The following is a 57,671-nucleotide window of genomic DNA, read 5'->3' as shown; positions in this document are numbered from 1 at the left end:
TCAATGCGATCTGGGTGACCATGACTACCTTGAACTTATTATGTCTGTCAATGAAACTGCCGGCAAAAGGAGCCAGCACTAATGAAGGTATCAGACTGAGGAAAGTCACCAGTCCAAGTAGAAGAGCAGAACCCGTGATGCGGTATACCAGCCAGCTGATAGCTACGCGTTGCATCCACGTCCCGATGAGTGATATGGCTTGTCCTATAAAGTGAAGTCTGAAGTTATGGTGTTTTAATGAACGAAATACTGACATTTGATTAAGTAAATTAATAAAGTTACTTTACAAAAGTACAGCTTTTTTATGAAACACAGCCATTCTCTTCCTGCCCGTCTGCTCCTAAAAGACCGTAAAAACACCTACCGGAGACATAAAACGCCCGTCAGTAGCCGAAAATAGCATTTCAGCAGACAATCAACCCTTCAGAATGCGTTAGTTCCAAAAATGTAAAGTAACTTTGTAAATTGATTCTGTATTATGTCCGCAAACACTTATGAAGTAGCCGCTTCCCTGCGCAGTACGGTAACCCGTCTGGTCAGGCAGCTACGCAAACAAAACATCAGCTCCGATTTCTCCAATGCTGAGTTACTCACAATGGGCCTGCTCGACCAGCACGGCAAATTGCTACCCTCCGCTCTGGCAGAAATGGAGCGTATATCGGCACAGGCCATCTCTCAGATCCTCAACCGGCTGGAAGAAGTGGGTTGCGTCAACCGCGTGATGGATGAAACCGACAAAAGGAAATCGGTGGTATCTCTGACAGAAAAGGGCATCCGGCACCTGTATGAAAACAGACGGATTAAAGAAGAATGGCTGGTAAAAGCAATGGATAAGCTCTTCTCTGCCGAAGAACTGGCACTGATAGAGGCTTTTCTTCCGCTTTTGCAGCGGCTCGCGGAATACAATGGTTAAACAGGCACTTATCTGATATCATTATGAAAGGAACGCACCATTATAAGATGACTACCCGCTGGACCGGCAATACAGGTGCCGGCACTGCTGCCTATCAGGCTTATGAACGCAATCACATCTTACAGACCGATGGCAAGCCGGAAATTCCAGGCTCCTCCGATCCCAGCTTCCGGGGAGACAAAACCCGTTATAACCCGGAAGAAATGCTCGTAGCTTCCCTTTCTTCCTGCCATATGCTCTGGTACCTGCACCTTTGCGCAGAAGCCGGCGTCGTAGTAGTTGATTATGTGGATCATGCCACCGGAACGATGGTAGAAACAGCAGATGGCGGCGGTCATTTCTCCGGAGTTACCCTGTATCCGGAAGTAACGGTGAAAGATGCTGCCATGATTGACAGGGCGAACGCACTACATGAAAAAGCAAACCAGCTTTGCTTTATCGCCAACTCAGTGAAGTTCCCGGTGCACCACGAAGCAAAATGCAAAGTATAAGCGCCAAATAGCACAATAGCTACTTAAAACAGTAAGTAGTGGCACTCAGCAAATTCCTACCATTCATCAATTTTCCTCACCCAAAGAGGTAAAAAAGCATAAAAAGGGGTTAAAATACAATAGGAATAGTCCTGTTTCCAGTATTTTAACATTTGCGTAGCGATAAAATTAACTAAATTTATATGTGTATAACGTAAGCGCTTATATCCAGTTTCCCGATTACGTATGAAGAAGATACTCACAACAGGATTGGTTATTACCTCATTAAGTACACTTACATTATTGTATGGCTTTAGAGAGGAAGCGCCGCTGCGCTCAGGGGACCTTATTTTTCAGACGTCTATGTCTCCGCAATGCCACGCGGTAAGACTCGCCACACATTCGCAGTTCAGTCACTGCGGCTTGATCTGGAAAGTGGGAAATGAAGACTATGTACTGGAGGCTGTACAACCAGTCCGGATGACACCACTGGACGAATGGATCTCACATGGGGAAGGGAAAAAATATGTAGTACGCCGGCTGAAAAATGCAGATAAACAGTTGACACCGCAGGTATTGCAAAAGATGGAAGCCGAAGGCAAAAAAATGCTGGGCAAATCCTATGATGCTTACTTCGAATGGTCCGACGATAAAATATACTGCTCAGAGCTGATATGGAAGATCTATAAGAGAGCCGCTGGCGTAGAAGTGGGCAAATTGCAGAAGATGAAAGAATTTGATCTCAGCAGTGAACCAGTGAAAGAGATTATCCGTGAACGTTATGGGGACAATCTTCCTGTAAATGAAACGGTTATCTCACCGCAAAGCATCTATGAAAGCAACTTATTTATGACCGTCAGGTCAAAATATGGCAAATAATAGTATTATCTCAGTAACTTTGTACTCCAAGGTCTGGTCTAACCAGTAAGAACAAGGTTCGATTTTTTATATCAACGGCGTAGTACCGTTTATTCCAATCCTATGAATATGAAAAGATTTTCTACATTCTTATTGCTGTCCACAGCATTCTCTGTCCCTACTATTGCCCAAAACTATAAGCAGGATTTCGAAAAGTTAAGCACTAGCGGCGACACTACCAAACAACGTGTATTGCTGGCGAAATGGGAGAAAGCGAAGCCCAATGACGCTGAACTCTATATCGCATACTTCAACTATTACGTTTCCAAAAGTAAAACAGAAGTAGTGACCATCAACCATACTGCCAACGGCTCCAATGCCCTCAAAGCTGGCAAAAATGGTGACCCTGCCGGTTATACCAGTGAGGTAGGTTACAAGAAAGAACCACTGGGAAAAGGTTTTAAATATATTAATACCGGTATCTCCAAATTCCCCAACCGTCTGGATATGCGCTTCGGCAAAATCTATATGCTGGGTGAAAACTATAATTATACCTATCTGACCAAAGAACTGGTGTCCGCTATCAACTACGGTCACACGATCGACAATAAATGGAAATGGTCTGATAACAAAGCACTGGAAAAACCAGAACAGTTCATGCTGAATGCTGTGCAGGAATACGTTGCCCAGATCTACAACGTAGGTAAAAGCCAGGCCGACAACATCAAGCTGATCTCTGAAACTGTGCTGAAATATTATCCTAAACACGTGGAAAGCCTCTCCGACCTCGGTCTGGCATACACTCTGAAAGAAGATACAGACAATGCATTGAAAACCTTCCTGAAAGCAAATGCTATCGCGCCAAAAGATTATATTGTACTGAACAACATCGCTAATATCTACGCTAAAAAAGGAGATGATGAGCATGCAGTGATGTACTACGAGCAGACCTTGAAATACGGCGATCAGGAAGCAAAAGACCTCGCCAGCACAGAAATAAAAAGGATCAACAGCAAGAAGCCGGTGCCAAAGGCAACTATGCCGAAACCCGCTACTGCAAAAACATCCGCAGAAAAAGCAACAAACAGCAAACCAACAACCGCTAAAACAGTTTCCAAAACAAAAACGGATACTGATAAATCAAACTCCTCTAAATCTACAGCGGCAAAAAATACTAAAAAGCCAGCAAGCAAAATGCCTTCTAAGAATTAACTTAGAAGGCATTTGCCGGCAAAAAACAGATTGCTTCTATTTAATAGACTGCAGCAGACTACAGAACTCCAGCTTCTCATCTGAAGTCAGAAATGAATTGGCAATCGTTTCATTAATTAAGTCGCTCGTCAGAGAAAATTCATCGTAAAGGTCATTTTGTTCCACTCCATACTTCTTTGCGGTTGAGTAACGAACTGCTCCAAGGATTTCCTTCGAAGGCACCTTCTTTTCAACAAGTAAAGGCCTGATGGAATACAGCATTTCGTTGTTGGCAATCTCTATCTTCTTCTGATAGTCTGTCTTGCCATGTTTGGAAAAATTATGTCTGGTCAGCAGAAAAACAATGAGCGCCAGCATTAATCCAAATACTACAGTCATGATTATGTTTTCAGGTAAGTGCATCATAAAAAATTACGAAAGCTTAAGCGTGTTAATACATAATAAACATACGCAATATATATCCTGACAGTTTCAGTAGGGAGCCCGTTAATTGCGTGTTCCAACAGCTTCCATTTTCGCTTTTCCTTCAACTAATTGCTAATCAGCATCCCCTAAAACATGTACTCATTGAAACACAAGTGAGTACTACTACTTGTTATAGAAAGAAAAAATAAGATCTGTTAACAACTATTATCCAGACTACATATACGCCTTACCAATAGCGGCATTCAGGCTCTCCTAACTATACTTGCACTAAAAAAAATATTTTCAGAAAAAATTCAAAAAGCTCCTGCCGGATGATACCAACAGGAGCTTTTTGTATGATAACGTATGATGCTGTTTACTTCCAGCTAATAATCGCCATCACCGGGAAGTGATCAGATGGCACACGTGCCACGTACTTCTTCAGTGATACCTCTTTTGGGAAATCAGCCGAACTCACTTTGTCGTCGCCATTTTCTGTTACCACCGGACCGCGATAAGTATCCGTCAGTATACCATACTTTTCCACACGGAATTGTTTAGTCAGGAAAATGTGATCAATACGGCTGTCCGTCTTACTGTTTGGATTGAATGCATTGAAAGTACCATTCTCCGCATAACGGATAGCGGTTGTTTCATACGCATCTTTCAACAGACCGGAAGTATTGATCAATGTATAAGATTCACTTTGCTGATCCACGTTAAAGTCGCCTGTCAGAATAGTCGGAATGTTGCCCGCCATTTTTCTCACCTTATCCATCACCAGCTTCGCACTCTCCGCACGTGCTTTTACACCTACGTGGTCCATATGCAGGTTGAAGAAATAAAAAGTAAACCCTGTTTTGATCTCTTTGAATTTACCCCATGTACAGATCCTTGGCAATACAGCATCCCACCCCTTCTTTGGCTTGTCTGTCTCTTCACCCATCCAGAAATCTCCGTGTTCCAGCAATTTAAACTTTACACCATTATAAAAGATTGCAGAATACTCGCCAGCTTCCTTTCCGTCATCACGGCCTATCCCTACATATGCATAACCCGGCAGACTATCTTTCAGGTTTTCCAGCTGATGGTGCATACATTCCTGTGTTCCGAAAATATCAAAACCATGAAAGCGGATCATGGAAGCAATCACCGGATACCGCTGTTTCCAACCGTTGCCATGAGCAGCGTCTTCCTTGTTATTGTCATTACGCATGTTGTAAGTGGCCACCGTCATTCTCTGCGCCATTACAGCGTAACTCAGCACGGTAAAAACAGCCATCAGGAGCATCTTTCTTTTCATCTGCATCTCGTATTTATAATGATCATTTAATTTAATTCTTTACAGCTCCCAACCCGGATTCTGTCCCAGTTTAGGGTTCAGTTGCAGGTCAGTATAAGGCACCGGGTAAAGATACCTGTAATCATCCCATTCGCGGGATACATTGTCCAGCCAATGAATCTCACCGTGTGTATCATCTGATAATACCTGCGGATTTGTACCACTGCTCAGTACAGGACTTACATTGATATACGTAACTCCCTTTACCTGCTCAGCGGGCGCCGTCTTGTAAAAACATACATCCAGTACACCATCTCCGTTCAGATCCATAGGTGTATCCAGTGCCGGCACATACATGCCAACCCATGGCTTCGTCAGCAGATCACCTGCTTTCCACCTGATCAGATCATGAAAACGGAAACCTTCTAATACCAGTTCTATACCGCGCTCTCTGCGTATCTCCAGCAAGGCTGCGTCTGAAATATCCGGAAAATAATTTGTTTTCAGATAGTTGTCAGCCACCGTCGGCTTAGCCGTAATACCACCGGTAATACCAGCACGCGCACGCAGTGCACCTACTGTTTTCGCCCAATCATTATCAGACAGTTTACCCAGTTCTGCCATCGCTTCAGCATAGTTCAGCAAAATCTCTGCATAACGCATCAGCGTGATGGAGTTCGTACCGGTTGTACCGCCGTCATAATATGTATCATCCAGCGTAAACTTGATCGGCATATAGCCAGTGTAAGTATAAGAAAATACAGGCGGAGCTGCAACGGTTTTTCCATTATCGGTACGGGTATAGGATCCCATACGGATGGTCTGCTGCAAACGCATGTCCCGGCCCTGTGTTTCTTGCGCGAATGTCTGCGTTTCATGTCCCGCTTCATTGGTAAACGGTGTACCATCAATGTTCAGGTAGGTATTAATGAAGGTTCTGGTAAAGCTCAGACGGTTACCATAGGTAGCAGAGGTAAAATACCAGTTAGCGTCATTGAATACCGCTAATGTACTGCTGGTCACGTTTGCCAGCATCACTTCTGTAGCCACCGGCGCCGCACTGATAAACAGCTGACGGTAAGAAGCGCCTGCACCTCCGGTCTGATTGATCGCGAAACCGCCTTCATCCATTACCTTCTTTGCCGCATCAGCCGCCTGTTGTAACAGTGCCGGTGCTGTACCCGCCAGATTATAGGAAGTCTGGTATTTACGGAAAGTACCTTCAAAGAGACACACTCTCGATTTCAGGCCATATACCACATATTTCGTGATCTGGCTCGCGCTTGCATCACTTTTTAAGGTAATGTGATCTGCTGCATAATCCAGATCCGCAATCACAGAATCCATCACCAGCGTACGGTTATCCCTGCCTGCATACAATCCTTCCTGATCATTAATATCCAGTGGCTTGTTAATCCAGGGCACATTACCAAAACGCTTTACCTTTTCGAAATAAAAGTATGCACGGAAGAAACGCGCCAGACCAACGTAGTTGTTACGGGTAGTTGAGTCTATTGCAGGATTGTTACAGTTGACGATGAAATAGTTGATATTACGCAACTGCTTCCAGTCCCATCCATCAGCCACACGTGCATTATACGCACCGGTTCTCAGGAAATCAGGCACTGCACTCACCGCACTGTAGTCCGCCATCGCATCTTTTCTGAACACATCTCCCATCGATGGCAGCACATCGTAAAAAGAGTTGGTATATAATTTCATACCTGCTTCACTACCGAAAATAGCATCCTTATCAGCAGTTGCTACCGGCGTCTGATCCAGGTTCTTCGCACAGCCGCTCAATAAAGCCGCCACACCTGCGATCATCATCACGCGCTGTAACCGGGAAAAATATTGTTGTATCATTACTATCTTTTGATTGTGTTATTTATCAGAATGTAACATTCAGACCAAGGGTCATACTCTTCAGGATAGGATAGTTGTTACCATTACCGGAGTTACCGGAATCAGTGACAGTATCTGATCTGCCAATGCTCTCAGGATCTAGGTCTTTTGTTACCTTAAACATAGGAGAGTGTGCCCACAGGTTCTCTGCAGAAAGGAATACACGGGCTGCAGACAATTTCGCACGACTGATAAATGTCTTCGGCAGATTATAACCTACCTGAATATTCTTCAGACGGATATAAGCCGCGTTCTGCAGATATTTGGATTGCTTTGCATTCAATACACCGGAGCCATTCTGCGCGATATAACCACGGTAACGTGGGAAGTATGCATCCGGGTTCTGCTCTGACCAGATCTTTCCTACCTGAGACTTAGGCATAAAGTTGTAAGGTCTGTTGTACTGTCCCCAGAATACATCTGATTCTGCACCCGGCCACCAATCCTGTTTACCAACACCCTGGAAGAAAGTGCTGAAGAAGAAATTATTCCAGTTGGCATCCAGCGTCAGGCCATAGCTGTAACGTGGTGTAGAATTACCGATGATCTTCATATCTCCATGATCAGCTACAGTATTTGCACCATTGTTTATGACGCCATCATTATTCTGGTCTTTGAATTTGATATCACCCGGTAACCATGTACCACTGTTGGACGCTTTGAATAAAGCCTGTGCAGCTTTCGCCTGACCAACATTCTGTGCAGTCCAGTAGCCATCATTTTCATATCCCCAGATCTCTCCCAGCTTCTGACCTGCATAATAATCAGACAGCTTATTGTTAGTGTTGTTATACTTTGTGATAGTCGCCGTATAATCGGATATCACCGCTGTAATACCATAATGGAAAGGTTTGTCAGCCAGTTTGAACTGATCTCTCCATGAGATAGTCGCTTCCCATCCGATAGTCTTCAGGTTAGCATAGTTTCCCTTAGGTACATCTGTACCAAATACCGCCGGCAATGTCTGGCCTACAGTGAACATGTCTGTCGTTCTGCGCAGATAAACATCTCCGCTCGCTGTCAGACGGCTGTTCAGGAATGCCATATCGATACCACCGTTGGTAGTTGTAGATGTTTCCCATGTAAGACCATTTGGCAGTACATTCGGCTGACTGGTCGTCTGTGGTCTGATACCATTGATAACACGACCGGATTGCGCAATCAGGAACTGCTCCTGAAAAGCATAAGAGTTGATGTTACCATTACCCAGTGAACCATAGGAACCACGGATCTTCAGGTCAGACATGATCTTAGAGGGTACATGCCAGAAAGATTCCTGCGATACTCTCCAACCTGCAGATACAGACGGGAAGAATGCATAACGCTGATTGGAAGGAAATTTGGAAGAACCGTCATACCGGCCATTTACCTCCAGTAAGTAACGATCTTTGTATCCATAGTTCACACGGAAGAACTCACCCTGAATCGCCCATTTCTCATAACCACCAGCAGTAACAATGTTGCTACCCAGTGCAAGGTTCAGGTCTTTTGCATCACTGTAGATCAGACCATTTCTTGTTACCGCCAGACCGGTATAAGTGGCCTGCTCATAGTTGAAACCTCCCAGTACCTTCAGGTAATGACCGCCGGCAAAAGTATTTTCATACTCACCATACACGTTGGAGGCAAAATACCTGTTGGTAGAGTCTTTCATCATCAGGTCATTGTAACCGGTACCCACATAAGCTACTACGCCCGGCGCAGCACTGTAAGGCACCTGTACACGCAGACGTTTTTGTTTATCTGCAATGCTCTGATAAGTGAAGTCTCCTCTGAGTCTGAACTTATTCTTGAATACGTTGGCAATGAAACCAGTTGTATTACGGAATAACGCACGGTTGAAATCAATACCGTTCTTGCCATATACAAAATCGCCTACTGTGTAAGCCGCCGTGTAAGTCAGTGTACCATCTGGATTGAACAACATAGAAGAAGGATGCGCCTCATCCGCCATGTTTCTCCAGATGCCACCACCTTCACCAACGTTCAGGGGGTTATGATACTCCCTGCTGGAATATTCAGTATTGTTATACACCTGTAACCAGTCGGTCAGCTGGATATTACCTTTAGCGCGTACGTTGTACATGCTGTAATCATCCGAGTTAAAACGGAACAGACCGTCTTGTCCGTAGTAACGGCCGGATACGGCATAACTTGCTTTCCCACTGCTTCCGGATACAGACAGGTTCTGATCCATCGCGGTTGTGCGGTTCTTGTACAACAGGCCATACCAATCCGTATTACCATAATATACATAGTTACCGCTCCGTCCAGCTCCGTCTTCGGCAGGGATGGATTATCGTTGTGCGCCTTCAGTGCTTCGAGGTAAGCAGGTGAGAATTTCTGGGTTTTGTTGATATTCTGCGGCGTCTGGGAATAGTCATTCCAGGCAGACCACGCCTCATTGAAGTTCTTCGCATACTCATAACCATTGGTCACCATATCAGGTACGGTGGTCGGTTTCTTTACAGAATAGTTGGAAGAGTAATTAACCGTCAGTTTGTCTTTAACAGGTGTTTTGGTGGTGATCAGCACTACACCAAAAGCTGCTCTGGCGCCATAAATAGCAGCTGAGGAAGCGTCTTTCAGTACAGAGATACTGGCCACATCCGCCGGATTCAGCATACTCGGATCACCTTCTACTCCATCGATCAGTACAAGGGCATTACCTCCCTGACCAATGGAAGTCGTACCGCGGATATTAAATGCCGGCGACTGGATCGGCTTACCATCTCCCATCACCAGATTCAGGTTGGGAATTACCCCCTGCAGGCCCTGACTCAGGTTAGGAATAGGACGGTTTTCCAGCACCTTTCCGGATACCTGTGATACAGCACCGGTCAGGTTTACTTTTTTCGTTGTACCATACCCCACTACTACCACATCATTCAGCGCCGCTACATTGCTACGCAATACCATATGAATGTCTGACTGTGTAGTAACCGGTAAAGTGTCTGTTCTGTACCCGATAGAGCTGAAGATCAGCACAGGTTTGTCAGTTGTGTTCAGATGGAAATTACCTTTTTCATCTGTCCCCGTCCCGTTGGTGGTCCCCGATACTTTAATTGTTGCACCGATCACAGGTTGCCCCGTTTCGTCAGTGACCCGGCCTTTAACAATACGCGATTGCGCATAAGTGCTAAAAACACAACAAGTCAGTAAGAGGACGCATAACCATCTTTTCATGATGTTTCTGTTGTGATTGTTTGTAATAATTGGAAATAGCGTTAATGTCCCGCAAAGGAAGGTCTGGGGTATAAACAGGGGCATTAACAGGGGATTAACGGGGTTGACTAATCTTATTAATCTATGTATGTTAACACATTAATAGACTGAATAACATTCGTTTATAGTTTAGCCAAATAGTCACTGTTAAAGAAAAGTTAACACTACGTTGCGCAGAAAGAATATAACTTGCTGTCTCAAAACAGGGAACAATGTGGGTTGCCGGTGAACATATTTTATTGAAGAAACGCCTCCATAGATACACATTATTAGCATTGTTAATTATAATGCCCGGGTTGCTGTTTGCCCAGGAAAAATACGGACTTGAATTCGCCAGTAAGGATATAGACCCGGATGCAAGGACCGGTATGAACATGTTTCCCGATAAGCCTTTCGTTGCCGGAAAACAATTCAGCCTCAGATTCGACATCTCTTTTATTCCCAATATTGCCTCTTACTTCGGATATGTGTTTCGTCTCACCGATGAAAAAGACCAGCATATTGATCTCGTATATAATGTCCGTACACAGTCCTTTGAACTGATAGCCGGGGATGAATATTCAGGGATCTCCCTGAAGACAGCACCCGCTCCTTTCATTCATGACTGGCAGCAGCTGCAATTGGATGTGAATCATTTACAGCACTCCCTGACCCTGCATATGAACGGTCAGGTGGTCGGCAAGGCCCCCCTGCATTTTACACCGGGAAAGGAATGGAGACTCTATTTTGGCGCCAACCGGTATGACCGGGCACAGACCTTTGACCTCCCTCCTATGCGGCTACGGGACATTCAGTTGTACCGGGAAGAGACCCTCGTACACCACTGGCCCTTACGCCAGTATACCGGCAATAAAGACACCGACATTATCCATCAGCAGGTAGCCGAAATAGACCATCCGATCTGGCTGGCGCACGTCTATCGCAACTGGCAACAGGCAACGGACTTCACCACCATGGGCAACGCCAGTGTCGCCTTCGATAAAGAAAGTGGTCTTATATATCTGTGCCCGCGATACCATGTTCCGCTATGACTGTAACAAAAACCTCCTGCGTGCGGATAGTCTGACACAGGCGCATGGTCTGCCTGCCGGAAATCAGTCCGTCTTTGGCGGTAATCGGCTCTACAATTTCCTGACCGACCTGAAAAAGGTCAGCACCTACAACACCGCCAATCACACATGGAACCTCTCTGTAGACAATGACAGCGTTACTAAGTATTGGCATGCCAACCGGTTCTACGCCGGCTTTGACAGTGCCATCTATGTCATAGGCGGTTATGGCAACTACCGCTACACCAATCAGGTACAACGATACAACATCGCCACCGGCCAATGGCAGCTACTCAATACCAGTGGGGATACCTACACACCCCGCTATCAGGCGGCGCTCGGTACGACTGCAGCCGGCGATTCCGCTTATATCATCGGTGGCCGGGGCAGCGTCAATGGCGATCAACTGCTCAATCCTCACAACCTCTATGACCTGAACCTTTTTGATGCAAAAACAGGGGCTTTCAAAAAAATATATGAATTGCCGGCACCTGAACACCCTTTTGCTTTCGGCAACTCCATGGTCATCGATACAAAGGAAAAAAGCTATTATGCCCTGACCTTCGCCAATGACAAAATGCAGTCTTCCCTGCAACTGATCAAAGGTTCCCTGACCCAACCAACATACACACCATTAGCATCCGCCATTCCCTTCCGCTATTTCGATATCCGGTCAAGAGCCGAGCTGTTTTACTACGAAAAAGCACAAAAACTAATCGCTGTTGTATTATATACCCCTGAAAATCATGTTACCCAGATCCGTATTTATACCATCCTTTCCCACCGGCCCTGCTTGTCGCACCGGAGGAGACCACGCCTGCCAGTCATTGGGTATTATGGCTGTCAACAGGCATCGGTGTGTTATTCTGTCTGGGTATCTTATTCAGTATGCGACGCACCATGGGCCCCTCTATGTCTACTCCTCCTCCGGCTGATCAGACAATAGTCACGCCGGTACCGCTTATGCTGACGATCAGTAAAGACCTCACCGAAACAACGCTTGTCGCTTCTCCTGCCGGACCAGCTATCTTTCTATTTGGACAATTCACCGTACTGGACAATGAAGGCAATAATATCACCCGTTTATTCAGTCCCCTGCTGAAAGAACTGTTCCTGCTCCTCCTGCTGCATAGCATACCCGACAAAAAAGGGATTACATCTGACAGGATCAATGAAGTGCTCTGGCCCGGACGCTCAGGAAAAGATGCCAGAAATAACCGCTCTGTCAACATTGTCAAACTGAAGAACCTTCTTGACAAAGTCGGCCCCTATACACTGGAAAAGGTTAACGACAAATGGCTGCTCTATTTCAATGATGAACAGGTCAGCATTGACCTCTTACAGTACTTTGAAAAGGCAGCTACCGATATCCCCGAGCAGATCTCCACACTGGTAACCCTTACTGCCCGGGGAGGCCTGCTGACCGAAACCGAATACGGTTGGCTGGATAAGTTCAAGTCAGACATCTCTACCGGTATTACCACCCTTTTCCTGCACCAGCTGCAGAGGAATACACATAAATATGCCCCGGACAACTGATCGCTATCGCCAATAGCATCCTCAACTTTGATCCGCTTAGCGAAGATGCTGTCATGTTTAAATGCAGGGCACTGGTTGCCCTCAGACAACATGCAGCCGCCAGAGCGGTTTATAACAGTTTTGCAAAGGAATATGAACACATTTATGGAGAGTCTTTTGAGAAAGAATATCAGGCGTTGCTGGTAGATTAGAAAAAATTTTCAGTTTGTTGACAGGCTACTGACATAGGGTTGTCACAAGGCAGCTGTTACTTTGTTTCAGAATCACAAAACAACGCAATCATGGAAATCATTCAATCTCTCCTTAAAGAAATGGAACAGGAAGCACAAACCACCCGTAAGATGCTTTCCATTATTCCTGAAGACAAGTTCAACTGGCAGCCGCACCCAAAGAGCATGTCTGTGATCAGACTGGCTACACACATCGGCGAACTCCCGGGTTGGGTAAACATGGTGCTGGATACAGAGGAACTGGACTTCGCTACTGCTCCTTACGATCCTAAAGTGATCAACAACGTAAAAGAATTATTAGCCTATTTTGAAGAAACTTTGGCTGCAGGAAAAGCAAGACTGGCTAAAGCACAGCTGCCTGAACTGGATGAACAATGGATCCTCAGAAATGGTGAAGATATCTATAGCAAATCCACCAAAGCTGAATTCATCCGTATCAGCTATTCCCAGATCGTACACCACAGAGCGCAATTAGGTGTATACCTCCGCCTGCTGGACGTTCCGATTCCGGGTAGCTATGGTCCAAGTGCAGATGAACAATTCGAAGTACTGGAGAAAGCATAAAGTAAGTATTATCGTGTAGGTGCTCGTTATGGTAGACTAAGCACTACAGTAAATAAGACAGCAACGCCTGATCATAATGATCAGGCGTTCTCTTATTGATGGTGACCGTTATTATTTAATACTCTTCATCTTTTTCACGTTGTAGTTGGAAGACTTATTCATCTTCTGATACATACTCTTATCAGACTCCCGCATCACCCGTACAGAATCCATCTGTTGTACGTATGATGACATTTTAGTCACCTGCTCCTGTAGTTTAGGAGAATTATACCGCAGCTGCTTCTCCTTCAGCACATTTACGGCTGCCTGTCCTTTTTTACGGGCAGCATCGTACTCACCTTTATCCACATCGGCCATGATATCATCAAAGCTCTGGGTAGATTCAAACAGCGCCAGCATTTCCTGTACTTCCTTATCTTCTCCTTTTGCTACCAGTTCCTTATCGTTGGTGATCTTTATCTGCACCGGTTTGCTTTCTTTTACCTGTTCAAATGAGGAAACATTTGTATAACCCAGTGTACAATCAAAACGCAGATTGGTGGTATACGTTCCTTTACTTCTCAGCTTGATCAGGATGGCTTTTTCATCGTTCGCATAGAGGTCATTAAAACGGACCAGTACCTTCCCTCCCTTCACTTCATAAGGATAACCATACACATAAGTACATTCCATATCCTGTGGAATACTGATCTCCGCCCATGCGTTCTGTGCCACTACACTTAAGAGCCCTTTTAACTCACTGGCGAATATCTGCGGGATCTTATCCGGACTGTCGATAAAGTAATAGTTCGCCCTTCCGTTTTCAGCCAGCATGGTCAGCAGGTCTTCGTTATAGTCCGCTCCCACACCAAATGTGGATAACGCAATCCCCTCCTCCTTATACTTGTTCTCTGCCAGTCTTTTCAGTGCCTGCGGATCGGTAATCCCCTGATTGGCCAATCCGTCTGTCAGCAACAGTACCCTGTTCACATACCCCTCTTTGCGGGTACTTTTTACTTGTGTATATCCTTCCAGCATACCACCGCTAAGATTAGTGGAACCACGGTCGTTGATCTTATCGATGGATGCTTTCAAGGCCTCTTTATTCTTAACCGCCTGAGAGGGACTTGTCACCTCTACCCGGTCATCATAGTTGACGATCGACAAATGATCTGCGCTATTCAGCTGGTCTATCAGGAACTTAGCCGCCTGTCTGGCATACCTGATCTTCTCACCACTCATAGAGCCACTTCTGTCCAGTACCAGTGATATATTCAGCGGCACCCTTGGTTTAGTAGCCTCTCCTTCCCCACTTTTGATATTGACATACAGATAGCAATCGCCGCTGCCATTCTGATATACCCAATTGTTACCCGGCTTTACATACCAATCGATGACCTTTTATCATCTGTCAGCGCGGAAGCTATTTTCTCCGTACGACGACCGGAGAACCCCACACCGGAGCTCAGCCACACAGGTATTGATAAACTTGCAAGGAAAAGTAAGGCATACTGCATAGCAAAATAGAATTTAGGGTAAATGAATGTTTTCGGTATGATGCAGTAAATTCGTTCTTTCCATAAATGAAGAGACCACTTTAACATTTTTTTGGCGATTGTCTCCCTATCGGGAAAGGGTATGTTCTTTGCTGCTCTTGTTTTAAATAACCCCATATGTCACAGGAAGCGGTCACATTGATATTTCCACACCAGTTGTACAAACAACATCCGGCTCTGGACAAAAGCAGACAGGTATACCTCGTGGAAGAAGCGCTTTATTTCACACAATATCCTTTTCACCAACATAAGCTCACCTTACACCGGGCCAGTATGCAGTATTACCGGCACTTCCTCGAGCAGAAGGGTTATCAGGTCAGTTACATCGACAGCACAGATAAACATGCGACAGTAGCTGCACTCATTAAATGGCTGCACGGCAAAAAAGTATACGAACTGCACTATGCAGAAACCGACGATTATCTGCTGGAACGACGTATCAACAGATACTGCAGACAGCATAATATGGTACCCCGCATTTACACCAATCCCGGTTTCATCAATCGTCCGGATGAGGTGACCGATTTCTTCGACAAGCGGAAGCGCTATTTCATGCAGGACTTCTACATTCACCAGCGCAAAACCCATCAGATACTCATTGATCACAAAGGACCTGTGGGCGGCCACTGGAGCTTTGATGCAGATAACCGGGAAAAGATCCCCAAAGGAGAAAGTATTCCTGATATCCGTTACCCCTCAGCCGGTAAGTATTTAAAAGAAGCTATTGACTACGTACAGACACATTATAAAAACAACCCCGGAAATGCAGCAACATGCCGCTATCCCGTTACACACCAACAGGCAGAACATTGGCTGGAACAATTCATCGAAGAACGTTTCCATAAATTTGGTATTTATGAAGACGCGATCGTTCAGACGGAAAGCATCCTGTATCACAGCATGTTGACGCCGGCTTTGAATATCGGTCTGCTGATGCCCATGCAGATATTGGAAAAAGCCATCACCATGGCGCCTGCATACAAAATACCCCTGAACTCACTGGAAGGATTTATCAGGCAGATTCTCGGCTGGCGGGAGTTTATCAGAATACTGTACAGAAGGGAAGGCAGCAGGCAACGCACGACTAATTTCTGGGATCACAAACGTCCAATGCCCGATAGTTTTTATACCGGTGATACCGGCATTCCTCCCATAGACCAGACCATTCATAAATTACTCAGACACGGATACACGCATCACATAGAACGACTCATGATATTGGGCAATTTTATGTTACTCTGCGAACTGGATCCCGATGCCATTTATCAGTGGTTCATGGAATTATATATCGACGCATATGACTGGGTGATGGTGCCCAATGTATATGGGATGAGTCAGTTTGCTGATGGAGGACTGATGAGCACAAAACCATATATCAGCAGCAGCAATTATGTGCTGAAGATGAGCAACTATCCGAAAGGGGACTGGTGTCAGGTATGGGATGGGCTTTTCTGGCGCTTCATGCACCAGCACAGGGATTTTCTGGAGACAATCAAAGGCTGGGTATGCTGGTAAATATGCTGGATAAAATGGATAAACAGGTGTTAAATCACACCTGCACCACGCAGAACAATTCCTCGGTAAACTGACGTAGCTTTGTAGATCTACGGCTAACATGGAGAGTGAAACAAATAAGAAACTACGGAAGATCATTCATATTGACATGGATGCATTTATGCGTCTGTAGAACAACGTGACAACCCTGATTATCGCGGTAAAGCAATAGCAGTAGGTGGATCTCCCGAAGGTAGAGGTGGCGTGGTCGCAACAGCGAGCTATGAAGCGCGTAAGTTTGGCGTTCGCTCTGCCATGCCCTCCAAAAGAGCTTTACAGCTTTGTCCTGAACTGATTTTCATCAGACCAAGATTCGATGTCTATAAAGAAGCCTCCCGCAAAATACGGGAGATATTTTCCCGCCATACCGATATCATTGAACCTCTCTCTCTGGATGAAGCATTTCTGGATGTCACCGAAGACAAACAACAGATCGGTTCAGCCATCGAAATTGCAAAACTCATCAAACAGGCTATTAAAGACGAATTACAGCTCACCGCTTCCGCAGGCGTATCTGTGAATAAGTTCGTCGCAAAGATTGCTTCCGATCTGAATAAGCCCGACGGACTCACCTTCATCGGTCCTTCTTCCATTGAATCCTTCATGGAAAAATTACCGGTTGAGAAGTTCTTTGGTGTAGGGAAAGTCACAGCAGAAAAGATGAAACGAATGGGCCTGCACACCGGCGCAGACCTGAAACGCTTATCTGAAAATGACCTGAAAACGCACTTCGGGAAAGTAGGCGCATTCTATTACAGGATTGTCAGAGGCATTGACGAACGGGAAATACAACCACATCGCGAAACAAAATCTCTCGGCGCAGAAGATACCTTCCCTTATGACCTGACGCGCACGGAAGAGATGAATGCAGAACTGGAAAAGATTGCAGTAACGGTATACGAACGATTAAAACGATATGGGCTGAAAGGCAGAACGGTTACTTTAAAGATCAAATACAGCGATTTCAGGCAGATCACCCGTAATCAGTCCTTCCCTTTTCCTGTCGGTGATCTGGAGAAGATACTGGAAACCGCGAAACAGCTATTGCTGGCAACTGAACCAGAAGACAAACCAGTACGCTTATTGGGAATATCTCTGTCTAATTTTGGGGAGATTGTTCCGGTCAATAACCGGCCGGATAATACGATACAATTATCACTGTTTGACGAACTGCCTTAACCAGCTCAATGCTGCCCGAATAAACTTAGTGTACACAACAAAGCCGTCTCCTTACAGATAGAGACGGCTTGTTCAACTATATTAACCTGACAGCGCCGGCTGGCGCATTTTAATGTCTATTTAGCTTCTTTTCCTGCAACAGCCTTCAGCTCTTTCACCTCTTTCTGCAGCTCGATCATATGCAGTGTCAGTTCTTCTATTTTCTGCAACAGGATCTTATTCATTTCACCAAGATCTACACCCTCTTTAGCCACTTCTTTGGCAGAAGGTACATCCGGCAGGTGTTTATGTGCAATAATGAATTGTTCCACTTCAGATAAAGAGGGGAGTTTATAATCTGGTTCAAATACAAAGTCGGCCCAGCCAACCTGTTGTGTCACCTTTATCTTTCTGGCGCCGATAGTTCCTTCTACAGCGAGCTTATAAGCCTTGGGATCTGTGGTGCCGATACCAACATTACCATTCTGTTTAACAACAAATGTCGGTTGCCCGGTTGACTGCGTAGCGATAGCAAAGTCGCCGGTAGATGTTCTGTTCGCCAATGTCAGTGAATTCATATGCAAACTACTACCTGCACCCGTCGGATCAGGAGTAAGCGTCATAGACCATGTACCGGCACCAGTACGGGAAACTCTCAATGGCTCTCCAAGGCCACCAATGTCAACCTTCGCAACCGGCACCGTAACGCCGAACCCCACGTTACCGGTACTATCTATACGCATACGCTCGTTCCCTCCACCGGTCTGGAAGATGAAGAAACCACCGGGGTTATTTGCAACGATATAGTTTGCATTCGGTCTGTTGAAAGAAATACCATTACCATCTTTGGAAAATCTCATACTACCAACAGCGCCTTTCACTTCAAACAGATCACCGGGCGTAGTGGTACCTATTCCCACCCAACCGTTGGAAGCAATTCTCATGCGTTCCACCCAGGTAGTACCATCATGGACCCATGTTGCCAGTCCGGGTGTAGACCCATTGGTCAGCTGAAAGTTAGCCCCGCGCGTCTCAGCGAAGTTGGTAATACGGATACCCGTAATAGCCACATCAGCACCGTCCTTCGCCAGCCATAGTCCATTACTGGTTTTTCCGTACCCGGAAATCCAGAAATTGGCATTCTGTGCACTCGTAGTCTGATCCTGAATATATGATTGCGCATTCGCGGATAAAGCAGCACTGATCACAAACATCGCAGCTGCTGCGGATTTAATAAATACTTTCATTGGTATAGCTTATCTGTTTATTTTAAATTTTATAATGACATATTTTATATAAAAACCTCTTACAGCGCAATATTACCGGGATATTGGCCGGCATGTGTCAGTACCATTAACTTATATATGTATTTACACAGGGTTACCTTGACCATCTGATAGTATAGACGCTTAATGATAAGGGTGATCCGCGATACATGAACTATTCACTAATAATTTACTAACAATGCTACAACTGTCAGGGTACTACAATAATTTATTCTAAGTCCTAAAATTGAGATTGGAAAATATGCATAACAGGTCAGATCTGTCAGGTATATGGGCAAACTCAGACTTCTTCAACAAATGTCCTGATTACCAATCAAAAAACACATAGCACGATAATGTTACCATCCAAGATCATTGTGTTAACAAACGGCAATAGGATACAAAGTAAAATGCGCGGTACGCATTATAAATGCGTACCGCGCAGATAAAACACAAATGTCGCCAGCCGGAAGGGCATGACGACATCTGATGTTCGTTTATATAAACCGCACGGCAAGTAGTGCAGGTAAACTCACTATTTAGGATAGCCCGGATTCTGTTCCAGATTAACGTTCAATGCACGCTGCACCTGAGGAATGGCAAACAGCTCTCTGAATTGCTCAGAAGGTTTGTGATCCCACCATGAAGCAGTGGTAAACTTATTCCAACGGATCAGTTCCTGACGACGGTAACCTTCAAAGATAAACTCACGACCCAGTTCGGCCAGCAGTTCATCCATAGTCAGTGTAGAAACAGTGTACTTATTGGCTTCCCATACTTCTGGTGCAAAAGCACGTTGTTTACAGGCGTTGATCAGGTCAACCGCTTCCTGTGTAGCTGTTCCGCCATTCTTACGCATAAGTGCCTCTGCTTTTGCAAAATATACCCATGATAAACGGTAAACAGCCCAGTCAGTGCTTCTGTAATGAGGATCATTGATGGCACCCAGTTTATATTTATTGAAACGGACACCGCTATTTTCTTCACCCTGCGTCATATCTGATACAGTGCTACCGAGTTTGTTTTTACGGATGTTATCAACAAATACCAGCTGCTGACCATTATATTCATTACCACCGCTTGATATTACAGGATCAGTACCATTTGAACCATATTTCCACTGTGGTCCTTCTGATATCCATTCTTTCTTGCGTTTATCTGCATCACTGAAAGTGGTGTATACACCTGGGATTACCACCACACCATCATTACCATTACGATCATTACCGTTGATAAGACCCTGATTAAAGTGGTAGAAATCGCCTGTCCACTGTGGTGTAAAGTCTGCCACCTGATAATCATATGCTATAGAAAAGATGATTTCTTTAGACAGATCGTTATCCGGTTTATAGGTATCTGTGATATTCGGATCCAGTGCAAGCGCACCATTCATACCACCTGCTTCACCGCTGATGAGTTTATTGGCAGCAGCGATACAGTCATCCCATCTTGGCGTACCTGTCCATTTTTCCGCATTCAGATACAGTTCAACAAGCATTGAATAAGCACCTGCTTTAGACATACGTCCGATCAGTGCCTTACTCAGTACCGGAGCATCTTCAATATGATCAAGGATCTCTTTTTCAACAAATTCAAATACCTCTTTACGCGTTGCTGTAGGCGGACTAACCGGAATACCTACCTGTGTTACGATAGGTACATTACCCCAGATATCCATGATACGGAGATAGTGAAATGCACGCAGTAATCTTAACTCAGACACATATGCATCCTTTTCTGCCTGTGTAATACCCATCTCACCGGCTTCACGACGCTCCAGGTTTTCAATGGCAGTAGTACAGAAACCTAAACCCGTCCATGTCAGATACCAACAGTCCAGGATCGGACCATCATCCACCAGCCATGTATGATAGTGCAGGCGGATCCAGTTACCACCATCATAACCATGACGACCTTTCTGTGGCCATGCCAGCTGATCTGCGGATAACTCACTCAGACGCCACCATCCATTCTGACCCGGCGTTAACCATGCATTCGCATGGGTATATGGTCTTAATACTGCGGATACTACTTCTTCTTTATTATTATAGAAATTACGTGTATCAATCTGGTCATACACATTTTCAGTCAGATCGGTACAGCTGCTCCCAAATACAGGAAGTAATGCGAGCGCTGCATATGTTGCTATTTTCGAAACTCGTTTCATCTTAATTGTTTAATTAGGTTATCAGAAGCCCACATTCAATCCCAGCATGAAGGACCTTGTGCTCAGATAAGATCTGCGGTCATCGCTGTTGTTTAACGCATCAATACCCGGATTCAGACCTGTATCTTTTACGAAGTCAGGGTCATTACCTGAGTAACCGGTGATAGTAGCCAGATTACCGCCGGTAAAGTACACCCGCATGTTGCGGATATATTTATTTTTGAATGGAACATTGTAACCAAGGGTCACCTCATCCAGTTTTAAATAACTACCGTTTTCAAGATAGTAGTCTGAATACTGGAAGCTATCATTCAGTTTAGCGTGTTTGGTAAATGCAGTTCTCAGCACGTTACTTGGCAAAGCAGCCTTATTACCATACAGCAATTCATTCGTATTCAGAATGTCGAAACCGAACTTACCACGCATGAAGATGCGCAGATCCCAGTTTTTATATTTAAAGCTATTGGTCATTGACGCATAGTACTTAGGAATAGCATTTCCGATCACCGCCTGATCATTATCACGGCTGATCTCATCTGCCGGACCGGTACTGCCATCTCTCTTATAGAAACGCCATTTACCATCGTCCGTGAATCCTGCGAAACGTTTACCATAGAAGTTACCCAGTTTACCACCTTCGTATGTTCTCAGCGCATTTCCAAGTGCACCATAACCACCGATATCACCACGGTCGAGGAATGTCATCTTATATGTCTGGTTAGAGAAAGAAGACACGATGTTACTTGCTGTACTGAAAGTCAGGTCTGTATTCCAGCGAAAATCTTTCTTATCCATTACTACCGCATTCACCATCAACTCTATACCCTTTGATTTGAAAGTACCCACGTTGGTCCAGATATCCTGTTGTACCTGTGAAGGCACCTGAGATTTAAATGTGGAGATCAGATCAGTTGTTTTACGGCTAAACAGGTCAATGGAACCACCTAAACGTCCTTTAAAGAAGGTATAGTCAATACCAAAGTTCCACTCCGCTTTCTTTTCCCATCTCAGATCCGGGTTCGGGTTGGTGTTAGGACCATAGGTCTCACGCCATACACCGTCAGGATAAAGGTAAGCACCACCTGTTCCTAACAATACAAGAGAAGCATAGTTATCAAAATCAGAGTTACCGGTTACACCATAACCAAGTCTTACTTTCAATTGATCAATGAAACTAACATTGCTCAGGAAATCTTCTTTGTGCAGATTCCATCCCGCGGAGATAGCCGGGAAATTTCCCCATTTATTATTAACACCAAATTTGGAAGAACCTTCACGACGTATAATAGCTGATGCCATGTATTTATCATTGAATACATAGTTTACTCTTCCGAAGAATGCGATCAGTGTATTGTCGTTTTTGTAACTGCCAATGGTTGCTTTACCTAACTTGATCTGGTTACCGGCGCCCAGATTATCTTCATGAAATCTGTCGTTCAAAAAACCATAGTTGCTGCCATCAAAACCCTGTTCCACATCATAACGATAGCTGTAACCAGCTACTGCTGAAATGGTATGCTGATTTGCTGTCAGATTATACTCGAGTGTAGGTTCTACTGCATATTTTAATTTGAGTTCACTGTTCTGTGCAGCCCAGCCGGATCCCTGATAGGACTCTATCGATAACTCAGAGGCACGGTCTGCATATTGACCATCTGTCCAGCTGTCGCGGGTTACTGCACCGAAGATGGATGCTTTCAATCCTTTCACGAGGTCCAGTGATACTTTTGCATCCGCAGAAGTTGTCTGCTGCTGACGTTTGTAGGTCTGCTGATGCAAACGAGCCAGTTCATTTGTACTCGTCTGTTCAAAATACCATGAGCCATCATCATTATAAGGAGAATAAGTAGGCTGGAAAGTAAAGTATCCTACCAGATTACCACCATCCGTCAGCAGATTTGCATTATTAACGTTGGTAGCAAGGTTGAACTGGCCGGTCAGACGATTGTCCAGACCTTTTGATGTAATACTCAGACGACCACCATACTGTTGACGCTCGTTCTCTTTTAATACACCTTCCAGATTAGAATAGTATACGCTGGCACGGTAACTGGTGTTTTCGCTACCACCAGAGAATGCCAGGTTATGATATTGTGTAAGGTTGTCATGATTGATCAGCAGATCAGGAAAATCAGTTCTGTGCCCCTTGTCTTCTGATTTAATTTCACCACTGGCAATCTTTGCTGCATATTCATCAGCAGTAAGGAACTTAGGCATACGCTGTGTATACTCCTTACGGAAATACGTATTGTAGTCTACACGCGGAGAGCCTGCTTTACCACGTTTGGTGGTGATCAGCACAACACCGGCGTTTGCACGTGTACCATAAATTGCAGCTGCAGAACCATCTTTCAGTACAGAAATAGATTCGATATCATCCTGTTGCAGCAGGTCGAGATTACCGCCAGGAATACCATCCACTACGATTAACGGCCCCTGATTTTTATTAAGGGTAGTAACACTACGCAGCTGTATAGCCGGACCATTATTCGGGTTAGAACCGCTGGTACGTGTGATCTGTAAACCAGCTACTTTACCCTGTACGAGGTCCATTGCGTTACGTGCACCACTCTGTCTGAAATCATCAGCAGTAACAGAGGTGATCGCAGAAGTAACCTCTGTTTTCTTCTGTGTACCATAACCTACTACTACCACATCTTTCAATGCTGTAACATCAGCGGCCATGGTTACATTCGTGGTACCTGACGCACTAATAGGCTGTTCCAGTTTCTTATATCCGACAAATGTGAAAACCAGTGTAGTAGCACCTTGTGGAGCTTCCAGTTTATAAGTTCCGTCAGGTCCTGTCTGTGTACCTTTACTCGTACCCTGCACCTGTACTGTCACACCCGGTAAGGGAGTATTCCCCTGCGCATCTGTTACTTTACCGGTAATGACCTTGTTCTGGGAAAATGCTACCAGCGACAGGAGTAGCATCCATAAGCTGTGCAGGCATACCCGGGAAAAAAATGAGAAGCCTCTCTTCATATATTTCAATTTTGGTATTAAAGCAGCGTATCTGGCAATACGGCCCCATTTCCTCGCTGCACGTGGCACAGCGGGATTCAAACATGCGTTTCCCTATCTCATTAACCTTACGGTAATGAAAGCTGAGTTAATTAAATCGCCCTATACACTGCATATCGCAGTTATACGGGATCAAACATTTCCTTAAGCTAAAGCTGGAAATAAGTTCATAATAGTTTCTCGCAAAATGACACTGGTTCCGATTAACAAATGGTTTTTAACAAGTGAAATTATTTTTGTTCAATAACGTTTATTTTTTTGAATACACACATGACATACACCGTTCGCTGGCATTGCATGTTTCCTTTTTTCCATTACGTTTTACGGCTTTTCAGACAGCTTCATCTGCATAATCGTTTTAGCAATCTGCGGTAAAAATAGAGACTTTTTTCACAAAGCAAAATATTAACTGTTAATTTTAATTTGCATTAACAATTTTAAAACTCTGTTAACAATTAACAAGTTGCAAAAACTAGTAGTATAAGTAGAGAAATATTTGTCAACATCTATTTTTTCGGCGTTTTACTACTTTTTATAGTAAAAAACACACGAATACTGTTTGTTAAAGAATTTATAAACATCCCTGAAAAAAATAAAAAAAGGTTAACAATTGACCATACTAACGGTTACGACTGTAGTACTTTTACTGTTACAAGTAATTGCCCGGTATGTCGCATAGTATGTTCTGCTGCATGAAACAGTAAACCTATGACAGTTGATGGTAATTGCTTCCTGCCTACGCCACGAAACGCCGTCAGTGTTGTCTCATCTGTTGCTTTTAGTTTTTCAATAGTCTTTATGATCTGTTCATCTAATGCTGTCAGCAACATGGCTGCCGATACCTCCTCCGGTGTTTTCTCTATTGCCAGATAAGCAAGCTGCGCTTCAGACAATGCCTGTCCGGCAGCATATGTGGTTAATCTGTCCAGTACACCGGCAATATGCCGCAGATGAAATCCGACAGCAGCTACTCCGGCTGGCTGTTGCCATAACAATGTATCCGGAAAGTTCTGTAACAGCGCATGAATTTCTTCCTGTGCCTGTAACAACGCATGTGCTACTGGTTGCAATAAAGCGGGTATTCCGGGAAGGGTGCCGCGCATCCATACTTCTGGTTGAGCCATAAGAACAAATTTATACTACGAATTACGGAAGATCTTTTCAAAAAAAAGGCAGTCCGCCAGAAGGTGAACTGCCACTACTCCATTAATTGTAAGCGTTTATAATTTCAACACCACGTACTTCACATTCTTTCTGTCATAAGTATAGGTAATATGTATTAATCCATCTTTGGTCTGTATGATGGCTGGATAACTGAACTCGCCCTTTGCTTCTTTTACCAGTACATATACATCTTTCCAGTGTTCGCCATCTTTTGATACCGCTACCCGCAGTTCATTTCTACCGTTCCACCAATCCTTTCCGGACACAGCCGGGTTATACACAAGCACCTGTTGCCCCTTACGGGTAGTTACTGCATCTATTCCGGAATTGGGATTGAGCATTGACTGTTTTGTCAGTGGTGACCAGGTCTGTCCGTTATCAGAGGACCAGGTCTGTACGATCGCATTCTGTCTGCTACGGCAAAGCAGCTGTAAGCGTTTACCGGAATGAAAGAGTGCGGATGGCTGTATCACACCAAAGGTATCACAATCAATTGCCACCCGTTTCCATTGGTGCCCGATGCTGTCAGACAGTTCCACATGAATGTGCCAGTCCTTCTCATCCAGACTCTCCGTACTGGAAGGGTGTAAGATCGTTCCATCAGCCAGCTGTACCGGTTTATTCTTGATTGGACCGAGTATATTATCAGGCAGACGTTCAGGTGCTGACCAGCTATGGCCATTATCGGTACTGGAGATCATGAGTCCCCACCATTCCCGGGGATTAGGTCCGACCTTGTAGAATAATATCACCCGCCCTGCTTTTGTGGTGATCAGTACGGGATTCCACGCCGCATAACGAGTGGTATCATTGATTACACCGCTGGCTACTACCTGTGGAGCTGACCATTTACCTTTATGCAGACGGGCCACATAGATACACACATCCGGTGCACTTTCCCGGCTTCCGCCAAACCATGAGGCAAGCAGATCCCCATCTGGCAGTGCTGTAATAGTAGAGGCGTGTGCCGCTGGTACCGGCGGCTTTTCCATTATAAATTCCTCCCTGACAAGGGTGGCTTTGCGTTGTGCGTGGACTGTGTAACATGACACTACCAGCAACGCCGCTATTAACATGTACTTCTTCATCATATGAGACCTGTGTAAAACTGGCAAGGCCACAAAGATAACAATGTCTGCCATTGTTAGCTTTGTGGCCTTGCCCCCCATCTAAATTATAATTCTTAAATCCTGTCTGTTATTCTCCCATCCAGAAAATTTTTGCGTCACGTGTATTTTTCGCTCTCACCGCTTCATAGCTGGAGTTATAACCTGTCTCACTCGCAGGATACAGGAACCTGTTAGGAGGTAACTCATAACCAGCACGCGCTGAAGGAATTACAGTAATGCGTGGATAACCGGTACGACGGTACTCAGCCCATGCCTGACGGCCCTGCAATATGTTAAAGTGCAGCCACTTCTGTATATATATCTTTTCCAGCTTTTCTGTTGAAGTACCAGTATAAGCAATGTTCGCTCCACTGATGAATGCAGATACGGTAGCAGTAGAAGGCTGTGGCAGCGCTTCTCTTGCACTTGGGTTCTGCTTGTTCAGGAAGTTGATGAATGCAATTGCCTGACGGATACCCAGTTCATAGCTACCCTGTGCAGTACCGCCGGTCAGTCCCCAGCGTTCAAATGCTTCCGCTTTCAGGAAGTTCACTTCTGCAGCAGACATATAGATACCTGGCAGTTTTCCATTTGTCAGGTAAGTAGTAGAATCCCAGATAGAATAGTTATTCATACTATCGGTCTGACGTACTTCCGTCTGACTCATTGCCTGATACCAGCGGTTTGGTGTTTTATCCGTACGTGTATTCTTATCAAACATGAAAGGAATACGTGGGTCGTTGGATGGTAACATTACCTTGTTCAGCATGTACTCCGGTGCCATCTGCGCTCTGATCTCTGTAAACGAGTTCATCGGCGTGTTGGTGTAGTTAGTCAGCTGATACAACAGGATGTCAGTACTTGCAGGACTGTAGTTATCACCAATACCATCACCGTCTACCAGTGGATAAAGGATCGGATTGGCCAGGATCTCCTGTATTTCTGTTTTTGCTCTTGCTTCTTCAACATCTGATCTGGAGATACGCATCAGGTAACGCAGACGAATAGAGTTGATATAACGGCGCCATTTGTCAATACTTCCTTTCATCAGGTAATCCTGCGCATTGAAGGAAGCAGTAGCGATCGCGTTAGGAGTTGTTGCAGTGAACCAGTCAGCCAGGTCTTTCAGACCTACCAGTACGGTATCATACAACATACGCTGATCATCAAATTTCGCATTGGAAATGGTGTTGTCGATATCCAGAGAACCTGCTTCAGTGAAAGGGATATCACCAAACATATCCACCATCTGTGCAGTCTGGTCCAGTAACAATGCCTGACCGGCTTTCATGAAGATGGTAAAGTTTGGACGTTCGTCCAGCGGCAGTTCACGATACAGACGCTCCATCGTACGATACTGGGCCACAATACCGTTACCGGTATTATAGTTCAAATCTGTACCCTGGTTACTTGGTGTATAGTAATCATTCCACAGCGATTGAACCGGGTTAGCCGGCTGCAGGTATCTTTCTTCTTTGTTATCAGAAGCAGCAGTCTGACAGAAAGCTGCACACATCGGAAGAACGATCTCGCGCATTTCACTATAGTTAGGTCTTACGCGGTTATTATCAAGTATAGAAGAAAATAATTTTTCAATAGTAGGGTTGCTGGTTTTATCGGGGTCGATATAGTAATCGTCCAGTTCGCCCTTACATCCCGCCAAGCCGATGCTTAACGCGATAAAACAACCTATTTTTATTAATGTTTTTTTCATAATCATAACTGTTTGTAACAAGTCACATTTATTAATTAGAAGCTGGCGTTAAGACTGAAACCATAGCTACGGGTTGCACCGGAAGAACCTTCATCGATACCCTGTTTCAACCAGCTGCTACCCATTGGAGCTTCCGGATCCAGGTTCTTCATAGTTCTGTATGCGTACAGCAGGTTTCTTCCGATCAGAGACAGACGCAGACTCTGCAGGTGCAGTTTCGCAGCTGTTGCTTTGGAAATGTTGTAGCCCAGTACCACCTCGCGGAGTTTTACATAATCGTTCTTCGAAAGAGTCACTTCGTTCCATGCGGTTGGAGAGTCATTGAACTGGTTCAGGTAGTAATAACCAGCCTGTACCATCTTGGTATTTTTATTACCATTCTTATCCACACCATCCAGGATTACACCATCATGATAAACAGGACCATTTGGAGAAATAGAATTGTGGCTTGGCAGCTGGATCATTGTCTTACCATCAGTATCCAGATAGTAAGGCAGACCACCATGTGCTTCATCACGGTATTGCAGCGTGCTCTCATACATACCTGCACCAGTCATATATTTGAACGGTGTAGCTACGATCATACCACCGAAACGGTAGTCAAACATGAAGTCCAGTGATAGGTTATGGTAAGTGATCGTATTCGCGAAACCACCAACGATTTTAGGCAACAGGTTACCTTTTTTCTCATACTTGGTGATATCAACATCATACAGTCCATTATCAGTGATAACAAGATTTCCTTTATCATCTCTCTTACGAGGATACATGTAGATATTACCGATAGGCTGGCCCTTTTCAGCCACAACTTTCAATGCATCTCTTGATGCAAACAGCATTACGATCTGAGATACACCCGGTGTCAGTTCTTCTACGCTGGAAGTACTGTTTGCAAAGTTCAGACGCGTGTTCCAGGTAATTTTACCCTTTACCGGCGTCGCGGTTAATGCAACCTCGATACCTTTACTATGCAGTTTACCTACGTTCGTGATCCTTGTTTTAGCACCGTTACTTACTGCAACGTTCAAACGCATCAGCAGGTCGGTTACTTTACTGTCGTAGTAAGAGATGTCAAAACCCAAACGGCTATCCAGCATTTTCACCTCTGTACCGATCTCTATCTCCGTTTTCTTCTCTGATTTCAGCTGTTCATTACCATAGTCACTCTGTGCGATCAGCAAAGGAATAGATCCAGTAACAGTAGAAATTGGTTTCTGTGTATACGTAACGTTTGACTCAAACGGCGGCGGAGCGTTACCTACGAGACCGTAGGAAGCACGTACCTTACCATAAGAGAAGATAGTAGGCAGATGGAATGCTTCGGTGAACACAAAGCTGGAGTTCACAGAAGGATAGAAGTAACTGTTGTTCTTGTGAGGCAGTGTAGAAGAATACTCCTGACGCGCAGTACCTTCAAGGAACAGGTAGTTCATATAACTCAGGTTCATGATACCCAGGTAAGCATATTTGAATGCACCACTACGACGCTCAGAAGTATTCTGGATGTTGTAGGAGTTATTGATACTAAACCAGTTTGCAGTCACGAGACCACCATTGGTGGTGGATACCTGATCACTGTAAGTTTCTTTACGTGTCTGGAGACCCGCACTTACAGAGTAACCAAATACTCTTTTCTCTTCATCTCTTGCGAAAGTCAATAACTGGTCACTGTACACAATACTGTAACGGCCTTTGGCAACGCCATAAGATCCGGTACTACCGCCACTATTGAACGCGATTGGTTTTTCGTTGTACTCTTTGGTTTCGGTATTCACACTGGTAAAGTCATTACCTAATCTGGTACGGAATCTCAATCCTTTCGCCAGATCAACGTTTAATGTAACACTGGATATCAAGCGATCCTGCTTTTCTATCTCCTGGTTACGCAGCTGTTTCCAAAGGAAGTCCAGCAGGTTGTACGCGCGGATAGGATATTTGATCGCTTCATCAGGATTCTGTGCTGCATTCTCAGGTGTTACATACTTATAACCTTTGCTGGTTTTGTACTTATCAAACACAACCGCTAAGTCTTCCTGACGACCGAAGTAACCGGCGAAGTCATTGAAGATACGCGCCATCTGTAATGGTCTGTTGGTGATCTTCGTGTTCACATAACCACTTACCACGTCTAAGCTTACCTTGTTGTGCAGCTTGATAGTACTGTTCAGGTTGAAAGTATTACGCTGCTGATCGCCACCGATCTGTACACCTTTGTAATCATTACGGGTGTAAGAGAAGCGGTAATTCGCTTTTTCTGTCATATTCGAAAGGGATACATTCAAATTTGAATTGTATCCCTTCTGAAAGAGTTGATTATAGTTGTCTGGCTGGGGAGAATAAGTATGCATACTACCATCCCACCAGGGCACCAGCTGACCTTCCATTTTTGGTCCAAACTGCGCATAGGCCCTAAAGTAAGGCCTTACTGTTCCGTCAGTTCCGATAGGGACCCAACCAGCTGCATTCGCATTCGCTCCCGCAGTTGTTCTGTCATAACCGGAGCCATACTCATTCTGATATCTTGGTGCAAAGGCAACTCGTTCCGCTGTGTGTGAATAGTTCAGATCAACACCGAGCCCTCTACCTTTCATACCTTTCTTAGTAGTAATTACCACCACACCACTCGCTGCATCAGAACCATACAGGGCGGTCGCACTTCCACCTTTCAGCACTGTCAGACTTTCGATATCTGCAGGGTTGATATCCAGGATACCGTTACCACGGATACGGTTATCAGACCAGTAGTCAGTATTGTTTGTACCACCAGCACCTTTTTCGTTGTTGTTCCTGATCTGCACACCATCCACTACATACAGCGGCTGTGTGTTATAGTTCAGGGAGTTCACACCACGAATCTGGATATTCACCGCACTGGTAGCACCGCCTGGAGCGGTGGTGATCTTTACGCCCGCTGCTTTACCATACAGTGCAGAAGCAAAGTTGGTAGAACCGGCTGCGGTGATTTGTTCAGAAGTGATAGTACTTACTGCATATCCGAGCGCTTTTTGCTCTCTTTTGATACCCAGTGCGGTTACTACCACCTCGTTCATTATACTTTGATTGGGCTGGAGCGTAACTGTAATGGCGGTTTTACCACTAACAGGAATTTCCTGTGTTTTAAAACCTACATAAGATACAACCAGCACAGCATCATCCGGAACACTAATGGTGAAGGCACCATTTTCATCCGTAGCTACCCCGTCGGAAGTCCCTTTTATTTTGATAGATGCACCGATCAGCGCTTCACCAGTCTGGTCCAATACTTTACCTGTTACTTTGATCGCCTTCAGCATAGCGCCTTTTGGCATGATCACGATCAGGTTGTTAGATAATTCCTGGTAAGTAAAACCAGAATTATTCAGGATCAGATCCATCACTGTGGTGATCTGAGCATCTTTCACGTTAATGTCTACTTTGTTATCGTTAGGTATGTTCCTGTTACTGAACATGAAACGATAGTCGCTCTGGCTTTCAATTACAGTGAGCACTTTCTTAAATTCCACATCACGCAGATTAAGAGTGATCTTGGTTGCAAAAGAAGCTTTTGCCAGTACATTAAGACTGGTGACGAGCACCAATCCCAGTACTACATTCATAAGTAGCATTGGCTTTAAAAGCCCGTAAGGGATCTTTACGCCCCTGGGGCGTAGGATAGAAATCATAACTTAGATGTTAAGGGTGATTAAAGTCTTTCAAATTTTCAGGATTGTTCAAAACCTTCTTTAAGGATATTGATTCTTGGTTCGCGGGTACAGTTTAAAAACAGTGCCCGCATTATTTAGTAGTAGTCAAATTCATTTCCCATAGACAAATTTTAGGCGTTAATACTTTGTTTCTGGTGAAATGAAAGAGCGCATACATAGGTATAATCATAGTGTTTTAACATAGGTATTGGCTTCATATAGGGTTTTCATCTCACCTTCCAATGTTTGAAAGGAATTTTTAGGCTTCGTAATCTCGTCCCATCTTTCGGATCAATATATCACTATCGTCGAATCTTCAATCTTATATGCGAAATCTTCTGTCAGGTTCAGCGCATGGAATGCTTCCGCTACTGTTTCTCCCTCGAGGATACCGGTAAATCTGAGTTGCTTTCTGCGATCTGCATTAAAGCTGATCCTCACATTATACCAACGTTCCATTCTCCTTGCCAGCGTCTCAAAATCTTCATCATGGAAAGTCAGCTTATTCTGTAACCAGGAAGTTTCCATAATCATGGTATCCTTCTGGCTGAAATAGGTCATCGTTGTTAATGATGGCACCACATCTTTCAAAGCGACTGATTTCTTCCGGGTAGAATCGTAGTCACTTACAACTACCTTCTGTGACGGTTTCAGTACGATCTTCTCTTCCGGATTATCCGCTACAGTTACCTCAATCGCACCTCTCAGCAATGTCGCCTCTGTAGAAGTTTCATTAGGGTAGGACTTCACATTGAATGCAGTACCTAACACCTTGATATCCATTTTATCTGTATGGATAATAAATGGTTTCTGCGCATCACCATGTACATCGAAGAATGCCTCCCCTGTCAGATACACTTCTCTGCTCTTTGTCGGAAAGTCAGCTGCATATTCCAGCTTACTGTCCGCATTCAGCGTAACTCTGGTACCATCATCCAGCATGAAAGTGGATTTTTCACCCCTTGAGGTGAATTTGGCAGTCAGAGGATCATGCTGTGAGCGATAATAAAACACACTGGCAGTGATCAGCAATGCTACAGAAGCAGCAATTCCCGATAACCATACCAGGCGACCTTTTCCGCGTACCGGCGTCATCAGAGGCTCCATATCATAAGTACCTGCTTCTTTCTCCAGTTCACTGATACGCATCTGCACATTTGAAAACAGTTTTCTGTTATCGATATGATCGTGATGATTCTGGGCCCAGTACATGCGGAACAGTTCATACTGTCTTGCAGCGACAGCATCCTCAGTCATGATATGTTTCAGTTCCTGGCCTTCTTCAGGTGTTGAATCACCAGCCAGATCCTTTATAACAATTTCAAAAAAACGTTCACTCATTGTCCGTTGGAATAACCCTTTGCATATAAGACAACATTTAATACCTGTTATGCGTACAAGGTTTAAAATTTTTTTTAACATATAATATTAAGGGCTAATTACCCATAAATATCCATATTAGCAGTAAAGCCGTCACAATACTATCAATATTGTCCGGCGTCTGTCTGTTTGCCTTTTTCAGATAAGGCTCCATCGCTACTGTCATCTTCTTCATAGCACGCAGCATCTGAGTATGCACGGTGCGGGGGGATATATTCAGGATCTCAGCTACTTCCTTGTATTTCATTCCGTTCTCCTTGATAAGGCGGAAAATAATACTACACTGACGAGGTAAAGAAGAAATGGCCTGATCCATCTGGAAAAGCAGCTCCTTTTTCTCCAGCTCCATCTCCGGAGACGCACTGTTAACCAGCTGGGCACCTCCTTCATGGTCATCCAGATTCACCAGTTGAACACTGGAAAACCGCTTATTATAATTCAGTGCGTGATTTTTTACAGCAATAAAAAGATAGGTTTCAGGCTTCTGAACTTCCCGCATCTTAGCCCTGTCCATCCAGCATTTTACAAAAACATCCGACACTATTTCCTCCGCAACCTGCTGATATTGAACATACATTGTGCAAAATTTCACGAGTCTGGGGTTTAATTCATGGAAAAAAACCTCAAATGATTTAGAGTCGCTATCAACTGTGATGCGCTCCCATAGATCATTTATATTAACCTCCTTTTGCATTCTAACTTTTCCTTATATTTCAGACGGCAATGTAGTAAAAGTATATGGCAAATAAAAATAATAAAACTTTCTGAATTAATTATTTATAATATATATTTCCTACCATACATTAGGAAAATCCACCTCCTGCAAGGCAAATAAAAAGCCCGTTCTGCTTACGCAAAACGGGCCTTTGAATTAGTTGATTATCAAACTATTCCTGATCCATAGTCATAATATCGCGGTCAAACAGGTACAAACCACTCTTGTCATCACCAATCAATTCCAGCTTGTCATTACACTCACGTGCCAGACGCTCTTCCTCAATCTGCTCATTTACATACCATTGCAGAAAATTGTGGGTCGCATAGTCCTTCTCCTGCAATGCAATATCCACCAGCTCATTGATCCCTTCACTTACTTTCACCTCATGAGCAAACAACTCCTCAAATGCTTTCTTTAATGATACAAATGTGAGTACTGGTTGCGCAAGTGCAGGTACGATGGCAAAACCACCCCTTTCATTGATATAATGGATCAATTTCAGCATGTGCATACGTTCCTCATCACTGTGCTTGAAGAAAAATTTTGTTACGCCTTTCAGACCGGGCTGAATATCTGCCCAGCTGCCCATTGCCAGATAAGCCTGAGAAGATTGAGCTTCCATCGCTACCTGCGCATTCAGGGCTTCCTGCATTCTTTGTGACAACATATAATTCGCTTTTTAAGTGAAGAATTGAACAGGTTAAAAATACTGAATTTCCTGAGCCCGCATCACGCTCCGGAAAATTTAAATGCTTCTTTCTCATGATGTTCTCCACACAAATCTTCCCAAACATTCACTATTACAATTACCCTCTCTTACCATCAGGCAGGCCCCAACGAAATCAAATGCAATCTACGAGGCATGAAAATGTCACATACCTCACACCAATAACCAACAAAAACAAGAAATGGAAACAAATAGCTACTTTAACAGCCAATAACCTAAGGCTAACCAACATAATCCCTTGACAAGGAAAAAGATAAAGCCCCAGAAACCAATGCGCTTTATCCACCTGATGACTTTTTCTTTACGCTGTTGCTCAATTTTAAGCGACATACCTGATACTTTCCGACAAAGCTACAATTTGTCATTACATTGTCATGGAAATAGGATTACCATCTACGGAATTTTTATTACCATATACGGAATTCAAATTGCCCACTATTATCGCCATAGCAAATATTGCTATCACTTTACAAAATCCTCCCTGTACGGACTAAACACATCAATCAACACACCCGCTTCCAGACATACCGCACCATGTACCACATCTGGCGGTATATAATACGCATCTCCTGCTTTCAGTATTTTCTTTTCTCCATCAATAGTAATCTCAAACACCCCACTTTCCACATGCGCCATCTGTGTGTGATAATGCGAATGCAATGCCCCTACAGCTCCCTGCTGGAACTCCACTTTTACCATCATCAGGTGCTCATTATAAGCCATTACCTTACGGCGTATGCCCGGGTCAGGGTTTTCCCATGGAATATCTTTGTCTTCAATAAAAACGTTCATCTGTGACTTTTTTCCGGTTATTAAACAGGAGACGGATGGCTGAAAATACAATAGTCCATAGCGGTCCCGTCGTCCCTGTACAGTTATCTGCTTACCAAATTAACAATTGATCAGCGAATAACTATGCAATAATTACGGTCTGCTATGGACTATTATTATTACTGCGAATGCTGCCGGCCGCTCCTACATGATAGGACAGCCATAACAGCGTCGCGCTTATTTCAGTAATTCATTCAGGCGTTTATCCAGCTCTTCCCCTCTCAGGTTTTTAGCAACGATCTTACCTTGTGGATCCAGCAGGAAGTTCTGTGGAACTGATTTTACGCCATACAATTTAGCGACATCATTGTCCCAGAATTTCAGATCGGATACATGTGTCCATGCCAGACCATCTTTGTGGATAGCATTGATCCATGCATCATGACCGGTAGGTTGATCCAGAGATACGCTCAGAATAGTGAAAGCCTTGTCTTTGTGGTTGTTAAAGGCTGCTACTACATATGGATTTTCCATACGGCATGGACGACACCAGGAAGCCCAGAAATCAACCAGTACATATTTACCACGGAAGTCTTTCAGATTCACTGGTTTACCCAGAGTATCATTCTGTGTGAACAGTGGAGCCTCAGCACCGATCACAGTCGCTTTCCAGCTACCGATCAGTTTTGCCAGTTCCTGTCCGTTTTTAGTGTTTTTCAGAGAACCATCCAGACTGTTCAGCATAGAATCCAGCTGACCAACCTTATCAGACGCTTCATAAGCATACTGCTGAATAACATCCAGACTTACCATTGATTTCGGATGTTTAGCAATAAAGCCTTTGTAGATATCTCCCTGCTGACCACGGATCACTGCCAGCTTTTCATCCAGATATTGCTGGAATTCAGGGCTATTACGTTTTTGCTCATCAGCGGCCATGTATTCTCCGTTAAGTGCCTGATAAGCAGTGCTTACGCTCTTAAGTGACTCCTGTAACTGCTGATTATCAGTATTCAAAGAAGAACCGCTAAAAGTTACCTTTTTCAGGGAATCAGCGCTGTTCAGGGTGATCGTACCTTTTTCTACGTAGAAAACGATCATATCTCTCATCCGCGGATCTGCCGGCGGATTAACATGTTTTAATACCATCATGGCCTGACCCGGCTCTTCCACTGACCCTTTGAATTGGAATACTCCATCTTTCAGTTCAGCAGAATCCTTTACTTCAACGCCACCGTTACGGTATACCAGTTGCAGTTTGGCGGGTGCATTCAGGTTGCCGATCTTGCCTTTGATTGTGAAATCCCCTTTCTGGGCTAACAACACACCGGGGGACAGCAGTAAGGCTGCTAATAATTGCTTCATGCTAGATTTTGTTTGGTTTGATTTTGATTTTCACTAAAATTAGGAAATAAAAGTGAAGTGGGGCGGCCGGAAAGATCTATTCGGGATGACCGGTCAAAAGTCTGTATGAACTAAATACACCGTCCCCTTCGATAGCCATTTCCCGCACCTCTTTATACAAGGCCATTATATCGCCATTACACCGCCATCTGGCCGTCCGGCGACGGACAAATAGCGGTGTAATAGCGTCGTAGTAAGGTTTTAATCGAAGAAATAATACCTTTTCTTATTCTATACCCAGCTCTTTCTGGATTTCCTCCAAAGACCGGCCTTTGGTCTCAGGCATCATCTTCCAGACAAATAACAGGTGTAAAAGCATCATAACACTATAGAACACAAAGGAATAGAAACCACCCATTACACTTCCTGACACAATGATCGGGAAGGTCCAGGAAATAATGGCAGCCATAATCCAGTGGGTAAAACTACCCAGTGCCCCTCCCTGCGATCTCACAGAATTCGGGAAGATCTCAGATATGAATACCCAGATCACCGCGCCCTGAGAGAAGCCGAAAAATGCGATATAACCGATCAGATAGATCAGCACATTTCCACCCAGACTGGCCGGGTCACGGAATGCATAGGCGGTCAGTCCGAGGAAAACGATCATTCCTACAGAACCGATCAGTAACAAGGTCTTACGACCAAATTTGTCTATTACTGTCATTGCCAACAAGGTACATATGAGGTTGGCAGCTCCGATATACACCGGTTGCAGATAAGCCTGTTCCTTACTAAAGCCGGCCAGTTCGAAAATGCGGGGAGCATAATAAAGGATCGCATTAATACCCGACAACTGATTGAACATTGCCAGCAACACGGCATAAATGATCGGTTTTGCATAACGCTTCTGGAACAGGTTCTCCTGATGTGTTTTTACAGACTCCCGGATCGCCTGAATAGCCGAATCGACATTCTTTTCCTGCAGACGTTGCAGGATAGGTACCGCTTCCGATTCCCGGTTATTCAGGATCAGCCAGCGTGGACTTTCAGGAATCGTACGTAACAGTATACCAAACAATACCGCAGGTACCACCATAACACCCAGCATCCAGCGCCAGGAATCATCTCCCATACCGACAAACAGGAAATTGGTCAGATAAGCGATAAAGATCCCCGCTACAATATTCAACTGAAAAGAACCCGCCAGACGGCCACGTAAATGCGCAGGCGATATCTCTGAAATGTACATCGGTCCGACTACCGAAGAAGCCCCTACGGCCACACCGGCTGAAAAACGGAACAATACAAACAATAGCCAGGCTGAAATGGAGGCACAGCCAATAGCTGAAACAATGTACAGACCGGCAATGACCAGCAGTACTTTTTTACGGCCATGGATACGTGCAGGTACCCCCACAACCAATGAACCTAATACAGTACCAATCAGACTCGAAGCTACTGTAAAACCCAGCCAGAAGGGACTGAGCGACCATAATTCCATAATCGTTTTCTCTGCGCCGGATATAACCGCCGTTTCAAAGCCAAACAGGAACCCGCCAAGGGCAGCGATTAACGCTATTCTAACAGGATAAGACAACATGTGCGTAGTTTATTGTGATTTTTTGTGGAGCCGTGGATTTCATCATAACGTTTTCACTAAACAGGGAAAAAAAGTAAACATAAAAAACGGGAAAAACAACCTTTCGGCGGTTTAATCAGAATATTCTACATTTACCATATATCTATCACCTCATGAAAAAAGAATTTGACGCCTTGTAACACCAATTGTGTTACAAATGAACATGTCAGAAAGAAGTTACAGAAGTATTCTGAAAACGACCGACCATCGTGGAACTTACAATCGCGCTAACAAAAACATACATGCCTATTGCGAACGTTGCAGATGGCATGGATCTTTCTGGAAAAACTGCTTTGACCAGCCACTTGACATTATGATCTACACCGATGATCTGGATGGTACACCATACAAATTAAGGTTTCGTAATCATTACAACTGGAAACTGGTTTCTAAAAACAAAAAGCAGTGGATGAGAAAGAACATGAAAACAAAATACAGCCGTGATACCTATGGTCGGGTAGAAATTATTTTTGGCTTTTAATCTTAACCGTGAGGGAGCACCCTCACGGTTTTTATTTTCTCCGATATTTGAAATTCATATACCCCTGATTTGATATTGCTATAACCCGCGCACCTCCCTTCCTGCATCTTTGTCTTGTAAACAATAAATATCATGAATATTTCCAAAGTCAAGAATATCATCCTTGTACATGGTGCATTTGCAGATGGTTCCGGATGGGAAGGCGTATATAAGATACTGACTGCAAAGGGGTATAATATCACGGTGTTACAATACCCTATGACATCTCTCGAAGATGATGTAGCTGCACTCAACCGCGCAATAGACAAACAGGACGGACCTGTTGTACTGGCAGGACATTCTTATGGCGGCACCATTGTAACTGAAGCAGGTATTTCAGCAAAGGTTTCTTCCCTCGTATATGTAGCCGCCTTTGAACCAGACGCAGGAGAAACAACTTTCCAACTGGTACAAAGTGAACCAATAGCTCCGGAAAATGGTATCATGCCTCCGGATGATAAAGGTTTTGTCTACTATGAAAAAGAAAAATTTCATGCCGGGTTCTGTGCAGACCTTCCTGTGGAAAAAGCAGATTTTATGTACGCCTCACATGGAGCAATTGCTGTATCATGCTTTACAACTCCGGTAAAAAATGCAGCATGGAAAACCAAACCTTCCTATGCGATCATTACGACAGAAGATAAAGGAATTGTCCCTGCACTTCAATACAAAATGGCAAAACGCTCCGGTGCAAAAGTAACCGAAGTAAAAGCCAGTCATGTGGTATTTATATCGCATCCGGAAGAAGTAGCGGCAGTAATTGAAGAAGCTGCCAACAGGTAAAATTATTACATATCGAATATCCATATAATACTAAAAAACATCCATCATGAATAAGTTAAACATCAGCACACGCAAATGGATCAAAGCACTATTCTTTTCAGCTGCCATTGTTAGTGCACCATTGGTAATGCACGCACAAAAAACACCTAAAGTCAAAAACATCATCCTCGTTCACGGTGCTTTTGCAGATGGCTCCGGATGGGAAGGCGTATATAAAATCCTCGCGGCAAAAGGTTACAACGTTACCGCTTTACAATACCCGATGACATCCCTCGATGATGATATCACCGCCCTGAATCGTGCCATTGACAAACAGGATGGTCCAACTATACTGGTAGGACACTCTTATGGAGGTACGATCATTACCGGCTCAGGTGCAGATCCAAAGGTATCCGGTCTGGTTTATGTAGCCGCATTCGAGCCGGATTCTCTTGAATCTACTTTCCAGCTCGTACAGACAAGACCCGTGCTGCCGGAAAATGGTATTCTGCCTCCGGATGACAAAGGCTTCATCTATTATGATAAAGCTAAATTCCATCCCGGTTTCTGTGCAGACGTACCTAAAGAAAAAGCTGATTTCATGTACGCTTCTCATGGCGCTATCGCACTGTCCTGCTTCGTTACACCGGTAAAACATGCACCATGGAAATACAAACCAACTTATGCCGTCCTCACTACGGAAGACAAAAGCATCAATCCTGCATTACAGGAAGATATGGTAAAACGTTCCGGCGCAAAAGTGACGAAGATAAAGGCAAGCCATGTGGTGTTTATTTCACACCCAAAAGAAGTGGCAGCGGTGATTGAAGAAGCAGCGAACAAATAGTTTTCAATCAGAAATTGATCACTTAAGTCTTACATACAAAGGAAGTCGATTCACTTGAATCGACTTCCTTTTTTTATACAGCGACTATTAAAAAAACGAATGCTTAATTCCTGATTTTCCTTCTGTACTCTGCGGGTGTAATTCCTGCGTTCTTCTTAAAAAACAAACTAAAATTGGGCTGCTCTGCGAATCCGATACAATAGCCAATATCCTGTAAGGTCCAATCGGTCTGCAACAACAAACTTTTTGCTTCTTCCAGCAGACGGGTGCGTATATGCGTACTCACATTCTGCCCGGTATGTTTCTTTAATAAGGTATTGAGATAATTGGGATGTACATTGAGATTAGCTGCGAATTCTTTTGCCGTTTTCATAGAGATCGGATTGGTATAATTCACATTCGTGATCTCTCTTTCCAGCAGACTGAAAAAAGTATGCACATGCCTGTAGTCATCTGATATATGATCGGGTTCTTTAAAATCTGTGATGCGTGCACATTGTATCAGTAATAACTGGAGATAGGTCTGCATCGCATCTTCATTCAGGCGGTTGCCCGATAGTTCTTCCTGTTGCATACTACTGAAGATAGTACTCAGCGCTGTGACATCCGGATAGCGCAGGCGAATGATGTTTTTCTGTCCATCAAAAAGATGATACTTTTCAATAGTCAGTTTAAGTAAGGGGTGTTTGTCAATCAGGTTTTTACTAAAGAGACAATGGTACCCTTCCTGTCCGGAGGAAAGTCCTTTCCATGAAATAATATCTGATGGATGGAGGAAAATAATCATAGGTTCCTCAATATAGTAGGTGCCGGCGCCTACGGTTAACATGCCCTGTCCTTCCGTGACCATCAATATCTTATAAAAATCCCTCCGGTGGGGAGAAAGGGAATGTCTGCTGTCTTTATCAGAACGGTTATACACCCGGATGGACAAAGCGTCGAAGTGTTCCTTTGTCAGGGGAATCTTATCCGGAGAATCGCACTGGAGGCTATTCGTTCTGAATTCCGGTGTCTTCATCATATCTGTCTGTGTTTTACACCTACAAATATGTCTGAGATCGGCCGATTTATGGTTGTCCCTATTCTCGGACTTTGGGTATTTTTCCCTCCTTTTTTAAAATAAAAAGCTGCCCTCCCGTTTTAACGGGTGGACAGCTTACTGTGATGATGCCGTCTTATTTAGACAGCTGGTCGAACTCTTCGTCCGTCAGTTCTATATCAGCAGCTTTCAGATTCTCTTCCAGATGCGTAACAGACTTGGTACCAGGTATCAGCAGGATATTATCTGCACGTCTCAGCAACCATGCTAATGCGATCTGAGCTGTAGTCGCATTATGACTGGCAGCAATCTTACTGATCTTGTCAGCCAATGTATCCGGACCAGAAGCCAGCGGGAACCATGGAATAAATGCCAGTCCGCGTTCAGTGGTGTAGTCCAGCACTTCTTCCCATTGACGGTTACCGAGGTTGTACAGGTTCTGTACAGATACGATCGGCAGTACCTTTTCAGCACGTTCGATCTGTTCTACATTCACTTCAGATAACCCTACATATCTGATCTTACCTGCCTTCACTGCTTCAACAACAGGCGCCAGTGTTTCTTCTACAGGAACATTGGAGTCAAAGCGATGCAGTTGCCACAGGTCGATCGTGTCTACCTTCAGACGTTTAAGACTACCTTCGATATTTTCGCGGATATAATCCGGATTACCATTCGGTACCCATTGATCAGGTCCCGGACGGTTGAACCCGCCTTTGGTAGCAATAACCAGATCTTCCTTGTAAGGATGTAAGGCATCCGCGATCAGTGATTCATTCAACTTAGGCCCATATGCTTCCGCTGTATCGATGAAGTTCACACCAGCTGCTACCGCAGCCTGTAGAACTTTTTTCGCATTCTCACGGTCCGCAACCTCTCCAAATACTCCTTTTCCTGTCAATTGCATTGCACCGTAACCAAGACGGTTGATTTCCAGCTGACCTCCTAATGAGAAAGTCAGACTTTTTGTGCTTGTTGCCATTTTCTTTGTTTTTAAATCAATCCTGAAATAAGTGAGATATTACTGTTGTGTCAGTTTGTACAAACTTCTCTAAATGCATCAATAAGTATACCCGTGTCGTGCCGGCAGGATGCTATCTTTATGTATAGATGTGTATATGTTATGCTTTCAGCAGCCAGCCTTCAAAAAACAAACTTACGAGGTGATGATTTTATGCATCATGCTGTACATATTATCCGACGCCTTTATCATGTGCACAAAGGTCTGGAGAATTCTGCTGACAGTAATTAGTAAAAACAAAGGATTTAATATGAATATCAAAGAATTTCCAGCGGGGTATAAACAATAACGGCGTTCTCCATCTGGAGAACGCCGTTATTGTTATCAAAAATGGGACTGTTATAAAGCAGTAAAACTATATGTCTTTCCTTTTTCAGTTGTCACGTCATATGTATTCGGTGCTACAATTTCCAGTGGAGCAACAGTTTTAGGATGTACCAATGGCTCGGCTACTGGTGTTACCTGATAGAAAGGGTTACTGTTTTCTCCGGATGCTTTTTTCAGCTGGCTCATCCCTTTTAAAGGTACGGCACTACGGATACGGCAATTACCGCCCAATGCAGAGGTGATCACGAGTTTTGTGATCTTACCATCCTGCCATTCCAGATTATCAATGACGAATCCTCCTCTTGCACGTAAGCCTTTGATGTTGCCGGTCTTCCATTGTGGTGGTAAAGCCGGTAATACGTAGATAGCGCCATCATGACTTTGCATCAGCATTTCCGTGATACCGGAAGTGCAACCGAAGTTACCATCGATCTGGAAAGGCGCATGGGCGTCAAAGAGATTCGTATAGGTACCGCCGCCATGTTGGCCTACAGGACTCAGCTGGTTGGTGATCAGTTTTAGTGCATGTTCACCATTTTGCAATCTTGCCCACCAGTTCACTTTCCAGCCCATACTCCAGCCGGTGGACACATCACCCCGTTGCAGCAAAGTCGTATTAGCGGCACTGGCCAATACCGGTGTACGATCAGGAGAGATCTGTGCGGACGGATACAAACCATACAGATGAGAAATGTGGCGGTGATTATCTTTCGGATTATCCAGATCATCGATCCATTCCTGTAGTTGTCCGTACTGCCCTACCTGCATAGGCGGGAGCCGGCGGCGGACAGTCTTGAAAGTATCTACCAGCGCTGCATCTTTACCAAGTATTTCAGCGGCATTAATCGCGGCACTCAATGCATCAAAAACGATCTGATTATCCATGGTACATCCAGCATCAAAAGAGACATTCGGACGAGTGGAAGGTGCATTCTCCGGAGAGGTACCCGGATTCACCACGAGGTATTTACGTTTGGGATCTTCTACAAGATCATCTACAAAAAACAACGCAGCGCCTTTAATGGCCGGATAAACATCTGCGAGATAACGTTTGTCGCCATTGTACAGATAACGGTCCCAGAGATGCTGTGCCAGCCATGCACCTCCCATACTCCAGATACCGTAGAAAATTCTGTCTACCGGTCCGGTAATACGCCACAGATCTGTATTATGATGCGCTACCCAGCCTCTGGCGCCATAGAGGATACGTGCAGTACCCTGTCCGGTCACTGATAGTTCCTTTACCATCTGTACCAGCGGCTCGTGCATTTCCGGCAGATTATCTTTTTCTGCCGGCCAGTAGTTCATTTCAGTATTGATATTAATGGTGTATTTGCTATCCCATGGGGGCGACATTTCTGAGTTCCAGAGTCCCTGCAGCGTAGCTGGTTGTCCGCCGGGCTGAGAACAGGAGATCAGCAGGTAGCGGCCAAACTGAAAGTACAGAGATACAAACTGCGGATCATATGTCTTTGAAAAATTGACCAGTCGTACATCAGTCGGTTCTTTTGCTGCTTCCGAAGTACCGAGGTCTAATTTCACGCGATTGAAATAACGTTGATAAGCAGCAATATGACCTTTTAACAAAGCGTCGTAAGATTGTTTAACCGCTGCATTCAGGTAAGTGTTTGCTTTTTGCACAGCATCTGCGCTCAGGTCCTGATAGTTCACGTAGTTGGTAGCCATAGAAATAAACAGGAGCGCACTATTGGCGTTCTTCACCGTAATAGCGGTATCAGCAGTCGTTACACTTCCACCGCTGGCAATCACACGGGTAATACCATTGAATTTCACTTTACCTTCCACACCTTCATGGCTACCGGTTGTACCATTGACAATAAGATCTTTTCCGGAGGCTTTCACTACCGCGTTCTTTTGTGGCGTAGTGAGATAAGCTGAAAATCCCAGTGTACCTGGTTTACTGCTGCTGAGGCGGACAACGATCGTCTGTGCCGGAACAGAAGCAAATACTTCACGTGTATACTTAACACCGTCTACGGTATAAGAAGTAGTAGCAACTGCTTTTTCAATATCCAGTTCGCGGTAATAATTTTCATAGCGGTCATGACCGGGGAAAGCAAGGTGTAGAGTACCTACAGGCTGATACATTTGTCCGCCGGAGAGCTTAGTCTGTATCTTTTCTCCGGCAAGGTCCTGTGCTTCTTTCTGTTTACCATCAAAGATCAGCTGACGGATCTGTGGTAATGCGGCCAGTGCTTCCGGATTCTCATTGCGGTTCGGGCTACCTGTCCATACAGTCGCTTCATTCAACTGTAAGAGTTCTTCTGCCGGATTACCGAACACCATTCCGGCGATACGGCCATTTCCGACAGGCAATGCGGCTGTCCAGACATTACCGGCAGGTTGTTTGTACCATAATTTCAATGCTTGCTGCGCATGTGCATAGAATGGAGAGATGCTGATTAACAGCAGGGTTAGTTTTTTCATAACAGCGGAAAGTCAATTTTCAATTACGAATGACACCTGACAAGGTTGATAAGACTGTCTGTGTCGTTGGTCCTGTAACAAGTGTACAATTACACATTGGGTGCAATGTGTAATTGTATACGTTGAATCTTCAAATTACAAATGATGTCTTATTCCTGCAAGAAATGATTGTACAAACAACACATAATTTTATGAACGGCAGTTCCGCATTAATGCGTCTCATCTATCAGCATCACATCCCAGGGTTGCAGGGTCTTCCCGATCAGCAATACGCCCATATTATTTGACAGCACCTGTTCTTCTCTTACGGCCATTGCTCTTAGCTGCATGAGTCGCAGCTGCTCGCCGGCTAATGCATCCGGATTACCGGCCTGTTTCAATGCATTGAGTGCGTTTCCGTTTTCACGGTCGAGGATCTCGACGTTAAAGCGGGCGTCTTTATTGGTATTAAGCAGTTTAAAATTAAAGTCACGCGGTTCTCCCTGCTTCAATGCACTTTCTACGACATCTGTGTCACCAAATGGAGGGACTGTTTTCATTGTTGACGGATAGTTATACACAATGGCAGTAAGCCGCTGACTCGCTTTATGGCGTGTTACAACGATACCGTCTTTGTTATACAGCAGTTCATCCCCCAATGTATGCAACATGCGGTAGGCATGGAATGATGGTTTGGCAATACCCTGATAGTTGAGCAAGCCATTGCCGCCGGAGAACGATTGAGCCCCGCTGCCCTCTTCACCACTGTCTGTCAGGTTCCAGTAAGCCATACCATCGGCAAGGCCGATACAATCCACATTTGCTTTGACGATATAGGCAGTGGTTGGCAATGCATCGTGCATAGCGTCTCTGGCGGAGGAACTGGTTCCCCATTCGGAGAGATGGATCTCGGCTTTCGGAAAAGCGCTTTTATCCACAACTGCCCGCAACCATTGCAGATCTTTCAGAGTAGCATCTACACCTCTCAGCATACCTTTGCCATTGTTAAACGGTATATCTGTTGGATAAGGATGTGTAGAGACAAAATCAACAGGCAACTGCTGCTGTTTACAATATTCCAGAAAATCTTCTATCCACACACCTTTCCATTTCAGTGCTTCCGGATCACCTGCGGTAACGGATATCTTTGATTTATCTTCTGCTTCACCATCAAAACGGCCATCACCAACGAAGTTACTGGTAGCAGGTCCTCCTACACGCAATTGTGGAGAGACGGTTTTAAGCGCCTGTGCGGTAGCTTTATACATCGCAAAGTACTGACTCTTACTGCCATCCCAGGTAGTGCGTACATTCGGTTCATTCCAGACTTCAAAGTACCAGCTACTTACTTCTGCTATGCCGAATTTCTCTATACAATGTTTGGCGAAGTTCGTCACCAGTTGTGACCACTTTGAAAAATCGCCCGGAGGGGACACATTCGCCTTCCACCAATAAGCGGTACTTGTACCACCTGCTATTTCTTTCGGGAAGAAGCTCAGTTCTACAAATGGTTTTACACCGGCTTTCAACATTTTGTTAATCACGTCATCTACGCGGAGCCAGTTATAGACACCACCCTGATAAACGGACATATCATCGTGAAAGATCCCGTGAAGACGACAATATTGGAAGCCGCAATGTTTCTGCCCGAACTGCAGGTGTTCCAGCCACGGCGATCCGGCACGTAGTACTTCTCCGGCGCGGCCTGCTCCAACACATTTGCTCCAGAGATGTGAAAATGTGCGTCCCTGAACTTTGGTGTCAATTATCAACGGAGGTTGTTCTTCCCATAGTGAACGGCCTGCTACAATGCCGGGTATTAATGCACTACCCGCAGCTGAAACGATTGCCTGTTTCAAAAATTTACGTCTTTCCATGAGGTAAGGGTTAGATAGTTATACGGCTGTTCCCCTGAACATTTGCCAGCATTGTTTTTCATATCGCGATATAGCTCACTTACACAAATTCCGGGGATACAAGCTCTCTTTGATTGATAAATTCTACAGTAAAATCATAACAAGTACAGTATACAATGTACGGCATTTTATGGATTACGCAAACGTTTGCATAATCCATTGATTACAATACATATATATACAAAATACTCTATGATATTGAGAAATGCAAGTCCGCCGCAAGAGAATATTCATTTAAGTAATACTATTGGGGTAGACAGAACCGGGTAGATGAAGGGCGGTCTGACATCGGCCTTATGTCAGGTATGGATCATGGTAAGGCGAGGTACCGGTTAAGTCCACGTCAGGTGTGAGGCAGATACTGGTTAAGTCCACCTTAAGTGCGCATCAGGTGCACGTCAGGTGTAATGCAGATACTGGTTAAGTCCACCTTAAGTGCGCATCAAGTCCACGTCAGGTGTAAAGCTAATACGGGGTAAATCCACGTGAGGGGCGTATAAGAGCCGTCGCTGGTCCGGGAGAAGACTATACGGCCTCCCTTAGCTCAGTAAGCAGCGGAATGGCCTGTAAGACCTCTGCGACTTCCTCCCGGAGGGCAGGATCCTGCTCAAGGATAGCGCAAAGCGTAGCATCCGAGTCAACAAACAGGGATACAAACAGGCCTGTTTCATGTACCTGCAGGCCGGTACGGAGTACTTTGCCTTCCAGTTGCAATTGACGGTAATACTGCTGCTGGGCGACCAGACATTCTTTATTCCCCCGTCCCCAGTTCTTCCCTTTCCCAAAGAAAAGTAACACTTCGTGTGGCTGCCTGTAGTCCATAATACTTTATTTTTGTACAAAGATCTGCAACAGAAAGAGTTCCCGGTTAACGCAAACGGAACTTTTATCAACGCAAAAAGGTCTGATCAGCTATTTTCTATCTATGCAACCATTGCCTTCACTGCCATTTCCTGCATACTCCTATAAAATGGAAGAGATCACCCGTACATTCACCAAAGAAGAGACCACAGGTCCCGAGATCAGGTACGATGAGGTGAAAATGGATAGCGCCCGTATGCTGTGGTACCAGTACACCGCCGATCAGGAATACCATATTCCGATGCGCCTTGAAAAGGAACGGGTGGAATTACACTTCAAACTACAGGGACGCTCCGGTGTATCTTATGCAGATCAGCATCTTATCATGACGGCCAATCAGCAAAGCATTTTCTATCAGCGGGAGCTGGAAGGAGAATACATTCTTTTCCCCGGCGAGGAAAGTTCCTTCTTTGAAATAGAAATGCCTATGACGGTATTTGGTGCGCTCGTCACGGATGAAAGTCAGTTCCTCAGCAACTTTTTTCACCAACTGCAGACACCACGTCATTATCTGTGGCCGGGATACTGTATGCACATAACGCCCAAAATGCATAACATCATTACGGAGATGCGTACGACTGTGTATACGGGGCAGATGAAAAGGTTGTTGCTGGAGGCAAAAATGATTGAACTGTTCCTGCTGCAGGTGAGTGGTTATGAAGAAACATACCTGCAACCGGCGACCCTCCGGCCACAGGAGATCGCTGCATTACATGCCGCCAGACAATACATCGGGCAACATTTTGCGGAAGACTGTTCCATTATTTCCCTCGCCGGACAGGTAGGATTGAATCAGAAAAAGCTGAAACAAGGTTTTAAGGCCTTATTTGGACATACCATTTTTGGTTATGTCAGTCATGTGAGAATGGAAAAAGCGAAACAATTATTATTAGACGAACAGAAAACCGTCGGAGAAGTGGCGGAACTGGTAGGTTATCAACATCAGCAGCACTTTACCGCTGCTTTCCGGAGGAAATATGGTATTCTCCCCAAAACGCTCAAGCAGTAAAACTGCGCGCCGGCGTAAGGCTTTACCGGCAGGTATCACCTTACGGCCGGACTATAGCAGTTAACAAATCAGGGATGTACAGGAGGACAGACACCTATCAGGATGGCCGGTCTTTGGTATTACGAATCAGACCAATGCCCGCAAAGAAAAAGATCGCTCCCAGTATGGAATAGATGATAATTCCCTTGATGCTCCGCGTACCGCCGGTACTATTCATAAAGCTGACAGCTCCCATTATCAGACCGGCAATTCCCAGAAAAGTCAGGAGCATCCCGATAACGCGTTTTTCCATAACCTTTTTACCCCTGTAATGCAAATTGCATGCCCTCGCTATAACATATGCGCTAATTTCTTCTTCCTTTATAACCGATTGCAAATGAATAAAGTACCGGAAAACCAGTCTAAAACTGACATTTAGGCGTAACAGACAGGAGGTGGTGCAATTTTTGCCGCTTCCCCCAGCATGAAGATCTTCTGGATTTATATGCGTCCCCACCGCTGGATGATCGCCTTATCCCTCTTACTGGCAGGCATAGGCCAGCTGGCAACTATGACAGACCCCATGATCTTTGGAAAGATCATCGACGATTATGCACTCCACCCCGGTAACAAACCACAGGATGAACTGGTAAGAGGTGTGCTGTTCTGGCTGGCCATAGCCATTGCCGTGGCAATGATAGCAAGACTCTGCCGCTCCTTTCAGGATTTTGTGATGCGTATCGTCGTACAGCGCTTCGGGATGCAGGTGTTCAATGACGGGCTGAAACAAACCCTCCGGCTCTCCTATCAGGAATTCGAAGAACAACGCAGTGGTGAAACAGTCGCCTTGTTGCAGAAAGTCCGCAATGACACAGAACGCTTTATCAATGCATTTATCAACATCCTGTTCTCCTCCATGGTAGGCGTCGGCTTCCTGATATGGTATGCTGTCACCAAACACTGGGCACTGGTACCTGTTTTCTTCTTTGGCGTACTTGTATTGGGTACCCTGACCGGCTTACTGAGCCGGAAGATGAAACAGATACAGCGCGCCATTAATAAAGAAACACTGAAACTCTCCGGCTCCATTACCGAGTCGCTCCGCAATATAGAACTCGTAAAAAGCCTCGGGCTCACCTTTCCGGAAATACGCCGCCTGCGTATCTTCACCCGTAACATCTATGACCTGGAGATCAAAAAGGTTAAACAGGTCAGGATGCTGTCGTTTATACAAGGCACTACGCTCAACCTGTTACGGCAATCCATTCTGTTCATATTACTCTGGCTGATCTTCCGGAAGGTATTGAGTACCGGCGAACTCATTGCCATGCAGTTCATATCTGCCACGATCTTCAATCCGCTACAGGAACTCGGCAACATTATCGTTTTCTATCGCGAAGCCGAAAGCTCCTTACAGTTGTTTGACCAGTTGATGCACAAACCGGTAGAACAGAAACCTGCCAGTCCGGTGGAACTGGGTGCGCTGGAAAGCATCCGTTTTGAAGATATTGTATTCCGCCACCAGACGGCCACACAAAATGCCATGGACGGCATCAGCTTTCAGGCCGGCATCGGAGATACGATTGCATTTGTTGGTCCTTCCGGTTCGGGTAAATCTACGCTTGTAAAGCTCTTGCTGGGTTTATATCAGCCTGTATCCGGAGAGATCTATTTCAATGACATTCCTTCCGGAGAGATCCGTTTTAACCAGATGCGCCGTCAGATAGGCTTTGTGTCACAGGATACACAACTGTTTGCGGGTACCATCCGGGATAACCTCTTATTCGTAAAGCCTGACGCTACTGATGAGGAAATGCTGGAAGCTTTACATAAGGCCTCCTGCTCCCAATTACTGGCGCGTTCTCCCCATGGTGTGAATACTGTGCTCGGTGAAGGAGGATTAAAGCTCTCAGGCGGCGAAAAACAACGTATATCCATCGCACGTGCATTGATCCGTCGTCCGCGGCTGCTGATCTTCGATGAAGCCACTTCCGCGCTGGACTCCCTTACAGAAGAAGCCATTACAGATACCGTCAGGAATATCTCCGCCAGAAGAGAACAACTGAACATACTGATTGCTCACCGCTTATCCACCATTATGCATGCGGACACTATCTACGTACTGGAAAAAGGAAAGATCATAGAAACAGGTACACATGAAGCATTACTGGAACAAAAGGGATTGTATTATGCCATGTGGCGCCAGCAGATAGGCGAACGCCGCAGTATTGTACAATAAAATATACTTTCCGGGGGCATGGTTTTTGGGCCGCACAGCGTATACAAAATCATTGTTTTATGGAACAGATGAGGCAGATCACCCTGAATATTCCGCCTACGAGCAAACCCCGCGTAGTGATTGTAGGTGCAGGTTTCGGCGGACTGAACACTGCACAGTCGCTTCCGGATGATAAATTCCAGATCGTCCTGTTCGACAAACATAACTATCACACTTTTCAGCCGCTGTTATATCAGGTTGCCTCTGCCGCATTACAGGCCGATTCCATTGCAGGACCGCTCAGAAATCTGTTCCATGATACCAAAGACTTTCACTTCAGGATGCTGCGGGTATTATCCGTAGATACGGCTACCAATACCATCAATACTTCAGCAGGTCCTTTACAATATGATTATCTCGTGATCTCTACGGGGGCCAGAACAAACTACTTCGGTAATGAAAACATGCAACGTTACGCGTTGCCGTTGAAAACTATTCCCGATGCGTTGAACATGCGTAGTCAGCTGATGCAGCTGTTTGAATGGGCCAGTCTCAATGGGAACCCTGCTATCTCAGATTATATGCTCAATGTTGTATTGGTAGGAGCAGGACCTACCGGTGTAGAAATGGCAGGAGCATTATCAGAACTACGGAAGAATGTATTACCTAAAGATTATCCGGCACTCGATTTCAGTAAAATGAAAATATACCTGCTGGATGGCCTTGATCGCGTGCTGCCTCCTATGCATCCGAAATCAAGTGCCCGTGCACAGCGATACCTTGAAAAGATGGGCGTCATTATTAAACTCGGTGTGATGGTGCAGGATTATGATGGAGAGACGATCACCCTGAAGACAGGTGAACAGATAAAATCTTTTCTGGTGGTATGGAGCGCTGGTGTAACAGGAGAGACGTTTCCGGGTATACCCAAAGAATGGACAGAGCGCGGACGTTTATTAACAGATCCTAACTGCAGAGTGATCGGCAGTCCGAACATTTTTGCTATTGGAGACATTGCGCTCATGAAGCTGGAAGACTATCCCAAAGGTCATCCGGGAGTAGCACAGCCTGCCATACAAATGGGTAAGTACATTGGTAAAAATCTGTATGCGATACATCGGAATGATAAAGTAAAACCATTTAAATACTTTGATAAAGGCTCGCTGGCAACAGTGGGCAGAGGCAAGGCGGTAGCTGATCTGCCAAAGAATATTCATCTTGGTGGCAGACTGGCATGGTGGATCTGGTTGTTTGTGCATGTGAACTTCCTGGTGAGTTTCCGTAACAAGTTATTGGTACTTACAAACTGGATCTGGAACCTGTTCACATTTGATAAGGGCAACCGGCTGATCATCCGCCCATATATCAGAAAAGGGGATGAACGGGCGAAGGCGGTATTTACAGAAAATGAGTCGGGCAGTTAGTATCCAAAAGAAAATGTTAATGTTCCGTTGCTTAACTTCTCATTAACTCAATTCGTCTGATGAAGTACTAATATTGCCATCATATAAAAGTAGTTATGCTACTTTTTAATTTGTTTTCATAACGTGGAATTAGACAAGGGCTGCCTTTCAAGGCGGCCTTTTTTATTGTACCTTTGTGCCTGCTTTGGAAACAAGAAACTACATAACGTTATCACAACTGGCAGCCGGCATACAGGGCACTATCAAAAACGCTTTTTCAGGACAGAGTTATTGGGTGGTGGCTGATATTACCAGTCACTCGTTTTACCCTGCCAAAGGATACCATTATTTTGATATGGTGGAAAAAGATCCGCGCAGTCACCAGATGATTGCAAAGATATCCACCACAGCATGGGGAAACGGCAGTACGCGTATCAAAGAATTTGAGAACATAACTGGACAACGTTTCTCTAATGACATGCAGGTGCTGGTACGTGTTGCCATAGAATTCCATCCGGTATACGGCCTGAAATTATCTCTGATGGATATAGATCCCAGCTTTACCATCGGGCAGCTCGAACAACAGAAACAAGCCACCTTATTACGTTTGGTAACGGAGTGTGCTGATATCGTACAGAAGACACCAGATGGGTACATGACCCGCAACAAAGCTTTGCGGCTTAATCCGGTCATACAGCGTATTGCAGTCATTTCTTCGGCATCTTCTGCAGGTTATCAGGATTTCATGCACACTATGCAGTCCAATGCGTACAGGTATATTTTCTATACTGATAACTATTTTACCGCTGTACAGGGTGAAGCTAACGCGGCACAGGTATGTATGCAACTGGAAGCAATTATCGCCTCCGGCAAAAGATATGATACTGTCGTGATCATCCGTGGCGGTGGCGCCCAGACAGATCTGCTTTTGTTTGATCAGTATGCGTTGGGTAAAGCAGTTGCCGGATTCCCTGTGCCGGTTATCACCGGTATCGGTCACCAGAAGAATGAGACTATTACCGATATGCTGGCGCATACAGCGACCAAAACACCTACAAGAGCGGCAGAACTTATCATCGCACATAACCGTACCTTTGAAGAAGCATTGCTGACACAGCAAAGCCAGATCATTATCCGGATGCAACAGATGATCGCCGGCAGAAAAAAGCAGCTGTCTTCATTGCATAGCGGTATTATTAACCGCTCACGCGACCTGCTGAGTGTACACAGAGACGGTCTGACGCGCGCAAAACAAGCCATTCCGCAAAGAGCCCGGCACACCTTACTGAGACAGCGGAATGCCATTGCACAGTTATCCGGACAATTGCTGGCGAAGCCCGGTCAGGTCACTGCCAGCCGTTTACAGGAGCTGGCTCATATCCGCAAGGATATACAGGTATATGCCCGTAAACTGCTGCAACAACAGCAACAACAACTGGTGCATCACGAAACGGTCGTAAGGATCATGAGTCCTGCCGCGCTATTACAAAAAGGCTTTGCTATGGTACAGCACAAAGGACAGATCATTACCAGCGCCGCACAGTTGTCTCCCGGAGATGAGATCACCGTACAAATGGCAGATGCCGGCGTACACGCAACAATTACTTCAAAAACAATGACCGATGGATACTAATCTGACATACGAAGCAGCTTATAAAGAACTGCAACAGATAGCCAGAGAAATCGAAACGGAATCCGTTTCCGTAGATGTACTGGCAGCGAGAGTGAAGCGCGCTTCCGAACTGATTACCTTCTGTCAGGCACGCCTCCGGGCGACGGAAGCCGAAGTTGAGAACATCATCCAGCAAATGGAGGATAAACCGCTTTAAGCTTTTTAAGCTGCGGCGCCCGGTAATGATCACAGGGCGCCGCCCCCAATCCCTTATGCATAACCTATTCCAGCCCCGGATCACCTGATATCCCCCACCTTAAAGGTTTTAATATTTTAATTAAAAGCCGGTTAAAATCAATCCCCTCGCATTTCCAGCAACATTACATTCTTGACATTTGTATCAGATACTTTAATCAGCGGACAAATATCATCTCATGAAACGAGCGATCGTCCTGGCTGTAGCAACACTGGCACTATCCTGTATGGGGATCGTTGCTACCGCCCAAACTAACTACACGCTATCAGCGGCATTAGACACCGCCCGCACCAGCAGCCCCGTACTGAAAGCAAGGTACATGAATATAGACGCGGCACAGGCGGACGTCATTACAGCCAGACTACGGCCCAATCCCAATCTGAACAATCAGACCATGCAACTGGTCAGTAGTGACCATTTTGCCCCCGGCACAAGATGGTCATCCAATCAGAACAGACAGGTATGGTATCAGGTAACAAAGCCAATTCAATGGCCCAATCAGCGCAGGTATAAAATAGAAACCGCTGATAAAGACGTTACCCTCGCCAATAATACCTATCAGGAAGATGTGCGCAACCTCTCGCTGAACGTAGGTTCCAGCTGGATCAACTGCTGGGTGTTGAAAAAGAGACTGGCATTGCTTAATGAAAGCAGAACCAATCTTGATACACTTGTAAAGATCAATGAACTGCGTTATAAAGATCAGGTCATCTCGCAGACAGATCTGACGCGTACAAAAGTGTTGCTCTCGCAATACGATCTGCAGCTGAGCGTATTTACGCAGGATTATCAGAATGAACTACATACGCTGCAATTACTGACAGGGAATACCACTCCCATGGAGATCGATACCAGCAACGAGATACTGACATTCGTACCATCTGTTACACTGGACAGCCTGATTGCCCAGACAATGGATAACCGCTCCGATGTGATACTGGCAAAGAACACCATTGATGAACGTAGCAGCAATGAGAAGTATCAGAGAGCGCTTGCTGTACCGCAACCAGAACTGGGGGTAATTTACAACCCGCAAAACTCCGTCCCTTACATAGGATTTTATGGTTCCATTGATCTGCCTTTCTTTAACAGAAATCAGGGGGAAATCAAAAAAGCACATATACAACAGCAACAGGCGCAACAGGAGTTATCCGCCACACAGAGACAGGCGCAGACAGAAGTAGTCACCGCCTACAACACCTATCAGCTGCAACAAAAGAACATTGAGAAATACAGCGGCATCCTGCATCAGTCACAACAGATTCTCGACAATGTGAAATATGCCTACCTGCGCGGAGGGACCAGTATTATCGACTTCCTCGACGCACAACGCAACTGGTACGATACCCGCCTGCTCTATTATGATTCTCTTCAGGCATACTACCAGAGTTATATACAATTATTATTTGCTACCGGCCTCATAAACCAATTATAATATGCAACGCATCACCCGATATTTCTTTGCTGCCACCCTTCTGCTGGCAGGATGCAAACACAAAACACCACCGGCAGTTGCTACCGACGATCCGGCTCCTGTTGTTACAAATAACGGACAACAGATCACTTTTCCGGATAGCGCCTCCACCAGCTTCTTCTCTGTAGAAGCCGTAGGCGATTCTGTGCTCAGCGGCACATTACATGCACCCGGTAAAGTAGCAGCAACTGTAGTTCGCGGAGATGAAGGCGGACAGAATATTGTGCTCTTCGACGATCCGGGACTGAACAGTGATTATTCACAACTCATACAGCATAAGATCAACATCAATCATATACAACAGATCAATATCACACAACGTAAAATAGAACTGGACCGCACACAGGATCTTTATGATCATGGTGCAGCCAGCGGTAAAGATATTCTGGAAGCAAAGTCCAACCTCTCTATGGAACAGACCAATCTGGCCAATGAGAAAACACAGCTGATAGAACATGAATCAGGATTAAAGGCAGCGGGGTTCGATCCGGAAGCATTGCGCAGCACCAGTCCGGGATCAGCCTACATCATTTGTGATATTCCGGAAAACCAGCTGAACAATGTGAAGAAAGGTGCACCGTGTACTGTGGTACTGTCTTCCTTTCCCGACAATGCCTACGATGCAAAAGTGGAAGACATTGCTGACGTGATTGATGATGTGACACGCATGATCAAATTACGTATACGACTGAACACACCAGATACAGATATCCGTGCGGGCATGTTTGCAACAGTGACATTCAAAGTACATGGCGATAATAAAGGTATTAACATCAACAGAGATGCACTGGTCACTTCAGAAGGCCAGAACTATGTATTTGTACGCACGGCACCTAATACATTTACCCGGAGAGAGATCCGTACAGGACAGCAGATCGGCGATCGCATCGCCGTGTACAGCGGCTTGCAGAACGGAGAAAATGTAGTCGTAAAAGGTGTCATGCAACTGAAAGGGTTAAGCTTCGGTTATTAAGCGGCCAGCCTATTATACACATCAATATTAACAATATCACCCCATGCTACAGGCGCAGATATTCATAGACAAAGACGAAGTATTCGGTACACAACCATTATACGAATTCATCATGCAGTTCCTGCTGAAACAAAACGTGGCCGGCGCAACTGCTTTCAGAGGTGTGATCGGGTTTGGGGAACATCATCAGCTGAAAAGACCGGACAGCCTTTTCAGTTTTGACGAACCACCCATGCTGATCACCTTCATCGATGAAGACGAAAAAGTAACTGACACGCTGACCGCCTTACGCAAACGCGTTAATAGTGGCTTTATCGTCATCAGCAAAGTAGACCGGTTTCACATGTAATGAATGATTGAAATACACAGACAATGATTCGCAACCTTTTAATATTCTCTCTTAAAAACAGATGGGTG

Annotated in this window: 48 protein-coding genes and 1 pseudogene (2 of these 49 running past the window's edge); 23 read left to right on the top strand and 26 right to left on the bottom strand. The window is 44.9% G+C overall.

Annotated features, from left to right (window positions below; genetic code table 11):
• On the bottom strand, positions 1–256 hold the 5' portion of the coding sequence (locus FEF09_RS09965) for an MFS transporter (protein WP_146304966.1). The gene continues 989 nt to the left of window position 1, outside the view; 256 of the gene's 1,245 nt are visible here — the first part of the coding sequence; the start codon lies at positions 254–256; the stop codon falls past the left edge of the window.
• Positions 257–478: 222 nt separating this feature from the next.
• Between FEF09_RS09965 and FEF09_RS09960 the strand changes: the two genes are divergently transcribed.
• The 4 genes from FEF09_RS09960 (at position 479) to FEF09_RS09945 (ending at position 3,453) form a co-directional block, all read left to right on the top strand.
• Positions 479–913, top strand: coding sequence for a MarR family winged helix-turn-helix transcriptional regulator (locus tag FEF09_RS09960; RefSeq protein WP_146304965.1), 435 nt, complete (start codon positions 479–481; stop codon positions 911–913).
• A 23-nt stretch (positions 914–936) separates the two neighbouring features.
• Positions 937–1,404: an OsmC family protein gene (locus FEF09_RS09955; protein WP_146304964.1), complete on the top strand. Its 468-nt coding sequence runs from the start codon at positions 937–939 to the stop codon at positions 1,402–1,404.
• A gap of 225 nt (positions 1,405–1,629) precedes the next feature.
• Positions 1,630–2,262, top strand: a complete 633-nt coding sequence (locus FEF09_RS09950) for a YiiX family permuted papain-like enzyme (protein WP_146304963.1) — start codon at positions 1,630–1,632, stop codon at positions 2,260–2,262.
• Between the two features lie 108 nt (positions 2,263–2,370).
• Entirely contained in the window at positions 2,371–3,453 is a 1,083-nt protein-coding gene (locus FEF09_RS09945) for a tetratricopeptide repeat protein (RefSeq protein WP_186774269.1), read from the top strand.
• A 36-nt stretch (positions 3,454–3,489) separates the two neighbouring features.
• Here FEF09_RS09945 and FEF09_RS09940 read toward each other — a convergent pair whose 3' ends face one another.
• The 5 genes and pseudogenes from FEF09_RS09940 to FEF09_RS32810 all read right to left on the bottom strand — a co-directional run.
• Complete coding sequence (locus FEF09_RS09940) at positions 3,490–3,831, bottom strand: hypothetical protein (RefSeq protein WP_146304961.1); 342 nt, start codon at positions 3,829–3,831, stop codon at positions 3,490–3,492.
• Positions 3,832–4,234: 403 nt separating this feature from the next.
• Positions 4,235–5,161: an endonuclease/exonuclease/phosphatase family protein gene (locus tag FEF09_RS09935; RefSeq protein WP_146304960.1), complete on the bottom strand. Its 927-nt coding sequence runs from the start codon at positions 5,159–5,161 to the stop codon at positions 4,235–4,237.
• A 39-nt stretch (positions 5,162–5,200) separates the two neighbouring features.
• Positions 5,201–7,006 carry a RagB/SusD family nutrient uptake outer membrane protein gene (locus FEF09_RS09930; RefSeq protein WP_261387403.1) on the bottom strand — a complete coding sequence of 602 codons (1,806 nt, stop codon included), beginning with the start codon at positions 7,004–7,006 and terminating at the stop codon, positions 5,201–5,203.
• Between the two features lie 25 nt (positions 7,007–7,031).
• Positions 7,032–9,242 (bottom strand): SusC/RagA family TonB-linked outer membrane protein, encoded by a 2,211-nt coding sequence (locus FEF09_RS09925; RefSeq protein ID WP_222596943.1) that lies wholly within the window; start codon positions 9,240–9,242, stop codon positions 7,032–7,034.
• A gap of 362 nt (positions 9,243–9,604) precedes the next feature.
• Positions 9,605–10,231: pseudogene (locus FEF09_RS32810) on the bottom strand (carboxypeptidase-like regulatory domain-containing protein); the annotation flags it as partial.
• A gap of 326 nt (positions 10,232–10,557) precedes the next feature.
• On the opposite strand from FEF09_RS32810, the gene FEF09_RS09920 reads away from it, so the two are divergent.
• The 5 genes from FEF09_RS09920 (at position 10,558) to FEF09_RS09905 (ending at position 13,652) form a co-directional block, all read left to right on the top strand.
• Positions 10,558–11,301: a hypothetical protein gene (locus tag FEF09_RS09920; protein WP_186774268.1), complete on the top strand. Its 744-nt coding sequence runs from the start codon at positions 10,558–10,560 to the stop codon at positions 11,299–11,301.
• A complete protein-coding gene (locus FEF09_RS09915) occupies positions 11,288–12,265 on the top strand; it encodes a kelch repeat-containing protein (RefSeq protein WP_146304958.1) in 978 nt (325 codons plus the stop codon). The genes FEF09_RS09920 and FEF09_RS09915 overlap by 14 nt, the downstream gene beginning before the upstream one ends.
• Positions 12,208–12,858, top strand: a complete 651-nt coding sequence (locus tag FEF09_RS09910) for a hypothetical protein (RefSeq protein ID WP_146304957.1) — start codon at positions 12,208–12,210, stop codon at positions 12,856–12,858. The genes FEF09_RS09915 and FEF09_RS09910 overlap by 58 nt, the downstream gene beginning before the upstream one ends.
• A 53-nt stretch (positions 12,859–12,911) precedes the next feature.
• Positions 12,912–13,049: a hypothetical protein gene (locus FEF09_RS30670; protein ID WP_186774267.1), complete on the top strand. Its 138-nt coding sequence runs from the start codon at positions 12,912–12,914 to the stop codon at positions 13,047–13,049.
• Positions 13,050–13,139: 90 nt separating this feature from the next.
• Complete coding sequence (locus FEF09_RS09905; protein WP_146304956.1) at positions 13,140–13,652, top strand: DinB family protein; 513 nt, start codon at positions 13,140–13,142, stop codon at positions 13,650–13,652.
• A 111-nt stretch (positions 13,653–13,763) separates the two neighbouring features.
• On the opposite strand, the gene FEF09_RS09900 is transcribed toward FEF09_RS09905, so the two are convergent.
• Positions 13,764–14,915, bottom strand: a complete 1,152-nt coding sequence (locus FEF09_RS09900) for a vWA domain-containing protein (RefSeq protein ID WP_146304955.1) — start codon at positions 14,913–14,915, stop codon at positions 13,764–13,766.
• A gap of 389 nt (positions 14,916–15,304) precedes the next feature.
• On the opposite strand from FEF09_RS09900, the gene FEF09_RS09895 reads away from it, so the two are divergent.
• Together FEF09_RS09895 and dinB are read left to right on the top strand one after the other, a co-directional pair.
• Positions 15,305–16,702: a cryptochrome/photolyase family protein gene (locus FEF09_RS09895; RefSeq protein WP_222596942.1), complete on the top strand. Its 1,398-nt coding sequence runs from the start codon at positions 15,305–15,307 to the stop codon at positions 16,700–16,702.
• A 156-nt stretch (positions 16,703–16,858) separates the two neighbouring features.
• Entirely contained in the window at positions 16,859–17,920 is a 1,062-nt protein-coding gene (gene dinB, locus FEF09_RS09890; RefSeq protein ID WP_222596946.1) for a DNA polymerase IV, read from the top strand.
• Between the two features lie 116 nt (positions 17,921–18,036).
• Here the strand turns inward: dinB and FEF09_RS30660 are convergent, their stop codons facing one another.
• The 13 genes from FEF09_RS30660 to FEF09_RS09820 form a co-directional block, all read right to left on the bottom strand.
• A complete protein-coding gene (locus tag FEF09_RS30660; RefSeq protein ID WP_186774265.1) occupies positions 18,037–19,146 on the bottom strand; it encodes a hypothetical protein in 1,110 nt (369 codons plus the stop codon).
• A 553-nt stretch (positions 19,147–19,699) separates the two neighbouring features.
• The gene (locus FEF09_RS09880; protein WP_146304954.1) at positions 19,700–21,331 is read right to left on the bottom strand and encodes a RagB/SusD family nutrient uptake outer membrane protein; all 1,632 of its coding nucleotides are present in this window, start codon (positions 21,329–21,331) and stop codon (positions 19,700–19,702) included.
• 21 nt (positions 21,332–21,352) lie between these two features.
• Entirely contained in the window at positions 21,353–24,319 is a 2,967-nt protein-coding gene (locus FEF09_RS09875) for a SusC/RagA family TonB-linked outer membrane protein (protein WP_261387402.1), read from the bottom strand.
• A 665-nt stretch (positions 24,320–24,984) separates the two neighbouring features.
• Positions 24,985–25,482: a DinB family protein gene (locus FEF09_RS09870; protein ID WP_146304953.1), complete on the bottom strand. Its 498-nt coding sequence runs from the start codon at positions 25,480–25,482 to the stop codon at positions 24,985–24,987.
• Between the two features lie 96 nt (positions 25,483–25,578).
• A complete protein-coding gene (locus FEF09_RS09865; RefSeq protein WP_261387401.1) occupies positions 25,579–26,613 on the bottom strand; it encodes a sialidase family protein in 1,035 nt (344 codons plus the stop codon).
• A 106-nt stretch (positions 26,614–26,719) separates the two neighbouring features.
• On the bottom strand, positions 26,720–28,345 hold the full coding sequence (locus tag FEF09_RS09860) for a SusD/RagB family nutrient-binding outer membrane lipoprotein (RefSeq protein WP_186774264.1): 1,626 nt from the start codon (positions 28,343–28,345) through the stop codon (positions 26,720–26,722).
• 35 nt (positions 28,346–28,380) lie between these two features.
• Positions 28,381–31,941: a SusC/RagA family TonB-linked outer membrane protein gene (locus FEF09_RS09855; protein WP_146304950.1), complete on the bottom strand. Its 3,561-nt coding sequence runs from the start codon at positions 31,939–31,941 to the stop codon at positions 28,381–28,383.
• A 378-nt stretch (positions 31,942–32,319) separates the two neighbouring features.
• Positions 32,320–33,369: a FecR family protein gene (locus FEF09_RS09850; protein WP_186774263.1), complete on the bottom strand. Its 1,050-nt coding sequence runs from the start codon at positions 33,367–33,369 to the stop codon at positions 32,320–32,322.
• A gap of 94 nt (positions 33,370–33,463) precedes the next feature.
• Complete coding sequence (locus tag FEF09_RS09845; RefSeq protein WP_146304948.1) at positions 33,464–34,102, bottom strand: RNA polymerase sigma-70 factor; 639 nt, start codon at positions 34,100–34,102, stop codon at positions 33,464–33,466.
• Between the two features lie 193 nt (positions 34,103–34,295).
• Entirely contained in the window at positions 34,296–34,793 is a 498-nt protein-coding gene (locus FEF09_RS09840) for a ferritin (RefSeq protein WP_012794748.1), read from the bottom strand.
• A 522-nt stretch (positions 34,794–35,315) separates the two neighbouring features.
• A complete protein-coding gene (locus FEF09_RS09830) occupies positions 35,316–35,645 on the bottom strand; it encodes a cupin domain-containing protein (RefSeq protein WP_146304946.1) in 330 nt (109 codons plus the stop codon).
• A 216-nt stretch (positions 35,646–35,861) separates the two neighbouring features.
• Entirely contained in the window at positions 35,862–36,989 is a 1,128-nt protein-coding gene (locus tag FEF09_RS09825) for a TlpA disulfide reductase family protein (protein ID WP_146304945.1), read from the bottom strand.
• A gap of 265 nt (positions 36,990–37,254) precedes the next feature.
• The gene (locus FEF09_RS09820; RefSeq protein ID WP_146304944.1) at positions 37,255–38,571 is read right to left on the bottom strand and encodes a sugar porter family MFS transporter; all 1,317 of its coding nucleotides are present in this window, start codon (positions 38,569–38,571) and stop codon (positions 37,255–37,257) included.
• 202 nt (positions 38,572–38,773) lie between these two features.
• On the opposite strand from FEF09_RS09820, the gene FEF09_RS09815 reads away from it, so the two are divergent.
• The 3 genes from FEF09_RS09815 (at position 38,774) to FEF09_RS09805 (ending at position 40,739) form a co-directional block, all read left to right on the top strand.
• Positions 38,774–39,091, top strand: a complete 318-nt coding sequence (locus tag FEF09_RS09815) for a hypothetical protein (protein WP_146304943.1) — start codon at positions 38,774–38,776, stop codon at positions 39,089–39,091.
• Positions 39,092–39,223: 132 nt separating this feature from the next.
• The gene (locus tag FEF09_RS09810) at positions 39,224–39,913 is read left to right on the top strand and encodes an alpha/beta hydrolase (RefSeq protein ID WP_146304942.1); all 690 of its coding nucleotides are present in this window, start codon (positions 39,224–39,226) and stop codon (positions 39,911–39,913) included.
• 46 nt (positions 39,914–39,959) lie between these two features.
• Positions 39,960–40,739 (top strand): alpha/beta hydrolase, encoded by a 780-nt coding sequence (locus tag FEF09_RS09805; protein WP_146304941.1) that lies wholly within the window; start codon positions 39,960–39,962, stop codon positions 40,737–40,739.
• A 103-nt stretch (positions 40,740–40,842) separates the two neighbouring features.
• On the opposite strand, the gene FEF09_RS09800 is transcribed toward FEF09_RS09805, so the two are convergent.
• The 5 genes from FEF09_RS09800 to FEF09_RS09780 all read right to left on the bottom strand — a co-directional run bounded on the left by FEF09_RS09800 (position 40,843) and on the right by FEF09_RS09780 (position 48,291).
• Positions 40,843–41,760, bottom strand: a complete 918-nt coding sequence (locus FEF09_RS09800; RefSeq protein WP_146304940.1) for an AraC family transcriptional regulator — start codon at positions 41,758–41,760, stop codon at positions 40,843–40,845.
• A gap of 154 nt (positions 41,761–41,914) precedes the next feature.
• The gene (locus tag FEF09_RS09795) at positions 41,915–42,760 is read right to left on the bottom strand and encodes an aldo/keto reductase (RefSeq protein ID WP_146304939.1); all 846 of its coding nucleotides are present in this window, start codon (positions 42,758–42,760) and stop codon (positions 41,915–41,917) included.
• A gap of 378 nt (positions 42,761–43,138) precedes the next feature.
• Positions 43,139–45,574 carry a glycosyl hydrolase family 95 catalytic domain-containing protein gene (locus tag FEF09_RS09790; protein ID WP_146304938.1) on the bottom strand — a complete coding sequence of 812 codons (2,436 nt, stop codon included), beginning with the start codon at positions 45,572–45,574 and terminating at the stop codon, positions 43,139–43,141.
• Between the two features lie 209 nt (positions 45,575–45,783).
• Positions 45,784–47,430, bottom strand: a complete 1,647-nt coding sequence (locus FEF09_RS09785; RefSeq protein ID WP_146304937.1) for a GH39 family glycosyl hydrolase — start codon at positions 47,428–47,430, stop codon at positions 45,784–45,786.
• A gap of 564 nt (positions 47,431–47,994) precedes the next feature.
• Entirely contained in the window at positions 47,995–48,291 is a 297-nt protein-coding gene (locus FEF09_RS09780) for a hypothetical protein (RefSeq protein ID WP_146304936.1), read from the bottom strand.
• Between the two features lie 103 nt (positions 48,292–48,394).
• On the opposite strand from FEF09_RS09780, the gene FEF09_RS09775 reads away from it, so the two are divergent.
• Positions 48,395–49,339 (top strand): helix-turn-helix transcriptional regulator, encoded by a 945-nt coding sequence (locus tag FEF09_RS09775; protein WP_146304935.1) that lies wholly within the window; start codon positions 48,395–48,397, stop codon positions 49,337–49,339.
• A 97-nt stretch (positions 49,340–49,436) separates the two neighbouring features.
• Here the strand turns inward: FEF09_RS09775 and FEF09_RS09770 are convergent, their stop codons facing one another.
• A complete protein-coding gene (locus FEF09_RS09770; protein ID WP_089811929.1) occupies positions 49,437–49,631 on the bottom strand; it encodes a hypothetical protein in 195 nt (64 codons plus the stop codon).
• 171 nt (positions 49,632–49,802) lie between these two features.
• Here FEF09_RS09770 and FEF09_RS09765 point away from each other — a divergent pair, with 171 nt between their 5' ends.
• From FEF09_RS09765 to FEF09_RS09730, 8 genes are all read left to right on the top strand, one after another.
• Positions 49,803–51,557 carry an ABC transporter ATP-binding protein gene (locus FEF09_RS09765; protein ID WP_146304934.1) on the top strand — a complete coding sequence of 585 codons (1,755 nt, stop codon included), beginning with the start codon at positions 49,803–49,805 and terminating at the stop codon, positions 51,555–51,557.
• Between the two features lie 59 nt (positions 51,558–51,616).
• On the top strand, positions 51,617–52,960 hold the full coding sequence (locus FEF09_RS09760) for an NAD(P)/FAD-dependent oxidoreductase (RefSeq protein ID WP_146304933.1): 1,344 nt from the start codon (positions 51,617–51,619) through the stop codon (positions 52,958–52,960).
• Between the two features lie 175 nt (positions 52,961–53,135).
• Positions 53,136–54,572, top strand: coding sequence for an exodeoxyribonuclease VII large subunit (xseA, locus tag FEF09_RS09755; protein WP_261387400.1), 1,437 nt, complete (start codon positions 53,136–53,138; stop codon positions 54,570–54,572).
• A complete protein-coding gene (gene xseB, locus FEF09_RS09750; RefSeq protein WP_146304932.1) occupies positions 54,562–54,768 on the top strand; it encodes an exodeoxyribonuclease VII small subunit in 207 nt (68 codons plus the stop codon). The genes xseA and xseB overlap by 11 nt, the downstream gene beginning before the upstream one ends.
• A gap of 217 nt (positions 54,769–54,985) precedes the next feature.
• A complete protein-coding gene (locus FEF09_RS09745; RefSeq protein WP_146304931.1) occupies positions 54,986–56,242 on the top strand; it encodes a TolC family protein in 1,257 nt (418 codons plus the stop codon).
• Position 56,243: 1 nt separating this feature from the next.
• Positions 56,244–57,254, top strand: coding sequence for an efflux RND transporter periplasmic adaptor subunit (locus FEF09_RS09740; RefSeq protein ID WP_146304930.1), 1,011 nt, complete (start codon positions 56,244–56,246; stop codon positions 57,252–57,254).
• 43 nt (positions 57,255–57,297) lie between these two features.
• Positions 57,298–57,603 carry a DUF190 domain-containing protein gene (locus FEF09_RS09735; RefSeq protein WP_146304929.1) on the top strand — a complete coding sequence of 102 codons (306 nt, stop codon included), beginning with the start codon at positions 57,298–57,300 and terminating at the stop codon, positions 57,601–57,603.
• Positions 57,604–57,626: 23 nt separating this feature from the next.
• A protein-coding gene (locus FEF09_RS09730) for an efflux RND transporter permease subunit (RefSeq protein WP_146304928.1) crosses the window boundary here: on the top strand, positions 57,627–57,671 show its beginning. The gene runs 3,111 nt beyond the window's last position; the window shows 45 of its 3,156 coding nt (coding positions 1–45); the start codon lies at positions 57,627–57,629; its stop codon lies off the right edge, out of view.

Source organism: Chitinophaga pinensis, from assembly GCF_007896845.1.
GTDB lineage: Bacteria > Bacteroidota > Bacteroidia > Chitinophagales > Chitinophagaceae > Chitinophaga > Chitinophaga pinensis_C.
This window is presented reverse-complemented; position numbering and strand designations above follow the sequence as displayed.

Excerpts from the sequence above, each read along its gene's own strand:
- FEF09_RS09960 (WP_146304965.1), top strand. The coding sequence starts at position 479 with ATGTCCGCAAACACTTATGAAGTAGCCGCTTCCCTGCGCAGTACGGTA.
- FEF09_RS09955 (WP_146304964.1), top strand. The coding sequence starts at position 937 with ATGAAAGGAACGCACCATTATAAGATGACTACCCGCTGGACCGGCAAT.
- FEF09_RS09950 (WP_146304963.1), top strand. The coding sequence starts at position 1,630 with ATGAAGAAGATACTCACAACAGGATTGGTTATTACCTCATTAAGTACA.
- FEF09_RS09945 (WP_186774269.1), top strand. The coding sequence starts at position 2,371 with ATGAAAAGATTTTCTACATTCTTATTGCTGTCCACAGCATTCTCTGTC.
- FEF09_RS09940 (WP_146304961.1), bottom strand. The coding sequence starts at position 3,831 with ATGACTGTAGTATTTGGATTAATGCTGGCGCTCATTGTTTTTCTGCTG.
- FEF09_RS09935 (WP_146304960.1), bottom strand. The coding sequence starts at position 5,161 with ATGAAAAGAAAGATGCTCCTGATGGCTGTTTTTACCGTGCTGAGTTAC.
- FEF09_RS09930 (WP_261387403.1), bottom strand. The coding sequence starts at position 7,006 with ATGATACAACAATATTTTTCCCGGTTACAGCGCGTGATGATGATCGCA.
- FEF09_RS09925 (WP_222596943.1), bottom strand. The coding sequence starts at position 9,242 with ATGGATCAGAACCTGTCTGTATCCGGAAGCAGTGGGAAAGCAAGTTAT.
- FEF09_RS09920 (WP_186774268.1), top strand. The coding sequence starts at position 10,558 with ATGCCCGGGTTGCTGTTTGCCCAGGAAAAATACGGACTTGAATTCGCC.
- FEF09_RS09915 (WP_146304958.1), top strand. The coding sequence starts at position 11,288 with ATGTTCCGCTATGACTGTAACAAAAACCTCCTGCGTGCGGATAGTCTG.
- FEF09_RS09910 (WP_146304957.1), top strand. The coding sequence starts at position 12,208 with ATGCGACGCACCATGGGCCCCTCTATGTCTACTCCTCCTCCGGCTGAT.
- FEF09_RS30670 (WP_186774267.1), top strand. The coding sequence starts at position 12,912 with ATGTTTAAATGCAGGGCACTGGTTGCCCTCAGACAACATGCAGCCGCC.
- FEF09_RS09905 (WP_146304956.1), top strand. The coding sequence starts at position 13,140 with ATGGAAATCATTCAATCTCTCCTTAAAGAAATGGAACAGGAAGCACAA.
- FEF09_RS09895 (WP_222596942.1), top strand. The coding sequence starts at position 15,305 with ATGTCACAGGAAGCGGTCACATTGATATTTCCACACCAGTTGTACAAA.
- FEF09_RS30660 (WP_186774265.1), bottom strand. The coding sequence starts at position 19,146 with ATGAAAGTATTTATTAAATCCGCAGCAGCTGCGATGTTTGTGATCAGT.
- FEF09_RS09880 (WP_146304954.1), bottom strand. The coding sequence starts at position 21,331 with ATGAAACGAGTTTCGAAAATAGCAACATATGCAGCGCTCGCATTACTT.
- FEF09_RS09875 (WP_261387402.1), bottom strand. The coding sequence starts at position 24,319 with ATGAAGAGAGGCTTCTCATTTTTTTCCCGGGTATGCCTGCACAGCTTA.
- FEF09_RS09870 (WP_146304953.1), bottom strand. The coding sequence starts at position 25,482 with ATGGCTCAACCAGAAGTATGGATGCGCGGCACCCTTCCCGGAATACCC.
- FEF09_RS09865 (WP_261387401.1), bottom strand. The coding sequence starts at position 26,613 with ATGATGAAGAAGTACATGTTAATAGCGGCGTTGCTGGTAGTGTCATGT.
- FEF09_RS09860 (WP_186774264.1), bottom strand. The coding sequence starts at position 28,345 with ATGAAAAAAACATTAATAAAAATAGGTTGTTTTATCGCGTTAAGCATC.
- FEF09_RS09855 (WP_146304950.1), bottom strand. The coding sequence starts at position 31,941 with ATGAATGTAGTACTGGGATTGGTGCTCGTCACCAGTCTTAATGTACTG.
- FEF09_RS09850 (WP_186774263.1), bottom strand. The coding sequence starts at position 33,369 with ATGAGTGAACGTTTTTTTGAAATTGTTATAAAGGATCTGGCTGGTGAT.
- FEF09_RS09845 (WP_146304948.1), bottom strand. The coding sequence starts at position 34,102 with ATGCAAAAGGAGGTTAATATAAATGATCTATGGGAGCGCATCACAGTT.
- FEF09_RS09840 (WP_012794748.1), bottom strand. The coding sequence starts at position 34,793 with ATGTTGTCACAAAGAATGCAGGAAGCCCTGAATGCGCAGGTAGCGATG.
- FEF09_RS09830 (WP_146304946.1), bottom strand. The coding sequence starts at position 35,645 with ATGAACGTTTTTATTGAAGACAAAGATATTCCATGGGAAAACCCTGAC.
- FEF09_RS09825 (WP_146304945.1), bottom strand. The coding sequence starts at position 36,989 with ATGAAGCAATTATTAGCAGCCTTACTGCTGTCCCCCGGTGTGTTGTTA.
- FEF09_RS09820 (WP_146304944.1), bottom strand. The coding sequence starts at position 38,571 with ATGTTGTCTTATCCTGTTAGAATAGCGTTAATCGCTGCCCTTGGCGGG.
- FEF09_RS09815 (WP_146304943.1), top strand. The coding sequence starts at position 38,774 with ATGTCAGAAAGAAGTTACAGAAGTATTCTGAAAACGACCGACCATCGT.
- FEF09_RS09810 (WP_146304942.1), top strand. The coding sequence starts at position 39,224 with ATGAATATTTCCAAAGTCAAGAATATCATCCTTGTACATGGTGCATTT.
- FEF09_RS09805 (WP_146304941.1), top strand. The coding sequence starts at position 39,960 with ATGAATAAGTTAAACATCAGCACACGCAAATGGATCAAAGCACTATTC.
- FEF09_RS09800 (WP_146304940.1), bottom strand. The coding sequence starts at position 41,760 with ATGATGAAGACACCGGAATTCAGAACGAATAGCCTCCAGTGCGATTCT.
- FEF09_RS09795 (WP_146304939.1), bottom strand. The coding sequence starts at position 42,760 with ATGGCAACAAGCACAAAAAGTCTGACTTTCTCATTAGGAGGTCAGCTG.
- FEF09_RS09790 (WP_146304938.1), bottom strand. The coding sequence starts at position 45,574 with ATGAAAAAACTAACCCTGCTGTTAATCAGCATCTCTCCATTCTATGCA.
- FEF09_RS09785 (WP_146304937.1), bottom strand. The coding sequence starts at position 47,430 with ATGGAAAGACGTAAATTTTTGAAACAGGCAATCGTTTCAGCTGCGGGT.
- FEF09_RS09780 (WP_146304936.1), bottom strand. The coding sequence starts at position 48,291 with ATGGACTACAGGCAGCCACACGAAGTGTTACTTTTCTTTGGGAAAGGG.
- FEF09_RS09775 (WP_146304935.1), top strand. The coding sequence starts at position 48,395 with ATGCAACCATTGCCTTCACTGCCATTTCCTGCATACTCCTATAAAATG.
- FEF09_RS09770 (WP_089811929.1), bottom strand. The coding sequence starts at position 49,631 with ATGGAAAAACGCGTTATCGGGATGCTCCTGACTTTTCTGGGAATTGCC.
- FEF09_RS09765 (WP_146304934.1), top strand. The coding sequence starts at position 49,803 with ATGAAGATCTTCTGGATTTATATGCGTCCCCACCGCTGGATGATCGCC.
- FEF09_RS09760 (WP_146304933.1), top strand. The coding sequence starts at position 51,617 with ATGGAACAGATGAGGCAGATCACCCTGAATATTCCGCCTACGAGCAAA.
- xseB (WP_146304932.1), top strand. The coding sequence starts at position 54,562 with ATGGATACTAATCTGACATACGAAGCAGCTTATAAAGAACTGCAACAG.
- FEF09_RS09745 (WP_146304931.1), top strand. The coding sequence starts at position 54,986 with ATGAAACGAGCGATCGTCCTGGCTGTAGCAACACTGGCACTATCCTGT.
- FEF09_RS09740 (WP_146304930.1), top strand. The coding sequence starts at position 56,244 with ATGCAACGCATCACCCGATATTTCTTTGCTGCCACCCTTCTGCTGGCA.
- FEF09_RS09735 (WP_146304929.1), top strand. The coding sequence starts at position 57,298 with ATGCTACAGGCGCAGATATTCATAGACAAAGACGAAGTATTCGGTACA.